The sequence below is a fragment of the Vibrio sp. EA2 genome (genome assembly GCF_033042495.1).
Taxonomy (GTDB): Bacteria; Pseudomonadota; Gammaproteobacteria; order Enterobacterales; family Vibrionaceae; genus Vibrio.
On record NZ_JAWLID010000017.1, the window covers coordinates 1 to 57,671 of the forward strand.

The window sequence follows — 57,671 nt, forward strand, 5'->3', positions numbered from 1 at the left end:
GGAGCGACACACGAGGTTCGAACTCGTGACCTCAACCTTGGCAAGGTTGCGCTCTACCAACTGAGCTAGTGTCGCATGATTAACCGCTAGTGCGTTTAATCTTAATTTGGTTGCGGGGGCCGGATTTGAACCGACGACCTTCGGGTTATGAGCCCGACGAGCTACCAAGCTGCTCCACCCCGCGTCCGTATTTCATTGTTAAGCACAATGAGAGCTATCAAACTGGAGCGACACACGAGGTTCGAACTCGTGACCTCAACCTTGGCAAGGTTGCGCTCTACCAACTGAGCTAGTGTCGCATTCACAACGTTTCCGTTGTTCAGGGCTGCGAATTATAAGAGCATTTTTTTGTGATGCAAGTCCTTCCTTCAAAAAAACTTTAATTTTTTACTGAATGGTGAAAAAGCAAGCAAAACAACCATAAATGACCACTATTTAGATCGCAGCCTTAACAATTAAATCTTAAAGATCGTCTCACGATAGTACTTCAGTTCAGCAATAGACTCACGTATATCATCTAACGCTAAATGTGTGCCCTGTTTCGAAAAACCATCTAATACTTCTGGTTTCCATCGACGAGTGAGCTCTTTAAGTGTGCTGACATCCAAATAGCGGTAGTGGAAGTATTCTTCTAGTTCTGGCATGTGCTTGTACAGGAAACGACGATCTTGACCAATGCTGTTACCACAAATTGGTGAAGCCCCCTTAGGCACCCACTGCTCCAGGAAAGCAATGGTTTGAGCAACGGCATCTTGTTCAGAAGTTTTGCTGCTACGGACACGCTCAACCAAACCACTTGCAGTATGAGTATTGGTGCACCAGTCATCCATTTTATCCAGTTCATCTTCTGGTTGATGGACTGCAAGTACTGGCCCTTCAGCCAGAATATTTAATTCGCTATCGGTGACAATAGAAGCAATTTCTATGATTTTGTGTGTTTCAGGATCGAGCCCTGTCATCTCTAAATCAACCCATATCAGGTTTTGATCGCTAAAGGACATGGTTACGCCGCCTATTTGTTTATCGATAAAAAAGGTACTATACCTCAAAATACTTGCAACACGATACTCACTAACTTGAGTCGCGATCGCGCTCAATAGCTTGAGTTAACTCATATTAAGTACAAAATTGTGGCGAAAAAGAAAAAGTTAACCAAAGGTCAGGTACGACGCGTTCGTAACAACCAACAGAAACGTTTGAAGAAACAAGATGAGTCCATCCAATGGGATGAGGCCATGCTAGGCTCGAGTAAACAGGGCTTGGTGATCACCCGTTTTGGCCAACATGCTGATATTGAAGATTTAGATACGGGGCAAGTTCAACGCTGTAACCTTCGTCGCGGTATCGAATCTCTGGTTTCTGGAGACCGAGTATTGTGGCGAGAAGGCCTTGAATCAATGGCCGGAATTTCTGGTGTGGTAGAAGCCGTAGAGCCTCGAACTTCAATGCTGACTCGTCCGGACTATTACGATGGGCTCAAACCCGTCGCGGCGAACATTGACCAGATGGTGATCGTATCTTCCGTATTGCCTGAGCTTTCACTTAACATCATCGACCGTTACTTGGTTGCGGCAGAGACACTCAGCATTGCGCCTTTATTGGTTCTGAACAAAGTCGACCTGCTTGAAGCTGACGATCGTGCAATGTACGAAGAGTGGCTGAAAGAATACCAGCGCATTGGCTACAAGGTGATGTTTGTCAGTAAAAAATCCGGCGAAGGCATTGAGGAGCTAGAAGCTCAGTTACGTGATCGCATCAATATCTTTGTTGGTCAATCTGGTGTGGGTAAATCCAGCCTCGTTAATGCACTTATGCCAGAATTAGAGCAAGAAGTGGAAGAGGGCGAAGTTTCTGAAAACTCAGGATTAGGCCAACACACCACGACGGCTGCGCGTCTGTACCACATTCCTACAGGTGGCGATCTGATTGACTCCCCTGGGGTGCGTGAGTTTGGCCTATGGCATTTAGAAGCCGACGAAGTAACCAAAGCATTCATTGAGTTCCGCCCATACCTTGGCGGCTGCAAATTCCGAGACTGTAAGCACAATGATGACCCTGGCTGTATTCTGCGAGAAGCCGTGGAGAAGGGTGAAATCAGTGAAGTTCGATTTGAAAACTACCATCGAATCCTCGAAAGCATGGTCGAGAATAAGGCAAACCGTCAATATTCACGCAATAAGAAAGCGGATCTGTAACCAGATTGTCGCCGCAACTGTGTAATAATTCTTCACCGGATACTGACAAGTAAATTAAATTTCAGTAACATCACGCGCCCTAACGCGTGTATCTAACAGAAGTATCGGAATTAAAGATGGACAAGATTAAAGTTGGACTGCAGTACTGGATCCCACAACATGGCTTAACCCGCCTGATGGGCAAACTGGCTTCAGCAAAAGCTGGCGGTCTGACAACAGCAGTCATTCGCTGGTTTATCAAACATTATAATGTCAACATGGACGAGGCGAAGCACTCCGACCCTAAGCACTTTAAAACGTTCAACGAGTTTTTTGTTCGTGAACTTAAAGAAGGCGCGCGTCCGATTACAGAAGACGAATCGGTGATCACTCACCCTGCGGATGCTTGTGTCAGTCAGTTTGGCCCAATTGAAAATGGTCAATTGATCCAGGCAAAAGGCCACTACTTTTCTGCACAAGAACTGCTTGGCGGTGATGCAAAACTGGCAGAAGAGTTCCAAGAAGGCTCATTTGCAACGCTATACCTGTCACCTCGTGACTACCACCGTGTACACATGCCATGTGACGGCACTCTGCGTCAGATGATTTACGTTCCGGGCGAGCTGTTCTCAGTAAACCCACTGACAGCAGAAAACGTACCAAACCTCTTTGCACGTAACGAACGCGTCGTTTGTATTTTCGATACCGAGTTTGGCCCAATGGCTCAGGTACTAGTTGGCGCAACCATCGTAGGCAGTATTGAGCAGGTTTGGGCTGGTACGATTACACCTCCTCGCGGCAATACCATTTACAAATGGGACTACCCTGCAGAAGGTACCAAAGCGGTCACCCTGAAGAAAGGTGAAGAGATGGGTCGCTTTAAGCTGGGCTCAACCGTTATCAACTTGTTCGCGAAAGATGCCATCACATTCGATGAAAGCATGGATAACGGCAAAACAACGCTAATGGGCACTCCTTACGCTCACAAACAGTAACCGTCCCGATAAATCAATGATTTCAATAGCCTCCACATTCGGAGGCTTTTTTATTGATAAAAAACAAAACTCTGTTCGAAATTCAGCCTGACATATTCAAACTCATACTTGCCTCTAAGTACTTAAAAGCGCAATAAATTAATCTGTGCAATGGAGTGACTATTTAAAGGGGCGACCAATGCCAAAGATGAGTGTGAGTACGCTGGTCAAATTGCTGGTGTGTTTTTTGATTCCACTGGGTGTCTTAATGATGCCGATCGACGCTATTCCTATTGATGATCTGACTTTAATTCAACATCGTTTACTGGCTATTTTCCTTCTTGCCGCCCTGCTTTGGGTGCTGGAACCCGTTCCTGTTTTTGCCACCTCCATCCTGATCATCGCCCTTGAACTTATCATGATCTCCGATAAAGGATTGCATCTCTTTCGAGTACCGCCAGCTGGTCACGACCTCGGTGATCTGATCGCCTACACCGACATTTTTTCCGCTTTCTCGTCCCCGATCATCATTCTTTTTATGGGTGGTTTTGCACTCGCCATTGCAGCGTCAAAGTACGATCTCGACAACAATCTGGCGCGTGTTCTGCTCAAACCCTTTGGTACACAACCTAAATTCATCATGCTTGGCCTGATGCTGATCACCGCTGTATTCTCTATGTTTATGTCCAATACTGCGACAACCGTGATGATGCTGGCTCTATTGGGTCCAATTGTCGCTTCCGCGCCTAAGGGTGACTTAGGCATTAAAGCACTGGTGTTATGTATTCCTATCGCCGCAAACACTGGTGGTATCGCAACACCGATAGGTACGCCACCCAATGCGATTGCTCTGCAGTACCTGACTGGTGAAAACAGCATCGACTTTCTCAGCTGGATGATGATGGGTTTACCTTTTGTTTTAATACAACTCACCATCGCCTGGTTCTTACTGCAAAAGCTTTTTCCCTCGAGTGAAGCTGAGATGAAGCTGAAGCTAGATGGAACCTTTAAAAGGAGCTGGCGTGCCTATGTGGTTTACGTAACGTTTGCTCTTACTATCCTGTTGTGGATGACAACCAAAGCCCACGGCATGAACACCTATGTGGTCGCTATTATCCCACTGGCGATCTTCACCTTAACGGGCATCATGGGCAAAGAAGAGCTGAAATTAATTAACTGGGATGTGCTGTGGCTCGTTGCCGGTGGTATTGCTATTGGTATTGCACTCGATAAAACGGGCCTAGCTGAAGCCTTAGCCCATGCGATTAACTACGAAGCACTCTCTCCGTTTGCCGTTGTGATCGCGATATCGGTTATCTGCTGGCTAATGGCAAACTTTATGTCCAATACCGCGACGGCGAACTTGTTAATGCCAATTGCGGCGGCTATCGGTGTATCCATGCCAAGCCTGGCTTCTATTGGTGGGCTCCAGGGCTTGCTGGTCGTGGTGGCCTTCTCTGCATCACTGGGCATGATTTTACCCGTCTCTACGCCACCGAACTCTCTGGCTTACTCGACAGGCTTAATCGAAAGTAAAGACATGGCAAAAGTCGGTCTTATCCTTGGATTAGTCGGCTTGTTTATCGTTTATGGTGCCGTACTTATCCTGTTTTAGGTATCAACCCAAAAAACGTTGGTTACGTTACAGAACCAGACTGACACTTCACAAAAAGCAGCGGAATAAGCTGCTTTTTCTTTACCACTAACTTGTTCTTTTACATCGATACAATTTAATGCATATTAATGCCCCCTCCCGAACCAACAGGACTTTACTCAATTATGGGTTATGAATGGCTAGCACTTTGTGCTGCATTTTTATGGGCGATCTCTAGCCTGATTTCCGTCATTCCAGCGCAGCACATGGGTGCATTCGCCTATAGCCGCTGGCGTATGGGGTGTACGGCGGTGATCCTTTCGACCATGGCTTGGGTAACCGGAGGTTGGTTAAGTGTGTCGGTGGAGCACATCACGCCAATGATGGCCTCTGGCTTAATTGGTATCTTCATCGGCGATACTGCCCTGTTCGCCTGTATGAACCGCATGGGGCCACGGCAAGCAGGTTTGCTGTTCTCCTGTCATGCCGTATTCTCAACCATCCTTGGGTACTTCCTGTTTAGTGAAAGCATGACCTCGATGGAATTGCTCGGCGCTGCATTGGTATTCAGTGGTGTTGTGATGGCCATATTCTTTGGTCGGCGCGGACAAACCAACAATGTCCTGGAAGAAGTCAAAGGCAACATTTGGTTAGGCTTAGGGTTAGGCCTCACTGCGGCGTTATGTCAGGCGCTTGGTGGCATTATTGCCAAGCCAGTGATGCAAACCAGCGTAGACCCTGTTGCAGCCTCTGCGATTCGTATGATCAGCGCTTTTGTCGCACACTGCTTGTTGCTGGTTATCGGAGTAAAAGTCGCCAAGCCAACACAACATATTACCTGGCGTGTTTTTGGCATTACCGCTTTGAACGGTTTTCTTGCCATGGCGGTGGGAATGACATTAATTCTTTACGCGCTGCGTGAAGGGAATGTCGGTATGGTGGCACTCTTGTCCTCGACGACGCCAATCATGCTGCTGCCCCTGCTCTGGGTGTATACCAAGCGCAGACCAAATAGATTTGCCTGGCTGGGCGCCGCTCTGGCGGTGATTGGGGCGGGGATTTTGGTCCAGTAGAATTCCCACAATCTCGAGACACAAAAAAGCCCGAGATCAACTCGGGCTTTTATCATTCAGCATTTCAGTTAATTACTTAACTAGAATGTCACCAGACATTTCTGCAGGAATTTCCAGGCCAGCAAGAGAAAGCATAGTTGGCGCTAGATCAGACAGTTTACCGCCGTCTTTAAACTCTACCGCTTTGTCACCTACGTAGATTAGAGGTACTGGTAGGTTTGTGTGTGCAGTGTGAGTACCACCAGTTTGCGGGTCAACCATCATTTCTGCGTTACCGTGGTCTGCCGTGATCAGTAGCTGACCGCCCGCTTCTTTGATAGCTTCAACCACTTTGCCCACGCTTTCGTCTAGCGCTTCGATCGCTTTTTCAGCCGCTTCGTAAACACCAGTGTGACCAACCATGTCTGCGTTCGGGTAGTTACAGATGATAGTGTCGTATTTACCAGATTTAATAGCCGCTACCAGCTTCTCAGTTAGCTCTGGAGAGCTCATTTCTGGTTGAAGGTCGTAAGTTGCTACTTTTGGAGAAGCAACAAGTTGACGCTCTTCACCGTCAAATTCACTTTCAACACCACCGTTGAAGAAGAAAGTCACGTGCGCGTATTTCTCTGTTTCAGAGATACGTAGCTGAGTTTGACCTTGCTTAGACAACCACTCACCGTAGGTGTTTTCTAGAGACGCAGGTGGGAATGCGATCGCTAGAGGGATATCTGCTGCGTATTGAGTCAGCATCACGAAGTTAAGTGATGGGAATACTTCGCGCTCAAAACCGTCGAATTCAGGTACGAATGCGCGTGTGATTTGACGTGCACGGTCAGCACGGTAGTTCATGAAGATAACGGCATCGCCATCTTGCATGATTGCATCTTCTTCGCCTTCCGCTTTGATTGCTGTTGCTTTTACAAACTCATCGTTTTCTTCACGAGCGTAAGCCGCTTCCAAACCTGCTACTGCTGTTTCTGCTGTGAACTCAGCTTTCGCTTGAGTAAGAAGATCGTAAGCAACTTGAACACGCTCCCAGTTATTGTCACGGTCCATTGCGTAGTAACGACCCACTAGAGAAGCAACGCGGCCTTTACCTAGTTTCGCGAATAGATCTTGGAAACGTTGTAGCGAGTTTTCTGCACTACGTGGTGGTGTGTCACGACCGTCCAGGAAGCAGTGTAGGTAGATTTTTTCTGCGCCACGAGCAGCTGCCATTTCAACCGCAGCGTAGATGTGATCTTCGTGAGAGTGTACGCCACCAGGAGACATCAGACCCATGATGTGTACGGCCTTCTCAGCTTTCACAGCGGCGTCGATAGCTTCAACCAACGCTGGCGTTTCTGCGAACTCGCCGTCAGCGATAGACTTAGTAATACGAGTTAGGTCTTGGTATACAACGCGACCTGCGCCAATGTTAGTGTGACCAACTTCTGAGTTACCCATTTGACCATCAGGAAGGCCAACATCCATACCTGAAGCAGAGATTAGAGTATTTGGGTTATTCGCAATCAATGCATCCATAACTGGCGTTTTCGCATTTGCAATTGCGTTACTTGCTGTGTCTTCACGGTAACCGTAACCGTCAAGGATAACTAGAGCCAATGGCTTCTTAGCTGACATAGTGATGACCTCATCAAATTTAGTAACTTTTGGCGTAGGGCTTCACTGCCCTATCTAACCTTGAAACAAAACTAGCGTAATTTTACTACACTTTTTAACCAAAACTGTAGGGTAAGATCAAATATTGTTTGCGATTTATCGTTGTTATCTTACAAGTTTAGGAAACAACGAGTCTCTGTCAGCAAACCTGTCCAACAAGCATAGTCACTCCCCACAAGCTTTGTACACCCGGTCGATATTCGATTTTTACGTCCGATTTTAGCAGTAGAGCTTTCTAAGCGAGTCGCGTTTTAGACATGTGTTGCTGCTTGAAAGACCAAACCTATTGCTTATTGTTCTCCTTTTCCTGAAAAACAGAAGTCACTTAGACCAATAGCTACAATAGGAAATGTTGATGAATAAAGCCACGACCAGTGGCAGGGTAATTCTGGCTTGATGAATTTGTAGAGATCTCAATTATTCGTTAGAAAATTTTAACCCTCTCGCCTAAGAGGCCTAACCTCGCTATACTCCTGCTTTAATTTTCCGCCAACAGTGCAAGAGCTCAAGACATGCAAGAGTATATTGATTTTTTCCAACAGAACATGATTCTATCTTTGGTTTGGGTAGGTCTTCTTATCGCATTTATCCTGAATATCGTGAAGTCAGCGACAGCAGCCTATAAAGAAATCAACGTAAACCAACTGACTCACCTCATTAACCGTGAAAATGGTGTTGTGGTGGACATTCGTACTAAAGATGAATTCAAACAAGGTCATATCACTGACTCACTTCACATTTTACCGTCAGATATCAAATCGGGTAGCTTCGGTAGCCTTGAAAACCATAAATCAGACCCAATCATCCTAGTATGCAAGACGGGCCAAACCGCTCAGGAGAGCGCAAACCTACTAGCAAAAGCAGGCTTTACCAACGTAAGCCTACTGAAAAACGGTTTGGTTGCATGGAACGAAGCGAACCTTCCTTTAGTACGCGGTAAAAAGTAGTACGTGGTAACAAGCAAGACTCGCCTTCATCGCAACTGAATGCCTCGTGAATAAAAACTGAGCAAATAGAAAGCAGTTGAAGCCTTAAGTTGTGACGCTTTGCACGTAATACACGCTTCATCTAGTCAAGGTAAACTTGCTCAGTTAGTCTCAGGACAAACCAGTTTTCTGGGTTTAGGCATTCTAAACCCAACCAATGTTTATTAAGGATTTAAAAATGGCAGAAGCTACACCACAAGATGCACAGCAAAACTTCGCAATTCAACGCATCTTCCTAAAAGATGTTTCTTTCGAAGCGCCTAACTCTCCAGTAGTCTTTCAAAAAGAGTGGAACCCAGACGTTAAACTCGATCTAGACACTCAAAGCCGTGAGCTTGGTGAAGGCGTTTACGAAGTGGTTCTACGTCTGACAGTGACGGTTAAGAACGAAGAAGAAACAGCGTTCCTATGTGAAGTTCAACAAGGTGGTATCTTCACAGCTGAGCAAATGGAAGCTGGTCAACTAGCGCATTGCCTAGGTGCGTTCTGTCCTAACATCCTATTCCCATACGCTCGTGAAACTATCTCAAGCCTAGTGGTTAAAGGTACGTTCCCTCAACTGAACCTAGCACCAGTAAACTTTGACGCTCTGTTCATGAACTACCTACAACAGCAAGCTCAACAAGGTGAAGGCGAAGCTGAAGCGTAATTCACACTTTGTAAGTGACGTCTTTGGTTGAACACAACTAAAAGCGTCACATACCTAAGAAAATGCACAAAGCGTCCATCAAGTGATGCAATGTGCATTTTTTATTTCTGATAAGTTACTAAGGTCAACAAACCCTAGTTCCTAGCCTCTATAGAGCGTAAAATCTGGTGATAATGAACTAGATTCTACTAGAAGAATAACGATTAGGCGGTAGCATGACACAAGCAAATAGCAACAATGCTTACGGTAAAGACATCGCAATGACGGTAATTGGTGCGGGCTCCTACGGAACCTCGCTGGCAATTTCTCTTGCTCGTAATGGTGCAAACATCATTCTTTGGGGACACGAGCCTGAGCATATGGCACGCCTTGAAGCAGATCGTGCTAACCATGAATTCTTACCTGGCATCGATTTTCCAGAAAGCTTGATTATTGAATCGGATTTGGAAAAGGCCGTTCAGGCAAGTCGTGACTTGTTGGTTGTCGTTCCGAGCCATGTTTTTGGCATCGTACTGAAAAGCTGTAAACCTTTCTTGCGCGAAGACACTCGCATCTGCTGGGCAACCAAAGGTCTTGAGCCAGAAACAGGCCGCCTGCTAAAAGACGTTGCTTTTGACATCATCGGAGAAAGCTACTCGCTGGCAGTGTTGTCTGGCCCAACTTTCGCGAAAGAGCTGGCCATGGGGCTGCCAACGGCGATTTCCGTTGCCTCACCAGATGCTGAGTTTGTTGCTGATCTGCAAGAAAAAATCCACTGTAGCAAAACATTTCGCGTGTACGCCAACAGTGACTTCATTGGCATGCAGCTTGGTGGCGCAGTGAAAAATGTCATTGCGATCGGCGCTGGTATGTCAGACGGTATCGGGTTTGGTGCAAACGCACGTACTGCACTTATCACACGAGGTTTAGCCGAAATGTCTCGTTTGGGTGCAGCTCTGGGGGCAAAACCAGAAACCTTTATGGGTATGGCTGGTTTAGGTGACCTTGTCCTCACGTGTACCGATAACCAATCACGTAACCGTCGTTTTGGTTTGGCGTTAGGTCAAGGCAAAGATGTCGATACCGCGCAGGAAGAAATTGGTCAGGTTGTGGAAGGTTATCGCAACACCAAAGAGGTGTGGATGCTCTCTCAGCGCATGGGTGTTGAGATGCCGATTGTTGACCAAATTTATCAAGTATTGTATCAAGGGAAGGATGCGCGCCTGGCAGCGCAAGATTTACTTGCTCGTGACAAAAAGTCTGAAGGTAAATAGCACCCTAAAACCTTACCTGAGAATAGAAGTTGTCGGGTCACGGAAGAAGAAACACTCAGGATATTGAGAATGAAACACTGCGAAAAACAAAAAGTCTGGAACAAAATTGTTGCAGAAGCCCGCGAAATGTCAGAGCAGGAGCCAATGCTGGCCAGCTTTTACCACGCGACGATCATCAAACATGAGAGTCTTGGCGCTGCCCTGAGTTACATTTTGGCCAACAAATTAGACACAGCATCGATGCCAGCCATGGCAGTGAGGGAAGTCATTGAAGAGGCTTTTATCGCCGATCCCAATATTACCGACTGTGCGGCCTGCGATATTTGTGCAACAGTGAATCGTGACCCTGCGGTTTCTATGTACTCAATGCCCCTGCTGTATTTGAAAGGCTACCACGCGCTGCAAGGATATCGTGTAGCGAACTGGTTATGGTCACAGGGCCGACATGCACTGGCGACTTACCTGCAGAATCAAATTTCTGTTGCTTGTCAGGTAGATATTCACCCAGCTGCGCGTATTGGCTGTGGGATCATGCTCGACCACGCAACGGGTATCGTGATTGGTGAAACCGCTGTGGTCTCCGATGACGTATCTATCCTGCAGGACGTGACGCTCGGTGGTACGGGTAAAGAAAGTGGCGATCGCCACCCGAAAATCCGTGAAGGCGTGATGATCGGTGCGGGTGCAAAAATTCTCGGTAACATCGAAGTGGGTGAAGGGGCAAAAATTGGCTCTTGCTCTGTGGTATTACAACCGGTACCACCACACACTACCGTCGCAGGGGTACCAGCTAAAATCGTTGGCCGTCCAAAAACGGATAAGCCGTCGCTCGATATGGACCAAGGCTTTAATGGCAAATCTCAAAGCTTTATCCATGGAGATGGTATTTAATCACCCTCTAACTTTATATAACAACAATGTGGTAGGTAACTCTCAAGTGAGAAAACAAAATCAACCAGTGCTCCGCTCGGCTATTTTATTAACTTGTGCTTTATCTGCCACGTTCCCCATCACCTCTTCCGCTGTCAGCCAGCAAGAGCTTAAAGGCGTCTCTAGCGAAATTAATCGTCAGAAAAAAGCCCTGACCTCTCAAGAAAAGCAACTGAATGAACTGCAAAAGTCCTTGAAAGATCAGGAGCTTGGCATCTCAAGCTTAGAGCGAGAGATAAAACAGACCAAAGCAGAGCTCTCTCAAGCCGACAAAAACATCAACAGTTTAGAAGAAAAAATTGCCTTACAAGAGGGGCAACGTCAGGCTCAGGAAGAGGAGCTAAAACAACTGCTGCAAACCTATTACGTAACCGAGCGTGCGAAAGCTAATGGACACCTACTCAATCAAGGCGTGGAAGAAGATCGCATTAGCCAGTACTTTCAGCACTTGGCAAAAGCGCGCTCCAAAGTGATTGATGCCATTACCCAAACCACACAAAAGCTGGAACATAATAAAAACCAACTTGAGCTGGAAAAAGAACAGATTGAAAAACTGCTAAAACAACAATCTGAAAAACGGACTGCGCTGGCAAGCACGCAATCCAAACGTAAACAAACGCTGAGCAAAATTCAGAGCAGCATTAAAAACGATAAACGCTATCTGGCAGAGTTGCAGCGCAATGAAACGCGTCTTAAGGCAGAAATCGCTAAAGCCGCTAAGCGTAATGCCGTACCGATGGATGGGTTAGGCAAGCAGCGTGGCAAGCTACCATGGCCAATAAAAGGCAGTGTTCTGCATAACTTCGGCACGCGTCAGACTGGTCAGGTTAACTGGAAAGGTATGGTGCTATCGGCGAACTATGGTCAGCAAGTGAAAGCGGTTTATCCCGGTACTGTCGTATTCGCAGAGTACTTAAGAGGTTACGGCTTGGTGGTACTCCTCGACCACGGTAAAGGAGACATGACCCTTTACGGATACAATCAGGCACTAACGAAGAAAGAAGGCGATAGAGTGACGGCTGGTGAGGTCATTGCTCTTGCTGGTGACACCGGCGGCCAAGACAGAGCATCCCTCTACTTTGAGATTCGTCGTAACAGTGAAGCACAAAACCCGAAATCCTGGTTAAAGCGCCTGTAAGCAGAGATGCTACCAACAAAAAGAAAAGGAGCCGATGGCTCCTTTTCACGTAGAAGAACGAAATTAATTCGTTATGCGTAATACGTTTCAACCGCATCAATAAACGCACTCACGTCGTCTTTGCGTAGGGCATTGATTCCCGCTGCAGCCTCTCGACCACCACCTGTAGGAAACTGCCCACAAACCGCAACCGCACCTTGCTTGTTATTCAGTGGCGCACGCAAAGAAACGGTGTAGGTGCCATCAGCATTTTCGGTTAAAACAGCATGTGCCGAATCCGGATTCTGGTTTGCCAACCAGTTACCATAAACCCCACTGATGCGGCGTGACGCTGCATTATCTGGCAATTCAAACAGCTTCAGTTTGTCGCTTTCATGAGTTGCTGGGATAGCTTGGGCAGCATCCATATCTTGCTGATAAGCAGCTTGAAGCTGGTAGAATGGCGAAGCACTATCAGCAATCACATCAAATGGTGAAGCATATTGCTTCAACGCTTGATATAAATCAGCAGGATGAAAATGCAAGTCATCCACCTTGGAGCCATAACCATTGTAATTGATCAATGTGCCCAACTCTTTGAGTTGCGATTTTTGCTCAATAGAAAAGCCAGCTTGCTCAGCTAACTCATCGGCTTTGGCAATCAGGTTATCACCGTAAGCTGCAGTAATGGCCCAAGCATGAAAACGCCCCTGCAAAAGTTTATCCACAATTAGCGCGGTACACATATTCGCATCAAGATCGATGTGAGCATCTAAGTTACCATGCTGTGGAATATCGCCCGCTTTATGATGATCCGCGTAAAAAACATGAGCGCCCTGAGCCAAAGCATGTTCCAGACCTATCATGTTCTTTTCCATAGAAACATCGAGCACCGTCAGCTCATCCCCCGCTTGTACATCCACGGTTTCCACCAGCTTAATATCGCGTTTTACACCCGTGACTAATTTGGCTTCGAGAGGATCAGCCAAGCGCAATTGCAGTAGAGCGATAATGCCGTCTGCATCACCATTAAAAATGTCGTAATTCATTGAAATGATAATTCCTTTATCGAGAAGTTTTGCCCGAGTATCAATTGGGATTTTTCACCTATTGTGCGCAGCGTGTGCCACAAGTCAACTCAAGGTACGACTCGAAAGTGAGAGAGCGACTCTAAATTAAGCTTAAAATAATACGCAATTAGCCCTGCATAGCACTTACGCCATCTTCCAACAGTAATAGCTGCTCCAACCCTTGCTCCGTTGCGACTGGTTTTACCACATTGATCATCTGAAGCATGCCTTGTCGCACCATTTGCTCGGTAATATTGGATTTAGGTAGCATCGCAGATTGATAAGACAACCAACTGCAAGCAATTAAATGCAGCGTGCATACCAGCGAGGTTAACTGCTGCTGATCAACATCAAGCAATTTGAGGGCAACGAACTCCTGCATAATCGCAATCAGATTGGCTTGCAGTTTGTCCTGCACCTCAATGTATTGAGTATGAAGTTGTTCATCACGCGACAAAATCTCTGGTAAATTCGCGTAGAAAAAGCGGTACTTCCACATCAGCGTAAAGGTCGAATCTAGGTAGCTCTTCAGCATAGTCAGACTCTCTTGAGAGCCTTTAAGAGGAGTAAATCTTTCTAAAAGTTCTGCTGAATAAAGCGCAAAGATTTCGCGGACGATTTCTTGCTTGTTGCGAAAGTGGTAATAAAGATTACCTGGACTGATTTCGATGTGATCGGCAATGTGATTGGTGGTGATGTTTCGCTCACCATGTTGGTTAAACAACTCCAGTGCCGCGTAGACTATTTTGTCGCGCGTTTTCATTATTATCGTATTCCCTTTCCGTTAACGAATCGAGTATAGCGACTTCACCAACCTAGGTCGATAGAGGCTCCAAATACGATAACTTAGCAGACCAGTCAGAATCCCCGTGCCATTAGCGACAAGGTCTAACCAGGAGGTTTCTCTACCGACATAGCCTTGTAGCCATTCAATCATCGCGCTGAACATCAGAATACTCAATGCCAGCACCCAACGTTGGCGCCAATGACGAACACAACAACAGGCAACAAAAGCGAAGCTAGTGTATGCCATTAAATGTTGTAGCTTATCGAGGTAAGTAAAAGACCCCCACTTTTGCAGCTCTCCTGAGCTCAACGATAAATACGCAATGACGGCAGCGAAAGCGCAAATAATCAAACGCCCGATCATTCGGTTCATTGAATATCCTTATGCAATAGGGAACGGAAATGCAGTTACCTGATCAATATGATCACAGCCTAATGCCAACATGATGAGTCGATCAACCCCTAACGCTACACCTGCACAATCCGGTAATCCCGCTTCGAGCGCAGCAATAAGATGATAATCAATCGGCTGAGGCTTTATGCCCATTTCCAATCGTTTCATATTGTCTTGCTCAAAACGTGCAAGTTGCTCTTTAGGGTTATCTAACTCATGGAAACCATTAGCGAGTTCAATCCCTTTAAAATACACTTCAAAGCGATCAGCCACACGGCTATCTTGAGGGTTTATTTTTGCTAATGCCGCTTGCGATGCAGGAAAGTCATAAACAAATGCAGGCGCATCCTGACCGATCTTATTTTCAACACCAATACTAAACAGAAGTTGTAGTAAAGTATCGCGGTCATCTTCCGGCTCGGCAATATCACTAAGGCCCAATTTTCCAGCGACGACTTTGAGCTCTGACATCGAGCCTTCAAGTGGGCACACACCTAGAACATCAAGAAATGCCTGCTGGTAAGTCATGCGATGAGCTGCACCACAATTCAGCACACGTTGTAGCAACTCATCCATTTCGTCCATTAACTGATGGTGGTCAAAGCCGACTCGATACCATTCCAGCATGGTAAACTCTGGATTATGATGACGGCCATTCTCTTCGTTACGAAACGCTTTGTTGATCTGATAAATACAGCCACTGCCCGCCGCCAACAAACGTTTCATATGGAACTCAGGACTGGTCATAAAGAACAGTTTGCTGCCATCTGCATAACCAGGACCAACAAACTCAGTTTGAAAGGTATGCAAATGAATATCGGTAACCGTCGCGTGACTCATGGCAGGCGTATCCACTTCCATCACCTGTCGCTCGGCAAAAAATTGACGAATAATGGCGATTAACCTCGCACGTTGACGAAGTTGTTCAATGGAAGCAGTCGGTTGCCAGTTGGTTTGCATAACAAGTCTCTCGAAGCTTGGGATTAACGGCTAAAGTCGACATTCTACATGCTTTTTTCTTTTCGACGAGAACCGATTTTCACATTGCAATAACGGAACTTGAAGCAATAATTTTTCGTACTACAGAGCAATGTCAACACTCGCCACAAAACCTATTATCAACCTCGCCAACAACAAGCAACACTCCATTAACACTCAATAATTTCAGTTAGAGGTTACAAATACTCTCGCCGTGATAGTAATCACATAACCTATAATTTTTATGCTCTTAAGTGCATTACCAAAGAAAAAACCTAATTACATCAATATTTATCTCATACAGCTCCACTACACTAATCCCTACTACTTTTGGGGAGCGCATCTTAGAGCTCCCCTCACAATCACAATAACAAGCGGATTTCCGCAATCACTCACTGGAGGATAACTGTGCAAACTATCACCACAGATATCGCAGTCATCGGCGCTGGCGGCGCTGGTCTTCGTACTGCTATTGCAGCGGCAGAGGCAAACCCTGATTTAGAAGTTGCTCTGATTTCTAAAGTGTACCCTATGCGCTCACACACAGTCGCAGCGGAGGGTGGCTCAGCAGCAGTTATCAAGGATGAAGATAGCTTAGATAACCACTTCAACGATACCGTTGGCGGTGGCGACTGGCTATGTGAACAGGACGTCGTTGAATATTTTGTAGAAAACTCAACCCGTGAAATGATCCAAATGGAACAATGGGGTTGCCCTTGGAGCCGTAAAGAAAACGGGGAAGTTAACGTTCGCCGCTTTGGTGGTATGAAGGTTGAACGAACTTGGTTTGCAGCGGATAAAACCGGCTTCCATATGCTTCATACCTTATTCCAGACTTCAATGAAGTACAGCAACATCAAACGTTTTGATGAGTACTTTGTCCTGGATCTTCTTGTTGATGATGGTGAAGTGCAAGGCCTGATTGCGATCCATATGTCTGAAGGTGAGCTGGTTACCATCAAAGCGAAGTCTGTTGTACTTGCTACCGGTGGTGCGGGACGTGTTTACCACTGTAATACCAACGGCGGTATCGTAACGGGTGACGGCATGGCAATGGCTTATCGTCATGGTGTTCCACTGCGTGATATGGAATTTGTTCAGTACCACCCTACTGGCCTTCCTGGTACAGGCATTCTGATGACTGAGGGTTGTCGTGGCGAGGGTGGTATTATTGTCAACAAAGACGGCTACCGTTACCTGCAAGACTACGGCATGGGCCCTGAAACGCCAGTAGGTCAACCGAAAAACAAATACATGGAACTGGGTCCTCGAGACAAAGTTTCCCAAGCTTTCTGGCATGAACAACAAAAAGGCAACACCATCAAACACCCTCTTGGTGATGTTGTGCATCTCGATCTTCGCCACTTAGGTGAAGAGTACCTGCAAGAGCGTTTACCATTCATCTGCGAGCTGGCAAAAGCTTACGTGAACGTTGATCCTGCAAAAGAACCAATTCCAATTCGTCCGACCGTGCACTACACCATGGGTGGCATCGAAACGAATGGTGGCTGTGAGACTCGCGTTAAAGGCCTGTTTGCTGTGGGTGAATGTGCTTCTGTTGGCTTGCATGGCGCAAACCGCCTTGGCTCTAACTCACTGGCGGAGTTTGTGGTATTTGGCCGCGTAGCGGGTGAAAACGCGGTGAAACGTGCAGCAGAATTCAAAGGCTGGAACGACGATGCTATCGCAGCTCAAGTGAAAGCGGTAGAAGAGCGCATTGCCAGCCTGATGAACCAAGAAGGTGATGAAAACTGGGCTGATATCCGTACTGAAATGGGTCATACCATGGAGGCGGGTTGTGGTATCTATCGTCAAGAAGATCTTATGCAAGAAACAATCGATAAGATCACTGAACTTAAACAACGTTACAAGCGCATCAGCATCAAAGATAAAGGCAAAGTGTTCAACACTGACCTTCTCTACGCGATCGAAGTTGGTTACGGCCTAGAGGTAGCAGAAGCGATGGTTCACTCTGCGATCCTACGTAAAGAATCTCGTGGTGCGCACCAACGCCTAGACGATGGCTGTACTGAGCGTGACGACGTGAACTTCCTTAAACACTCACTTGCTTTCTATCAGCCAGATTCAGCGCCAAGTATCGATTACAGCGATGTAACGATCACTAAATCTCAGCCTAAAGCGCGTCTATACGGTGAAGCGGCAGAAAAAGCAGCAGCAGAAGAAGCAGCGAAGAACGCAGAGGAGCAAGCATAATGTCAGCAAACCGCATTCAGAAAGTAGACATTCTGCGTTATGACCCAGAAAAAGACGCAGAACCGCACTTGCAAACCTTCGAAGTACCATTCGACGAAACCATGTCTGTGCTCGACGCGATCGGTTACATCAAAGATAACCTAGACAAAGACTTGTCTTATCGTTGGTCTTGTCGAATGGCGATCTGTGGCTCGTGCGGCATCATGGTCAATGGCGTGCCTAAACTAGCATGTAAGAGCTTCTTACGTGACTACCCAAATGGTCTGAAAATCGAACCATTAGCGAACTTCCCGATCGAGAAAGACCTGATCGTCGATATGACGCCGTTTATCGAGCGCCTTGAAGCAATCAAACCTTACATCATTGGTAATGACCGTAAGCCTGAAGACGGCACTAACATACAAACGCCTGAGCAAATGGCGAAATACAAGCAGTTTGCTGGTTGTATCAACTGTGGCCTATGTTACGCCGCGTGTCCTCAGTTCGGTCTCAATCCAGAGTTCATCGGCCCGGCAGCGCTGACATTGGCACACCGCTATAACTTAGATAGCCGTGATAATGGTAAAGCTGAGCGTATGAAGCTGATCAACGGTGAGAATGGCGCTTGGGGTTGTACGTTTGTCGGTTACTGCTCTGAAGTTTGTCCGAAGAGCGTGGATCCCGCAGCGGCAGTAAACCAAGGTAAAGTTGAGTCTTCGATGGACTTCGTAATTGCGATGCTGAAACCAGATGGTTCAGCCAAAACAGTGGAGGCAAAGGATGAGTAATCGTAAACCTTACGTTCGTGAAGTAAAACGCACTTGGTGGAAAGATCATCCGTTCTACCGCTTCTACATGGTTCGAGAAGCGACTGTTCTGCCGCTGATTCTATTTACTATCTTCCTGACTTTCGGCCTGGGCTCACTAGTGAAAGGCCCTGAAGCTTGGCAAGGCTGGTTAGAATTTATGGCCAACCCAATCGTCGTGGCGATTAACATCGTTGCCCTACTTGGTAGCCTGTTCCACGCCCATACGTTTTTTAACATGTTCCCACAAGTAATGCCGATACGCATAAAAGGTAAAGAACTGGATAAAAAAATCATCGTATTGACTCAGTGGGCAGCCGTGGCGTTCATCTCACTGATTGTTCTCATCGTGGTGTAAGGAGCTGAATAATGAAACCAAATTATAGTGTAAATACAGCGCCAAAACGTTCAGATGAGCCAATCTGGTGGGGACTGTTTGGTGCCGGCGGTACTTGGTTTGCGATGATCACACCAATCACCGTACTTGTACTGGGTATCCTTGTACCACTCGGTGTGATTGACGCAGAAGCAATGAGCTACGAGCGAGTATCGGAATTCGCGACCAGCATCATTGGTGCTCTATTTATCATAGGTACACTAGCGCTGCCAATGTGGCATGCAATGCACCGTGTTCACCACGGCATGCACGACCTTAAGTTCCACACAGGTGTGGTGGGCAAAGTGGCATGCTATGCGTTCGCAGGCCTTATCAGTGCACTATCAGTTATCTTTATCTTCATGATTTAAGACACTGTTATAACGATAAAAAGCTGGCTTTATGTCAGCTTTTTTTGTTTTTGGACACCTATGATCTTTTTGCTTTATAAGCTTTTGGCCACCCATGATCTTTTTACTTATAGAGCTGTACCCTCTATTGTTCCTATCGCCTTACAGTCCGGTAAATTACAGGCAATAAAAAAGGCCGCCGAAGCGACCTTTCTAAAGAAGCAGTAACTTACTTCACACGACCTACGTATTCAGCAGTACGAGTATCTATTCTGATAACCTCGCCGATTGCAATGAATAGAGGAACACGCACTACTGCGCCAGTAGAAAGCGTTGCTGGTTTACCACCAGTGCCTTGCGTGTCACCTTTTAGGCCTGGGTCAGTATCAACAACTTCCAATTCAACAAAGTTTGGTGGGGTAACGGTAATTGGGTTACCATTCCAAAGAGTGATCATACAAGTGTTGTTTTCTACCAACCATTTAGCGTTTTCACCTACCGCTTTCGCATCTGCAGCGATCTGTTCAAACGTTTCATTGTTCATAAAGTGGTAGAATTCACCGTCTGAATATAGATAATCTAGGTCGATATCCATTACGTCTGCCACTTCACAAGTGTCACCAGACTTGAATGTTTTCTCTAGCACTTTACCAGAAAGAAGTTTACGAATTTTCACGCGGTTGAACGCTTGGCCTTTACCTGGTTTAACGTATTCGTTTTCCAGAATTACGCAAGGCTCGTTATCAAGCATTAACTTAAGACCGCCTTTAAATTCATTGGTGCTAACTGTAGCCATTTTTTCCTCTTACATTCTTAGAGCTAAATTCAATGCCGCACATAATAACCCGAAAAGTCGATTCTGTTGAGCAAAACTGGCTCAAACAGTTGGCGAATGGGATCTCTGATCCTGCAAAGTTGCTCGAAAAACTGGAAATAGATCCCTCACCGTGGCGAGACGGGTTTGCTGCGCGCAAGCTGTTTGCACAGCGTGTACCGCAAAGTTTTATCGATCGAATGGAAAAAGGCAATCCCAAAGACCCTCTTTTACGTCAGGTTTTACCGTTAAGTGAAGAGTTTGAGATACATTCTGGTTATTCCAGCGATCCACTTGAAGAACAAGACAATGAAATTCCTGGTTTACTGCATAAATATCGCAATCGTGCCCTGATGATTGTGAAAGGTGGCTGTGCGGTGAATTGTCGCTACTGCTTCCGTCGACATTTCCCGTATCAGGATAACAAAAGCGGTAAACAAGCCTGGGCTCAAAGCCTAGAGTATATGGCGCAGCAACCTGACCTTAATGAAGTGATTTTTTCTGGCGGCGACCCGCTAATGGCGAAAGATGATGAGCTTCAATGGCTAATAGAACATATTGCGCAAATCCCGCATATCAAGCGTCTTCGTATTCACAGCCGATTACCAGTGGTGATCCCAGCACGAATTACCGATGAGCTATGCCAAATGCTCAGAGCGTCCCGCCTGCAAGTTATTTTGGTCACGCACATCAACCATGCAAATGAAATCAATGCCGAACTCACCGTGCAACTTTTCAAACTCAAACAAGCAGGTGTGACTCTACTCAACCAGAGCGTACTGCTCAGAGATGTGAATGACTCCGTGGATGCTCAAGTTGACTTGAGTGAAGCCCTGTTTAATGCCGGCATTTTGCCTTATTACTTGCATGTATTAGACAAAGTTCAAGGTGCTGCGCATTACTTTGTTTCCGATGAGGAAGCAAGAACGATCATGCGTGAAGTGATTACACGTGTATCTGGTTATCTGGTACCAAAACTTACGCGAGAAATCGGCGGCAGACCAAGTAAAACGCCACTGGACCTGCATTTAGAATAAAGAACAACGCGAAATAAATTTGTCGTCACGAGCGTTTATTTTTGTTCGCTTTACAAGGTAATTCTATGCATACTCCGCGGCTTTGGAGGTCAAGATGCATACAACATTCGAACAAATTTTCGATCTTGGCCCATTTAGTTGGTCTGCTCTTCTCTGCTGTGCCATCAATGGGTTACTGATCGGCATAGAGCGCCAGACCCGAGGTAAACCGGTTGGCATTCGTACAGCGATTCTCATTATTTCAGGCACCTATCTTTTTATGTCGATGGCGGTATCCCTATCGCCTAACACGCTTGATCAGGCACGCGTACTTGGTCAGATCATTACAGGTGTCGGGTTTCTTGGTGCTGGAGTCATGATGACGCTAGATGGAAAAATCCACGGCGTAACGTCTGCAGCCGTCATATGGGTGCTAGCCGGATTAGGATTAATGATAGGTCTCGGTTACTTATCACAGTCTGTGGTCATCACCGTGCTGACTTTAACCGTGTTGTTGGGCGTCGATGAAGCGGAGCGCCACATCAAATCACTGCGTCGCGGTGTGCACCAAAGAATACAGCGAAGAAAGTCATCCCGCTTAATCAAATAAGCCGTCACCTAATATATAAAAAGACCCCGATATCGATTCGGGGTCTTTTGGTTTAAAACCTTATTTCGATGGCTTCAGATTATTTCGCAAAGTTAATCAGAGGGAAACACTTCAGGAAGCCGTTATCCGCACAGTTAAGCAGACCAATTTGAATACCGTCGATTTGGTCTGTCATGTTGAAGAAACCTAGCTGGAAGTTAGACTTTTTAGAGATACTTGCCAGACCAACATCCGCCATTGTGTAGCCCTCAGAGTAGTTTACCGCACTCCAGTTAAGACCTCTTACGTTGTTCGTAATGTTAACCGCACCTAGGTTCAAACCTGTTGTTTGGCCGCGGTTCCAGTTAACAAGACCAAGTGACGCACCTTTCATTTCCTGGTTTACTTTAGCCGCACCGAAGAACAGACCAAAGTTAATACCTGTTGTACGATCCGTTTCTGACATACCAAGTAGTGAGAAATCCACACCTTTCACTTCGTTAACCTGCCCATGTAGAACGGCTAAACGAACACCACCCACTTCAGAGCGAGACGGCGCATTAATATGATCGATCGTAGAAAACATCACAGGAGTACTGTCAGCAAGCGCAACAGGTGATGCAACAGCGGCTACCACTGCCAAAGACGTCAAAAGCTTTTTCATTCTTATCTCCGTTATATTAAGCATTACTTACAACATAGCGTATGTGTACTCATTTTCTACTAATCGTACGAAAAAATTTCACTCGCATGTCATATTTAACAAGTTGACTATAATAGAAAAAATCCACACTGACCATATTTCAATATTTTCGGCTGTATTTCTTGTACCAGCCACACACAATGATGATGTCATGTTCAGCCACGTATCTAGTTAAACAAGAGCGACTCATCGCACTGTATAAACGACGAATAGAAATAACGATGGCATATCGACAGCATTATTGATCCAAACGACAAGCACAAAAAAAGCCGAGGTAAAAACCTCGGCTTCTTCTTGGTTTGGTCAGTTACCTTTTCGCTATAAGACGTTACAGCGACAAGGTAAGCAGCAAATTACATCATGCCGCCCATACCACCCATACCGCCCATGCCGCCCATATCAGGCATGCCTGCGCCGTCTTTCTGTGGTAGGTCAGTAATCATAGCTTCGGTTGTGATCATCAGACCAGCAATCGATGCTGCGAATTGCAGAGCGCTACGAGTTACTTTAGTTGGATCTAGGATACCCATCTCTAGCATGTCGCCGTACTCGCCAGTTGCCGCGTTGTAGCCGTAGCTGCCGTCGCCCGCTTTCACGTTGTTCGCAACGACTGAGTCTTCAGCACCAGCGTTCTTAGTGATTTGACGGATTGGCGCTTCCATTGCACGTAGTGCAACACGGATACCAACGTTTTGCTCTTCGTTGTCACCTTGTAGGTCAACAATCTTAGATGCCGCACGGATTAGAGCAACACCACCGCCTGCTACTACGCCTTCTTCAACTGCAGCGCGAGTTGCGTGTAGTGCGTCTTCTACGCGGTCTTTCTTCTCTTTCATTTCAACTTCAGTTGCTGCACCAACTTTAATTACTGCAACACCGCCAGCTAGCTTAGCTACGCGTTCTTGTAGTTTCTCTTTGTCGTAGTCTGAAGTTGCGTCTTCAATCTGTTGACGGATCTGGCTAACACGGCCATTGATCATCTCTTCTTCACCGATACCATCGATGATGGTTGTGTTTTCTTTAGTGATCGCAACGCGCTTCGCCTGACCTAGGTCTTCTAGTGTTACTTTTTCAAGTTCTAGACCTACTTCTTCAGAAATCACTGTACCGCCAGTTAGAACGGCGATGTCTTGTAGCATTGCTTTACGACGGTCACCAAAACCAGGCGCTTTTACTGCTGCCACTTTCACGATGCCACGCATGTTGTTCACAACAAGTGTTGCTAGCGCTTCACCTTCTACGTCTTCTGCAATGATTAGCAGTGGACGAGATGCTTTAGCAACGGCTTCTAGTGTAGGAAGAAGTTCACGGATGTTTGAAACTTTCTTATCAATCAATAGGATGAATGGGTTTTCTAGGTCAACAGAACCCGCTTCCTGGTTGTTGATGAAGTAAGGAGAAAGGTAACCGCGGTCAAACTGCATACCTTCTACTACGTCTAGCTCATCTTGTAGCGCCTGACCTTCTTCAACAGTGATAACACCGTCGCGGCCAACACGTTCCATTGCTTCAGCAATGATGTTACCTACGCTTACGTCTGAATTCGCAGAGATGGTACCTACCTGTGCGATCGCTTTGTTGTCGTTACATTCAACAGAAAGCTCTTTTAGCTGCTCAACTGCTGCTGCCACTGCTTTGTCGATACCGCGCTTAAGATCCATTGGGTTCATACCCGCTGCTACTGCTTTCAGACCTTCGTTTACGATTGATTGCGCTAGTACTGTTGCTGTTGTTGTACCGTCACCTGCAGCATCGTTTGCTTTAGATGCTACTTCTTTAACCATTTGAGCGCCCATGTTCTGGAATTTGTCTTCCAGTTCGATTTCGCGCGCTACAGATACACCATCTTTAGTGATTGTTGGTGCACCGAAAGATTTATCTAGAACGACGTTACGGCCTTTAGGACCTAATGTCACTTTTACCGCGTCAGCCAGAACGTTTACACCTTCTAGCATCTTAACTCGTGCGTCATTACCAAATTTAACGTCTTTAGCAGCCATCTTTGATTTCCTTTCTACAATTCTTTAAGTTCGACTTGGTTTTTGAATCTGAGCAAAAAATTACTCAATGATTGCTATTATTCAACGATTGCCATGATGTCGTTTTCAGACATAACTAGCACTTCTTTACCGTCGATTTTTTCAGTCTTAGTGCCGTAACCTTCAGCGAAGATAACAGTATCACCAACTTTAACGTCCAGCGGTAGCACTGTGCCGTTTTCTAGAATGCGGCCTTTGCCTACAGCTAGAACAACACCGCGAGTTGATTTTTCCGCAGCAGAACCAGTCAGAACGATTCCACCAGCTGACTTAGATTCAACTTCTTTACGTTCAACGATAACTCGGTCATGTAATGGACGAATGTTCATTGGTCGTCTCTCCTGAAAATTTCCATGTTTATTTGATAATTGCCCGACTTGGGGCACGTGATCACTATATAAGGGGTCGAACGAACGATCCCAAGGGGCGAGTGTGATTTTTTTGTGACTTAGTTAAAAGATCGCAACGGTTTGCGTGAGAAATGCGCACTCGCTCACCTTCCTGCTTTCTTGTATCCTTGCAGTTTATCCACCAGATAGACGTTAAACATGCTGGAAAATAACAAGCCGGAACACCAAGCAACAGATAAACATGGTTTGTTGAGTGCGCCTATTCCTGAAACGCTTCGCAAGATGACCGTACCGATGACAATAGGCATGATCGCGATTCTGATGTTTAATCTGGTCGATACATTTTTTATCTCTCTACTCGGAACGCAAGCATTAGCAGCGATCAGCTATACCTTCCCGGTTACCTTTGCCGTCAACTGCATAACGATGGGGATCGGTATGGGTCTCTCGACCAATATTGGTCGGCTCCTTGGTCAGGGATATTCAACACAAGCCGCGCGTTTTACCACTCATGGCCTGCTTTTAGCGGTCATGTTAGTTGCCATCGCCTCATCAATCGGCTTCATAACTATCCGGCCACTGTTTGCTTTTCTGGGAGCGACTGACGATCTGCTGCCACTCATCGAGCAATACATGCACATTTGGTATCTCACTATTCCATTACTGGTGATTCCAATGGCTGGTAACAGTGCGATACGCGCAACCGGTGATACCAAAACCCCCGCTAAAATCATGATGATTGCAGGCTTGATCAATGGAATGCTGGATCCACTTCTAATCTTCGGTTTAGGCCCTTTTCCTGAGCTTGGGATTCAAGGCGCTGCGATCGCGAGTGCCTTCAGCTGGTTGGGCGCTTTGTTAGGCTCTTTCTATTTACTCGTAAAACGCGAAAAGTTACTCGCTCGACCACAGTTGAGTCTACTCAAACAAGATTGGCAGCAAACCTTAAAAATTGGCACGCCAGCCGCATTGTCTACAGCGATGAACCCGCTTTCTGGCGCTATTTTGATGATGTTGCTATCAAGCCACGGAACCGCTGCTGTTGCCGCTTATGGGGCCGCACAGAGAATTGAATCGATACTGATTTTGGTACTGATGTCCCTGACCTCGGCACTGACTCCCTTTATGGCGCAAAACCTAGGTGCTAACAATCCACATCGGGCATTCGCAGGGCTCTTCCTCAGTATGCGTTTTGCAGTGGTGTTTCAGGGGCTGATTTTTCTGGCGATGGTACCATTGAGTATTCCGCTTGCCGCCCTGTTCTCACAAGAAGAGGCCGTTAAAAATATACTTTGGCATTACCTGCTGGTTGTGCCATTCAGCTACGGTTTCCAAGGGGTTGTAATGATCTTAGTGAGCGGACTGAATGCGATGCATAAACCCTTACATGCTTTTAAATGGAGCTTTATGCGCCTGTTCGTATTCACCTTGCCAGCGGCTTGGTTCGGCAGTTATCTCTACGATGTGGAAGGGCTGTTTATCGGTATTGCCGTAGGAAATATATTAGGCGGGTTACTCGGTTATATGTTTGCGTTGCGCGAGCGAAAGTTAATGCTGGTCGAATACGGCGCTTCCTCTTAATGCACCCCATTAGCGATTTGGCCAAGTAAGTGCAGAAAGACACATACAAAAAAACCGCGTATCAACGCGGTTTTTCTTCCTGCAAAGAACGGCTCTATTTAGAACAACTCTTCTGCAACCTTGTACAAGTCATTACGTACTGGACGCTTCATGTTCTCAATCGCATCAATGATGTCGTGATGTACAAGCTCTTCTTTTTGGATACCAACACAACGGCCACCGTGACCTTCCATTAGAAGGTGAACAGCGTAGTTACCCATGCGAGATGCAAGAACACGGTCAAATGCAGTAGGACGACCACCACGTTGGATATGACCAAGTACTGTCGCACGAGTTTCACGACCTGTTGCCGTTTCAATATCACGTGCAAGCTCGTTTGCATCCATCATCAGTTCAGTAAGAGCAATGATTGCGTGTTTCTTACCTTTTGCGATACCGTCTTGAATGTTGCCGATCAGCTTCTCTTTATCAAGACCCGTTTCTGGTGTGATGATGTACTCACAACCACCAGCGATAGCAGACATCAGAGTCAGGTCACCACAGTGACGGCCCATGATTTCTACAATTGAAATACGTTGGTGAGATGAAGAAGTGTCACGTAAACGGTCAATTGCATCAATAACTGTGTTTAGTGCAGTTAGGTAACCGATAGTGTAATCTGTACCTGCGATATCGTTATCGATTGTGCCTGGCAGACCGATACATGGGTAACCCATTTCAGTCAGTTTTTTAGCACCCATGTAAGAACCGTCACCACCGATAACAACCAGTGCGTCGATACCGTGTTTCTTCAGGTTCTCAATTGCTTTTTCGCGTACTGCCACTTCCTTGAATTCCGGGAAACGTGCAGAGCCCAGGAACGTACCACCTTTGTTGATGACATCTGAAACACTAGAACGATCTAGCTTTTCGATGCGATCTTCATAAAGACCTAGGTAGCCGTCGTACACACCGTAAACTTCCAATCCCTCAGAAAGTGCTGTGCGTACCACGCCGCGTACTGCAGCGTTCATACCAGGTGCGTCACCGCCACTTGTTAAAACACCGATCTTCTTAATCATGCTCACCCTCGATCTTTGGCAATCAATTATATAATTTTCTTTTAGGTCCCTTGTCACCAAGCAACCTGCATAATCCAGAACTGTGCGTTATGTTACATTTCCTATACCGGAATACCAATGAAAACACACATTTTTATGTAACTTTTCTACTTATGTAAGAGTATTACAGCTTCTCTTAGCAACTTCGTTGATTCACATCAGTATCAGGATTCTTAAAACGTATTGATGGAAAGATAGACAATAAGCGCCTGTTTGTCGTCAGACGCCTTGTGATTTTTCGAGCGCTACCAACCTTGTTGCTTCTGTTCTTTCTCTGGTCCAAATATCACAGATATCGGATCCTGATGGATCAATACATCCGCTTCAGGAAACACTGACAGTAAGTTTTCTTCTACTTTATCAGCAATATAGTGAGCTTCGATTAAGCGTAAGTCGTCGTCTAGTTCCAGGTGTAGCTGAATAAAACGCGTCGGCCCGGACATTCGGGTGCGCAGTTGATGAACCCCTCTGACCCCTTTCACACTAAAGCACTGAGCGCGGATTTCTTCTAACTCGGTATCCGGCAGTTTTCTGTCCAGTAAGGTCTGAGCCGCTTCATTGACCATTTTGACCGCACTGTAAAGAATGAACACACCAATACCAATCGCAAACACCGCATCGGCTTGTGTGACGCCAAAATAGCTTAACCCGAGCGCAACCATAATCGCGGCATTCATATAAAGGTCGGTTTGATAGTGAAGAGAGTCGGCGGCAATCGCTTGGCTGCCTGTCACCCGCACAACGTGCTTCTGAAAAGTCACCAAACCAAGTGTCACGGCGATAGCAAACAATGAGACATAAACCCCTAACTCAGGAGCATGCAAAGCATGAGGACGGAAGAAGCGATCGACCCCATTGAGGATCAAAAATACCGCAGAGCCGGAAATGAACATGGCTTGCGCGAGTGCAGCGAGTGATTCTGCCTTACCGTGGCCAAACGTATGTTCTCTGTCTGCTGGCTGCAAGGCATAACGAACCACGACTAAATTCACTACCGATGCGGCAATGTCCAACATCGAGTCAATAAGAGAGGCCAATAAGCTGACCGATCCTGTCACCCACCAGGTGATGACTTTAACCAATAATAGAAGCGTCGCCACGATAGTTGCAGTCCACGCTGCGGTTGTCACTAAGCGCGCATATTGCTGTTTCATAATCAAAGAGTTAACTCAAACCATATGCTGAGTATACCTCTTAAATGAGGTAATGAGTATGAAATAACCAGATCAAAAAGAGGCAACCAATGGCTGCCTCTGGAAATTCTTCTGCTGATCTAGTTAGTTATTGCTTGGTTTGCTCATGCGTTTTTGCATTCTGTCACCACACTGTTGCATACGTTCGTTTTGCAACTTCACAAACTCTGCTTTTTGCTCAGGAGTCAGTACACTCAACATCTGGTGTTTTCTCTCCAGCATTTTTACACGGCGCTCTGTTTGTTTTTCTACCATTTCTTTGGCTAACGCATTCGCTTGCGCTTCATCAAACGTATCCGCCAAAACCAGTGATTGCATTTTGGCATGGTAAGCTTGTCGCTCTGCTCTGCGAGCATCACGATCGGCTGAATTTTTGCCTCTCATCTCAGCGCGATTGGCATCACGGAAAGATTGTAGTTGCTCTTTTTGCGCGTCGGTCAGATTCATTTGACCCATAATACCGCGCTCCATACCCGGGCCACACTCATCACGAGGGCCTTTTTGCTGGTTTTTACCACCGTAGGCAAAGGCACCTGCAGCACCTAAGGTCAATGGTAGAACAACGGCAGCTAACACAATTTTTTTTGCAGATTTCATAATGGGATTCCTCATACATCTGATTGCTTCTTCTGGGCTGTTCTCCCAGCGCTTGAGTATAGAATAGGACGTGATAGGTAAAGTGACGTATAGGGAGCGTAAAGATTCGTAAAGAGTGATTTTTATACTCTTCGTCCCACCTCATTCCAATGTAGTATTAAAGCATCTGGTAATTGATGGTAGATCCCTAAATGGCAAACATTCTTTTGATTGATGACGATATAGAGCTCACTAGCCTGTTAAAAGAAGTGCTCAGTTTTGAAGGTTTTGAAGTCAGTGAAGCGAATGACGGCGAGGCGGGCTTGGCTGCAGTAACGAGTGAGATTGATTTGATTTTGCTCGATGTCATGATGCCCAAACTCAACGGCATGGAGACATTAAAGCGTTTACGTGAAAACTGGGAAACGCCCGTGTTAATGCTGACTGCCAAAGGCGAAGAAATAGACCGCGTGATTGGTTTAGAACTTGGGGCTGACGATTACTTACCGAAACCCTTTAGTGATCGCGAATTACTGGCTCGCATTCGCGCTATTTTGCGTCGTACCAGTACGACGCAAAAAGACAGCAAAAGCAGTGACGTCATCGAATATCAAGAACTTTGCCTCTACCCGGGTAAACAAGAAGCTTATTGCGATCAGCAACTTCTAGACTTAACCGCCACAGAGTTTGCGCTGCTCACCCACTTTGTACAACACCCCGGGCAAGTTCTAACGAAAGAAACACTGAGTTTAGATGTACTTGGCAAGCGGCTCGCTGCTTTTGACCGCGCGATTGATATGCACGTCTCCAACTTACGCAAAAAACTGCCCGACCAAAGTAATGGCAAGCCTCGTATCAAAACCTTACGTGGTCGAGGCTACATGCTGCTTGAGGAAGATTAATGAGCCAAATATCACGCATCAAACTGCCGAATATTAACAGCCTGTATGGACGCATATTTGCCATCTTCTGGTTCACCATGCTGTTGGTGTTAATCGCTGTGCTATCACTACCGCATTTGGATCCACGTAAAGCGCGTGATATTCCAAACGCACCTTATCAGCGTATGCAAGAACTGCGTGATGATATTCAACAAAAATACAGCAAAGAGACCGATCTTGGCCGTATCCTGTTTAGCATTGAAGGGCGTCGTCAAAATAAAAAAGCCCCTCGACCACGAATGTTCTTTTCTGACTATAACGGCAAAATATTAACCACGGACCACCGCAATAATTTTCAAATGCGGGCCATGCAGAACTTTGTTTCTATTATTGAAGACAATAACCAACCGAAACAAAAACTCTATGGCCGATATATGATTGCTGGTCCTGTACCTATTACCTTGGCCGATTCTGACTTGCTGATGTACGTTGGCTTTAAATGGAATGAGCCACCACCACTACTCCTGAGACTGTTTGATCACCCGCTTCAGTTACTACTGGCGGTCATGCTGGCAAGTACTCCTCTTCTGCTCTGGTTGGCATGGGCATTGAGTCAGCCTGCACGCAGACTAGAAGCCGCAGCACAGCGTGTCGCTAAGGGAGAGTTTGTGATAGATCCCACCCTAGAGAAAGGGACTTCAGAGTTTCGTCAGGCAGGTAGCAGTTTCAACCAGATGGTCGAAGCGGTCAATCAGATGATATCCGGTCAGCAGCGTTTATTGTCGGATATCTCTCACGAACTGCGCTCACCACTCACACGTCTGCGCATGGCCAGCGCATTAGCTACGCGTAAACAGGGCGAAAGCCCAGAGCTGACACGGATTGATACCGAGGCTCAAAGGCTTGAGCAAATGATCAGTGAGTTACTCGAGCTGTCCCGCATGCAGGCAAACAGCCACATGACACGAGAAACGCAACCGATTCAAAGTTTGTGGGAAGAGATCATTAAAGACACTCAATTTGAAGCGGAACAAATGGGTAAGCAATTGCGTTATTCGCCATTGCCTAAAGTCAGTATTTCCGGCAACCCTAAATTACTGATGAGCGCGGTGGAGAACATCATCCGCAACGCGATTTACTACGGCAAAGATCAGGTTGAAATTAATGTTGAAACACAAGGTAACACTCTGCACATCACCGTAGATGATAACGGTGAAGGGGTACCGGATGAAGAATTGGAAGCGATTTTCCGCCCGTTTTATCGTGTTTCTACCGCTCGTGATCGTCACTCTGGCGGAACAGGATTAGGGCTGACGATCACCGAAAGTGCCATCCGTCAGCACAGTGGGACGATTGTCGCCAGTCGCAGTCCACTGGGTGGGTTACGCATGACGATTACGTTACCTTTAAGCCAGTAATTCAATCCCACACTTATCGTATAACCAAGTAACCCTCCGCCTCAGGAGGGTTACTTTTTCTCAACACGCTTTAATAGCGAGTCACTTTTCATTAAAGGCGCGTCTGTAGCTAAGCCAGTACTTGGGTATATACCCCAATCGCAGCTAAGGTATATACTGCCTCTCACTTTTGACTAACTCTATTTCTAAACCATGTTTGATATCGCTTTATACGAACCCGAAATTGCGCCAAATACCGGTAACATCATTCGACTGTGTGCCAACTGTGGTGCGAACCTGCATCTGATTGAACCGCTAGGTTTCGATCTGGAAGAAAAGAAAGTGCGCCGTGCGGGCTTGGATTATCATGACCTGGCTCGTGTGACACGTCATAAAAACTATCAGGCATTCTTGGATTATTTAGAAAAAGAAAAGCAAGGCGACTACCGTCTTTTTGCTTGTACAACTAAGACAACAGGTCACCATGTGGATGCCCAATACCAAGCGGGTGATGTGCTGTTATTCGGTCCGGAAACGCGCGGTTTACCAGCAGAGGTGATTGAAAGCTTACCAATGGAGCAACGCATTCGCATTCCGATGATGCCAGATGCCCGAAGCCTGAACTTGTCAAATGCCGTTGCTATTATTGCCTTTGAAGCATGGCGTCAGATGGGCTTTGAAGGTGCGCAATAATCGCTTAATGAAGAGGCAAAAAAGGGCGCTGATGTGCCCTTTTGTTTTCTGCTGGAATTGATTACTGATCAGTTGAGCTTATTTCGATCATTACGATCATCATCATCGTCTTTGCGCTCGTATTCACCTTCAAAAGTGTTGCCATTATCCGAATGAGAATCGAATGGACCACGACGGAATGGATCTTCGTCAAACGGCCCCTGCTGACCAGAAAAGCCTCCATGGAAACCACCACCATGAACCGTTTTTACCACCATTTTACTCATCAGGTATTTTGCAATTGCAGCGCGAGGGGCAGGCAGTAACACCAACATACCAAACGCATCCGTCATAAAGCCTGGGGTTAACAGCAGTACACCGGCTACCGCTAGCATGACACCTTCGAAAATCTGTTGAGCAGGAATTTCACCTTGCTCAAGACGCCCCTGCACTGACATCAGGGTCTGAATACCCTGACTACGTACCAAAGACGCCCCCACTACCGCCGTGATCAACACCAAGGCAATGGTCGGCCAGAGGCCTAAAAATCCGCCCACCTGAATAAACAAGCCGATTTCGATGATCGGAACAAAAATAAACGCTAATAATAAGATAGGAAACACACGCCCTCCTTTGTTTAATTCAGTGTAATGGTAAAAGCCAATCAAGCTCAAACGAATCGTTGTAAAAAAGCGTGTTTACCCCGTCACATGGCTTTAGTGACGCCCCTCTTTTGGCATGATGTTCAGATCATTAAACCGCCAATATAAAGCGTAAAAATACGTCCCTGAAACATAAAGTAATAACCCGTTCAGACTGTGCACAATATTGATGCATTAAAAGCCAAAAAGGTGATCTAGTTACTATTTTTATGTGCTAGGTAAAGTATGATGTGCCACATAAGTCAGGACGGATTTTCCAGCCCAAAATTCTGATGAATGGATTCTAGATTGCAGAATAGGCTAATACTCAACCATACTATTAGAATTATCATCTAAGGATCCTGTTATGGCTACCATATCTGATGCTCAAAAAGCAGTTAACTCAGCCACTCGCATTGAAGAAGATCTATTAGGTCAACGTCATGTCCCTGCCGATGCGTACTACGGTATTCACACCCTACGTGCGATCGAAAACTTCAACATCTCAAATGTAACCATTTCTGACGTACCAGAGTTTGTACGTGGCATGGTGATGACCAAGAAAGCCGCGGCACTCGCAAACAAAGAACTTGGTGCGATTCCAAAAGACGTTGCCAACTACATCATCGAGGCGTGTGATCTGATCCTGGAAACAGGTAAGTGTATGGATCAATTCCCTTCAGACGTATTCCAGGGTGGCGCGGGCACTTCTGTCAACATGAATACCAACGAAGTGATCGCCAACGTTGCTCTTGAGATCATGGGCAAAGAAAAAGGCCAGTACGAATTCGTTAACCCGAATGATCACGTCAACAAAAGTCAGTCTACCAACTGTGCTTACCCTACCGGCTTCCGTATTGCGGTTTACAACAGCGTACATAAGCTGATGGAAGCGATTGAGTATCTGAAAGGTGCATTCGAACTTAAAGCGATTGAGTTCAAAGATGTTCTAAAAATGGGCCGTACTCAATTACAAGACGCTGTGCCAATGACGGTTGGTCAAGAGTTCCACGCTTGGGCGGTAACATTAAACGAAGAAATTCGCGCTTTAGACTACACGTCAAAACTACTATTAGAAATTAACCTGGGTGCGACCGCTATCGGTACAGGCCTGAACACGCCAACAGGTTACCAAGCTCTGTCGGTAAAACACCTTGCAGATGTGACAGGCCTGGATGTGGTTCCTGCGGAAGACCTTATCGAAGCAACGTCAGACTGTGGTGCTTACGTGATGACGCACAGTGCGCTAAAACGCTTGGCTGTGAAACTGTCTAAGATTTGTAACGACCTGCGTCTGCTTTCTTCAGGCCCGCGCGCTGGTCTGAATGAACTTAACCTTCCTGAAATGCAAGCCGGCTCATCTATCATGCCTGCGAAAGTAAACCCAGTAATCCCTGAAGTCGTCAACCAAGTGTGTTTTAAAGTACTGGGTAACGACAACACGGTATCTTTCGCTGCAGAAGGTGGTCAGCTTCAGCTAAACGTAATGGAACCAGTGATCGCGCAAAGCATGTTTGAGTCCATCTCGCTGCTACAAAATGCGTGCATCAATCTGCGTGACAAATGTATCGATGGCATCACGGTGAACAAAGAAATCTGTGAGAACTACGTTTACAACTCCATCGGTATCGTAACCTACCTGAACCCATACATCGGTCACCATGAAGGCGACATCGTCGGTAAGATATGTGCAGAAACTGGTAAGAGTGTTCGTGAAGTCGTGCTAGAACGCGGTCTGCTAACAGAAGAGCAACTTGACGAAATCTTATCGGTGGAAAACTTCATGCATCCCACTTACAAAGCGAAACGCTACGAGTAAGTCATTTCCCATAGGGGCCTTTAGGGCCCCTTTTTAGGGTTCCGTACGGTTAACCACATTTTTTATAAGCTTTTTAATCCTATAGCTCTTCGGCTCTGATTCTCTGAACATTTACTCCTGTTCCTGAGTGTTCAAAAAATCAGAATCTATACAAACTAAAGAGGTATCTATAATGGTCATGGTCGAACTCTTCGTGGTTCTGCTCTTTATCTATTTAGGAGCGAGAATCGGCGGTATCGGCATCGGTTTTGCTGGTGGTGCTGGTGTCATTGCATTATCGTTGATCCTTGGCGTCCCAACTAGCCAGGCTTACATCCCCGTTGATGTCATTTTGATCATCATGTCGGTGATCACCGCGATTGCAGCAATGCAAGTCGCAGGTGGTCTGGACTGGATGGTGCAAGTTGCCGAAAACTTTTTGCGCAAACACCCCGAGCGCATCACCTTCTATGCGCCAATCGTGACATTCCTGATGACACTAATGGCGGGTACTGGTCACACCGCGTTCTCTACTTTGCCGGTCATTGCCGAGGTGGCTAAAGGTCAGGGCGTTCGTCCTTCCCGTCCTTTGTCTATCGCCGTTGTCGCATCGCAAATCGCCATCACAGCGTCTCCAATCTCTGCGGCAGTGGTCGCTTTCGCGGCAATGCTTGCTCCATTTGGCGTCGATTACCTCACTCTACTCGCTGTGTGTATCCCTACAACATTCATCGCGTGTATGGTCGGTGCATTTATTGCGAACTTCATGGGCAGTGAACTAAAAGACGACCCTGAATATCAACATCGTTTAGAAAACGGTCTGATCAAGCTGAGTACTGAAACAAAACGCGAAATTCTACCAACAGCGAAGAAAGCAACATTTATCTTCCTTGGTGCTATCGCATTCGTCGTTTGCTACGCAGCGGCAATCTCTGGCTCGGTGGGTCTTATCGAGAACCCAGCACTGGGTCGTAACGAAGCGATCATGACAGTGATGCTAGCCGCCGCTGCAGCGATTGTGATGAGCTGCAAGATCGACGCGAGCAAAATACCAGCCGCGGCAACATTCCGTTCGGGTATGACGGCTTGTGTGTGTGTACTTGGTGTGGCATGGCTAGGTTCTACGTTCGTTAATGCGCACGTTGATGGCATTAAGGAAATGGCCGGTGCACTACTGGCAGACTACCCATGGATGCTTGCGCTGGTACTTTTCTTTGCTTCTATGCTGCTTTACTCACAAGGCGCAACGACGGTAGCACTGATGCCTGCAGCACTGGCTATCGGTGTCGCACCACTGACTGCAGTCGCGTCATTCGCAGCGGTAAGTGCGCTGTTCGTACTACCAACCTATCCAACACTACTTGCTGCTGTTGAGATGGACGATACTGGTTCAACACGAATTGGTAAGTATGTGTTCAACCACCCGTTCTTCTTACCGGGTGTCGCGACTATTGCTTCAGCGGTAACATTGGGCTTCATCTTCGGTGGTCTGCTGATCTAGCAGAAAAAGAGTCTTACTCGGGGAGCTTCGGCTCCCTTTTTTGTTGCCAGAAATTGAACATTTTGCTTAACAAATATTCACTTTGATGAAACTTATGGCTTAGTCAGCAGGTCTGATTGAGTTACACTTACGGCAATTATCTAAGACGAATTGAACATTTTATGCGTGCATTACTTTCCGTATTACTCTTAGGGTTGATAACCTTTTCTGCACCTTCTCTTGCCCTATTTGGCAAAGACCAGTTTAACGATAGTCAGAACAACAACTTCGGTAATGGCAGCGATCGCTTTGTGCCTGTCGATCAAGCCTTTCCGTTTAATTTTTATCAGCAAGATGACAAGCTGATGCTCGACTGGCAAGTACGTGATGGCTACTACCTGTACCAGGAACGTTTGTCAGTATCAGGAGAGAACGTCACGCTTGGTGAGTTAGACATGGAGCGCGGCACACCATACAACGATGAGTTTTTTGGTGACGTACATATCTACACCATGCCGCTGTTTGTCAATGTACCGCTTTCAAATTGGCAGGAAGGTGCACGTGTAGTCGTGCAGTATCAGGGCTGTGCGAAAGCAGGGTTCTGCTATCCACCGGAAACGCGTGAAATTCCTATCAACGCCTTTACTTCACCGACGGACTCATCAGCAAAAACAGCGATCACTGATTCACAAGCGCCAACGGTAAAACAAACCACACAAGAAGCTACACCAAAAGCAACAAGTACAGCGCCAACAACGCCAGTTACGCAGCAAGACAGTCTGGCTGCAAACCTGGCTGACAGTTGGTGGACCCCACTGCTGTTCTTAGCCTTAGGTGCTGGCCTTGCTTTTACACCCTGCGTACTGCCTATGTACCCGATCCTAACCAGCATTGTGCTAGGAAGCGGGAAACTCAGCCAACGACGCGCACTTGGTCTGTCATTTATCTACGTGCAAGGCATGGCTCTGACTTATACCCTACTTGGTCTGGTTGTAGCTTCTGCCGGTATGCAGTTCCAGGCGGCAATGCAGCACCCGTATGTACTGATTGGTCTAAGTGTCTTATTCATCGCGTTAGCACTGTCAATGTTTGGCCTGTATTCGCTGCAACTACCAAGCAGTGTACAAACCTGGCTCAATAACCTAAGTAATAAGCAACAAGGTGGCAGCGGTGCTGGCGTATTTGCGATGGGGGCGATCTCCGGTTTAGTCTGCTCACCATGTACTACTGCGCCGCTTTCCGGTGCTCTGCTTTACGTGGCGCAAAGTGGCGATCTGTTAACCGGTGGTGTTGCACTGTACGCACTCGCCATGGGGATGGGGATCCCGCTGATTCTAGTTGCAGTATTCGGCAATAAACTGCTGCCGAAGGCGGGTAATTGGATGGATCGCGTTAAAACTCTGTTCGGGTTTATTCTGCTTGCCGCCCCTATCTTCCTGCTTGAACGTCTGTTACCAGAAATGTGGTCGACGATACTGTGGTCTGCACTGGGTTTTGCTGCCTTTGGCTGGCTATACCATGTGAAAAATAGCCTGCAGTTTGGCGGCTGGAAACAGAGTGCCATTGGCATTATTGCCGTTCTTGGCTTATTCGCTTCCGCACAACCTGCGCTGAACTATTGGTTTGGTAACAACGAAACTCATGCTCAGCAAGCCAGTATCAGCTTCACTCGTATTGCGAATGTCGCAGAGCTAGAAGAACAACTGGCACTAGCCAAAGCGGCGGGTAAACCGGTCATGCTCGACTTTTATGCCGACTGGTGTGTGGCATGTAAAGAGTTTGAGAAGTACACCTTCCATGCGCCAAAAGTCGAAGAAAAACTGCGTGGTTTTGTACTACTGCAAGCCGACGTGACCAAAAATCAGGTTCAGGATATCGAATTACTCAAGCACATGAACGTCCTTGGCTTGCCAACGATCGAGTTTTGGAACGATAAAGGCGAGCACGTTTCAAACGCACGTTTAACTGGTTTTATCCAGGCAGAGCCTTTCTTAGAGCACATTAATCAGTTCTGATTAGACAAATTCAAACGCCAGTCATTTCCTGCTGGCGTTTTTATTGCACAAAATTAAAAGATAAAATGATGCTTATATGCATTTTCTCTAATAAAAGTCGATTTGGTTCAGACTTTTAGCGAATAAATATTGTCCACAATCTCAAAGCTGGACAATAATAAATTTAACCAAATAGTCAAAAGTGTTTAACGTCATGGATTCGACCTACACCATCATTATCGCTGATGATCATCCTCTCTTCCGTAATGCTTTGTTCCAATCGGTACATATGGCGGTGAGTGGTGCCAATTTGCTCGAAGCTGACTCACTCGATGCCTTGCTCACGCTATTGGAGAGGGAAGAGGAGCCAGACTTAGTGCTATTGGATCTCAAGATGCCTGGGGCAAATGGTATGTCAGGACTGATTCATCTGCGTGCCGAATACCCAGATCTACCTGTTGTTGTTGTTTCAGCCAGTGAAGAGCCTGCTATCGTGACTCAGGTAAAAAGTCACGGCGCTTTCGGTTTCATTCCTAAATCAAGTGATATGCGTGAGCTTGTTAATGCCATCAATCAGGTACTTAACGGCGACCCGTATTTCCCTGAAGGCCTGATCACTAATAACGCTGCATGCAGCGACTTAGCGGAGAAAATTGCTACGCTGACACCTCAGCAATACAAAGTGTTGGGGATGCTGTCAGATGGCTTGCTCAACAAACAAATCGCTTACGAGCTGAATGTCTCCGAAGCCACCATCAAAGCGCATATGACGGCAATTTTCCGTAAACTGGGCGTGAAGAATCGCACACAAGCCGTCATCATGTTAACGGAAATGAATAGCTAATTTTTACTCTTCTTCCGACAGTTCATCCTGCTCACTAGGCAAGCGTAAGCCTACTTTGGTGACTTGCTGATCAACCACATCAGCAATAATCCAATGTAGCCCTTGCCATTCAAATTGGTCACCCAGAACCGGAGCTGTTCCCAAGTGTTCCTCCACCAGCCTTCTCAAGGTGAAGTCCAGTGACTCCTCGCCAAGGTCTAAGCCATACATCATGGCAACATCGGACAATCTGACTTCAATATCCAAAAAGAAATCACCAAAGAAACGGGTCATTGAGGCTTTTTCTGGTGCTTCACTGAACAGCAGGCTTAGCGCATCCAAATCTTTCTCCTGAGCAAACACACACAAGGTATCGTCTTCTTCAAGCCGGGTGCTACCCGATGGGTGCATCAGCTCCTGATGACGAAAGACAGCCGCAATGCGTGTCCCTTCAGGCATAGACAAACTACGCAGAGGTTCACCGATACACCATTTGTCTGCCTTGAGTTTGTAAACAAACAACTCCCACTCACTGGTCGGGTAAACCTCGACACCAATTCGCGAAACCGGCTCTGGCTTTGAGGGTAATTCTACTTTGGCTAGTGTCATCGCTTTGGTCAGAGTGCCTCCCTGAACAATTAACGAGACCATCACAACGAAAAACGCGAGGTTAAAGTAGAGCTGTGCATCAGGAAGGCCCGCCATCATCGGGAATACCGCCAGAATGATCGGCACAGCGCCACGTAAACCAACCCAGGAGACAAACCACTTTTCGCGTGGCGTAAAACTTTTGAATGGCAACAAGCCTATCCACACTGAAATTGGACGCGCAAACAAAATCATACCGAAGGCAAGTGCTAAGCCGGGTAAGACAATGGCGAGTAAATTGGATGGCGTTACCAGCAAGCCCAGTACTAAGAACATGCCAATTTGCGCTAACCAGGTCATGCCATCCAAGACATGCAGAATCGAGTGGCGGCTACGCGTTGGACGATTACCAAGTAGCAAACCCACCAGGTAAATGGATAGGATGCCGCTGCCACCGAGTGTATTCGATAAGGCAAAAATCAGCAGGCCACCGCTCACGGTCAAAATTGAGTACAAACCATCTGGCAGTTGATTACGGTTAATGATCTTCCACAATACCCAGCCACCAGCGAAACCAAGCAAGGCACCAATACCAAACTGCTTAGCAAAACTCAGGGCTAAAAAGCCAACGCTTAACTCCGCCCCTGAGCTCGATAAAATGGCAATTAAGGTCACGGTCAGAAAGACGGCCATTGGATCGTTGGTGCCGGATTCAATTTCCAGAGTCGAACCCACACGTTCATTGAGACTGCGCCCTTTAAGCAAAGAAAATACCGCCGCCGCATCCGTAGACCCTACAATGGCTCCGACAAGTATGCCTTGCAGTAAGTCCAGATCAAACAACCAGGTTGCCATCAATCCAGTTAAGAGCGTCGTCATTGCCACTCCCAACGTGGCCAATGACACCGATGGCCATAATGCCACCCGGAAACTTGCGACTCTTGTTCTCATGCCACCATCAAGCAATATGATGGCTAAGGCTAAGTTACTGACTAAGTAAGCAATCGAGAAATTATCAAACAGAATTCCGCCTAAGCCGTCTTCCCCTGCCAGCATACCAACGGCAAGAAAGACAAGGAGAATGGGAATACCCAACTTAGAAGAGACAGGGCTAAGAAGAACGCTAAGTGCAATCAGCAATGCACCGACAAGAAAAAAGCTGTTAATGGTGTTTGCGTCCATTCCCCCTCCCAAATATAAAAGTTATCACCAACGTAGGTATCATCGTTAGTCTACCGCTTTATTGTGTCGCAGCGCTCTAGTTAAACGAAAACTTTATGTAAACAAATAACTTGTGGTCACCAGCATAGATTTCACCAAATCAATGAAGAAAAGATAACGCCCGCAAAAATAAATGATGAAAAATGTCATTTCGCATTAGACCTTAGGCTAATTTAACACCGTGTTAACATAGTTAAATTCTATTACAATTCCTTTAAGCGCCCATTCTACGGGCGTTTTTTGATTTTTAAGCCCCGACTAAAGTTGAAAAGAGTTCTTGCCAACACCTTGCTAATGTACATGGTGAAACATTTTTTTAACAACAATACCGATCGTAAGGAGACGGCAATGGCATTTGAAAGTGAAGAAAGAGCCAAAGCCTATTGGGACAAAAACGTGAAGCTCATGATTGGCCTAATGGTCATCTGGTTCGTTGTGTCTTTCGGCTGCGGCATTTTATTTGTCGATGTACTAAATCAATTTCAACTAGGTGGATACAAGCTTGGTTTCTGGTTCGCTCAACAAGGCTCCATCTACGCCTTCCTGGGTATTATTTTCTACTACGCGTGGAAGATGCGCAAAATCGACCGTGAATTCGGCGTAGATGAGTAAGGAGTCACTCAGATGGATTTGAAAACTATTACCTACCTGGTTGTTGGTGCAACCTTCATCCTGTACATCGGGATTGCGATTTGGGCGCGTGCTGGCTCGACCAAAGAGTTCTATGTTGCGGGTGGCGGTGTAAACCCAATCGCGAACGGTATGGCGACAGCAGCAGACTGGATGTCAGCGGCTTCGTTTATTTCGATGGCAGGTCTGATTGCCTTCATGGGATACGGTGGTTCTGTATTCCTCATGGGTTGGACTGGCGGTTACGTGCTGCTTGCTCTGCTTCTTGCTCCTTACCTACGTAAGTTCGGTAAATTTACTGTGCCAGAGTTTGTCGGTGAGCGTTTCTACTCCAAGACGGCTCGTATCGTAGCGGTTATCTGTCTGATCATCGCATCGGTAACTTACGTTATCGGTCAGATGAAAGGCGTTGGCGTTGCATTCGGTCGTTTCCTGGAAGTTGATTACTCAACGGGTCTACTGATCGGTATGTGTATCGTATTCATGTACGCTGTACTTGGCGGCATGAAAGGGATTACTTACACGCAGATTGCTCAATATTGCGTACTCATTCTTGCTTACACTATCCCAGCAATCTTTATCTCTCTGCAATTAACTGGTAACCCAATTCCTCAGATCGGTCTTGGTAGTACGATGGCGGGAACCGACGTCTATCTACTCGATCGGCTCGATCAGGTGGTGACCGAACTCGGCTTTAGTGAATATACCACCCAGGTTCGTGGTGATACGCTAAACATGTTCGTTTACACCATGTCACTGATGATCGGTACAGCGGGTCTGCCACACGTAATCATCCGTTTCTTTACGGTACCTAAGGTTCGTGACGCACGTACATCTGCAGGTTGGGCACTCATTTTCATTGCTATTCTTTACACTACTGCTCCAGCAGTATCAGCAATGGCACGTCTAAACCTTATGAATACGGTTAACCCTGCGCCTGGTCAGCATCTTGTTTATGACGAGCGTCCAGCTTGGTTCAAAAACTGGGAAACTACAGGCCTACTAGGTTTTGACGATAAAAACGGTGACGGCAACATCCAATACACTTCAGATGCGGCGACTAACGAGCTACGTGTAGATAACGACATCATGGTACTGGCAAACCCAGAGATTGCTAAGCTACCAAACTGGGTAATCGCATTGGTTGCGGCAGGTGGCCTGGCGGCTGCGCTATCAACCGCTGCGGGTCTGTTGTTGGCCATATCGTCGGCAATTTCCCATGACTTAATCAAGGGGGTTATCAACCCTAACATCTCAGAGAAGAAAGAGCTGCTTGCCAGCCGGATTTCCATGGCGGTGGCAATCGCTGCAGCTGGTTATCTAGGTTTAAATCCGCCTGGGTTTGCAGCAGGTACCGTTGCACTGGCCTTTGGTCTGGCGGCATCCTCTATCTTCCCGGCCTTGATGATGGGTATCTTCAGTAAAAGCATCAATAAAGAAGGCGCAATCGCAGGTATGATTGCAGGTATCAGTATCACTCTATTCTACGTATTCCAGCACAAAGGCATCCTGTTTGTCGCTGATTGGAAATACCTGGAAAGCTGGGGTAGCAACTGGTTCCTAGGCATTGAGCCTAACGCGTTTGGTGCAATTGGTGCAGTCTTCAACTTTGTTGTAGCGTTCGCAGTATCGAGAGTCACTGCAGAAACGCCTCAAGAAGTGAAAGATCTGGTTGAGCACGTTCGTGTACCAGTTGGTGCAGGCGATGCTGTAGATCACTAATTATAATAACAACCTTAAAGCCCCGTCTGGAAACACCTGTCCGGGGCTTTTTTATTCTAAGTTTTCAGTTACTATTTCCAAGTCTGTCGTTGCAAGGAAGCCAAGATGTTCAAAAACAAGCACTTAATTATCGCCCTGTTGATCGCTCCGATCCTATCGTTAATTGCCTACTTCGGTACCGATATGGCATTAAGTGAAAAACCTCATGCCGCGAAAGAAGGTGAAAGTTACAAATTGGCCAGCAAGTCAAATTGTCGCTACACCAGTGGTCTGTGTGATATGGAAAATGGCGATTTTAAAGTGAAGTTTCGCTCTGAGAAGCTAACGAAAGACCGTTTAGAACTGTCTCTGAATGCCGCTTATCCGCTGGAAGGCGTAAAAGTTTCTGTGGTTGCTAACCAGGAAAAAAACGCTAAGCCAATCGATATGAAGCCTGCCGATCAAGCAGGTAAAAACTGGTACATCAGCCTGCCTAAGCCAAAGTCAGCAGAAAGTTGGTTAAGAGTGGTGATTCAGTCGGAAGGAACACTCTATTACGGCGAGACGCAAACAGCGTTCGTGAAATACGAAACGTTGTTTACGGAATAACTGAATTCAAGAACAAAAAGAAAGCTGAGCTTAATTGTAGGGATATAGCTCACTTGCTCCAAGCCGATGCTGCATTCATGCATCGGCTTTTTTGTCCTCAAAATCCTCATAAATAACCTATGGTTGATAAAAGACCTAGGATTGAGAATTAAAGGAGCAAGTCATGACCCGCGACTTTCGTATTGAAACCGACAGCATGGGGGAAGTAAAAGTCCCAGCCGATGCTCTCTATCAAGCTCAAACCCAGCGTGCCGTCGATAATTTTTCTATCAGTAAACACACCATGCCTCAGGGTTTTATCCACGCCCTAGCGTATATCAAACAAACCGCCGCGCTCACCAATGCACAACTGGGTTTGCTCGACGGGGATATTGCTAATTCGATCGCTGATGCGGCACAAACCATCATTGATGGACAGAATCTTGAGCAGTTTCCAATCGATGTTTTTCAAACCGGGTCTGGCACCAGCTCAAATATGAATGCCAACGAGGTGATCGCGACTCTGGCTTCCAAGGCCCTTGGTGATAGCGTAAGTCCAAATGATCACGTCAATATGGGCCAAAGCAGTAACGATGTGGTGCCAACTGCGATTCAGGTCAGCGTAGCACTATCGATCGAAAAACAGTTGCTCCCAGCGCTAGACCATCTTATCCAGACACTCAGTATTAAACAGAAAGCATTGAAAGATGTGATCAAAACCGGACGAACTCACCTGATGGACGCAATGCCAGTTACCTTCGCACAGGAGCTCGGAGGCTGGCAGTTTCAGATTAAGCATGCCAAACAAGCTATTGAACATACTCTGCCTACATTAAAAGCGTTAGCACAAGGTGGCACCGCCGTGGGTACAGGGATCAATGCCGATCCCCGTTTTGCCGCCCTATTCGCGGATAACCTATCTCAGTCCACAAAAGTGGCATTTTCATCCAGCCAGAATTTCTTTTTTAATCTCAGCAGTCAGGATGCGATCGTGGCAGTCTCCGGACAGCTCAAAACCGCAGCAGTTGCGATCCTGAAGATCGCCAACGATCTTCGCTGGATGAATTCCGGTCCACTCGCAGGGTTGGGAGAAATCGAATTACAGGGATTACAGCCGGGCTCCTCCATCATGCCGGGAAAAGTAAATCCTGTGATTCCAGAAGCCGCGGCCATGGCCTGTGCTCAGGTGATTGGCAATGACACCACGGTTACCATTGCAGGTCAGTCAGGCAATTTCCAACTCAATGTGATGTTGCCTGTGATTGCGCATAATGTACTGGAAAGTGTTGACCTACTGTCGAATAGCACCACAGCGCTGGCAGACAAAGCCATTGCAACGTTTGCGGTTAGGCAAGACAACCTCGATGTAGCATTAGCCAAGAACCCGATTCTGGTGACTGCACTTAACCCGGTGATCGGTTACTTAAAAGCCGCTGAAATAGCGAAGAAAGCCTATAAACAAGGACGCGCGATCATTGATGTCGCAGAAGAGGAAACCGACTTAGATCGCGCGACGCTGGAGAAATTGCTGAACCCAGCAACGCTGACACAAGGTGGGGTAGCCAAATAAGCTATCGACCTGGTAACCAAAAAAGAAGCCTATATACGGAATAATACCGTTCGTTTGACAACGAGCAATATACCCCCAGCCTATAGTAATCCTGAAAAGCGACGAAGGAGCGTGATTCAGGATCTTCTATCCGGGCACTTTGTTATTAAAGAGTTTTTCTATCTTCTCAGCACGCAGATATTAGATTCCTAGTCTCGCTAGAGCTCGCTGGAATGACCCTATAAAGCTCGTTAAGCAACTGATATTTCTCTATATGGAGACCTCGGTTTATAGGTACTCAGCACTAAGCGACTCGATTTAGCACCGAACGTAATTTCAATGGTTTGACTGGTTTGGCGATGAAACCGAATCCATTTGCCTTAATGCCATCGAGCATATCGTCCGTCCGGTCCGCACTGATGATGACACCTTCAAAGCTATTACCTAAGCGGAGGCGGCACTGTTGCAATACTTCTAATCCCGTGCGTCCGTTATCCAATCGATAATCTGAGAAAATCACATCGGGCACCCAGCCATCATCCAGCGCTTGCAGACTTTCTACCAAGTCGGTGGCCAGTCGAGTATCGCATCCCCAGCGTGACAATAAGTTTTCCATGCCAACCAAAATATCAGGCTCATTATCGACACAAAGAATTTTCAGGTGACAAAGCTCAGACTGAGTACTGCTTGGCATCTTCACTGTGTTAAGCGCCTTCACGCTTTCGGCTCTGTCGAGCGTGATCGAGAAAACACTGCCTTTGCCATGCCAGGAACGCATCGAGATTTCATGTCCCAGCACCTGTGCGATACCTTTCGATATAGCAAGACCGAGTCCTAAGCCCTGATCCGAACGCACCTGAGAACCTCGGTTAAACTCTTCAAAGATCTCTTGCTGTTTCTCTTCCTCAATGCCCATGCCATTGTCCCAAACATCAATACGCACACGTCCTTTAACACGGCGAACACCCAAAGCGACTTTGCCATTTGGGCTGTAGCGGAACGCATTAGTGAGAAAGTTTTGCACCACCCGGCGCAGGAGTTTGGGGTCAGAATTCACCGTCAGCGAGGAAGGGATCATGGTGAACTCAATCCCCTGTTGTTTCGCCAATGCACTAAACTCGGCATTTAAATTTGCCAGCACGTCGTTAACGGCAAAACCACATATGTGCACTTCAAGCTTGCCCGACTCAAGACGGGAAATATCCAGCAAATCGCCAATCAAATCTTCTGCGGCTCCGAGCGCGCTTTCGATATGAGCAGAGAGCTTTTTCGCCTCATCGTCTTTGGCCACCTCAGAAAGCGAAGATGCAAATAACCTGGCAGCATTAAGGGGCTGCATCAGGTCATGACTCACCGCGGCTAAGAAGCGTGATTTCGACTTAGACTCTAAATCTGAACGTTGTGTCGCCTCCACCAGCTGTTTGTTGAGCTGCTCTAGTTCGCGGGTCCGAAGTCGTACACGTTCCTCAAGCGTCTCGTTCGCCTCTTTGAGTGCCTGCTCGGCATCGCGGAACACGGTGATGTCGGTAAAACTCATTACAAAACCACCACCCGGCATCGGATTGCCCTGTACTTCAATCACTCGTCCGTCAGGACGAACACGCGAAGAGGTATGTCGAGTCCCTTGCTCAAGATGGTAAACCCGTCGACGAACATGGTCATCTGGATCACCTGGGCCACATAGCCCTTGCTCCGCATTGTGGCGAATCACATCCGCGATCGGACGGCCCACCTGAATTAACCCGGGAGGAAATTCAAATAACTCGAGATAACGTTGGTTCCAAGCCACCAGCCGCAATTGTTTATCAACCACAGCGATACCTTGCCCGATGTGCTCAATCGCCCCTTGCAGTAGTCCTCGGCTGAAGTCGTAAAGTTCAGAAGCTTCATCGACGATGGTCGCCACTTCTTCGAGCTGCATGTTTCTTCCCTGCAAAGCAGAAGTAAGTACTAACTTTGCAGAAGATGCGCCAAAGACCCCGGCGAGCACACGTTCTGTGTGTCGTATCAATGAAGACGGTGCTTGTTGGTTCGGCATCAGCTCTTCACGTTGCTGGCTCCAGTAAGCCTGAAACGCAACTTTAACGCGTGAACGCCCAACAAAACGAGACGCAAGCATCTCCAGTTCAGCCACCGTCACGCGGCTCTGGTAAAGGCTCATATTTTCGCTTTCAGGCAACGGTGTACCAATAAACGAAGCCGATTGTAAGCGCTCACTTAGGCTTGGACGAGTAATCAGAGAAACGACGACAAAACAGGCGGTATTGGCCGCAACACTGAGAATCATTCCCCAGTCAGAGATCGCAATATCAAACTGGGTTAGCATCTCTGGTGGCGTAATAAGCCAAATCAAAAAGTTACTGCTGGCGTTACCCGCCAGCATGTCGGTTTGGCTCATCAGAGTGATCAGCCAAATGGTAAAACCAACCGCAAGACCGACATAAACGCCCTTTTTGTTTCCCTGACGCCAATACATCCCGCCAATCAGGGCCGGAGCAAATTGGGTGATCGCTGCAAACGAGAGAAAACCTATCGCAGAGAGTGAGTGAATACTATCAAGTGCCTGGTAGAAGCCCCACGCACCAATCAAAAGAAGCAGAATAAGAGCACGACGGATACGCAGCAGCAACTGAGAAAAGTGCTGATGATTACGTTGTGAAAGACGCATGCGGCGCAGAAGCAGTGGCATCGCTAAATCATTCGACACCATAATGGCTAACGCAATAGTCGAGACGATTACCATTCCACTCGCCGCTGATGTACCACCAAGGAACGCCAGTAAAGCGATCTCACTGGCACCTACCGCCATCGGCACGCTGATCACATAGGTGTCTGGCGACGCACCACTCAACAATCCTTGCCCTACCCACGCAATCGGCAGTACAAAAATGCCCATTAAGATCAGATAAACCGGGAACAACCAGCGGGCAACATGCAGATCCTGAGCACGCTCGTTTTCGACCACCATGGTATGAAATTGACGCGGTAAACAAACGATCGCCAGCATGGTGAGTACGGTATGAATCAGCATGGTCGGAATATTTGGCGGCTGATAGGTTTCCGTCGCCACATCTATCAGACTGAGGTTTTCTGCGCTCATCGCCAGCCAGACAATAAACACACCAACGACTAAAAACGCCATTAGCTTGATAACCGACTCAAAGGCAATCGCCATCATCATGCCCCGGTGGTGCTCGGTATTATCGATATGACGCGTACCGAACAAGATGGTAAAGATAGCCAGTGCCATCACCACAAACCATGAGACACTGTCGTTCTCATAACCGAAGTCAGAAGCCAACTCAGGCGCAATGATTTCCAGCCCCATGGTGATACCACGCAACTGCAATGCGATATAAGGCAAGATCCCCGCAACAGCAATCAGCGTTACCGCAACCGCCAGCCCCTGCGATTTCCCGTAACGAGCACCAATGAAATCAGCAATAGAGGTAATGTGTTCGCGCTTGGCGATCAGAATCAGTCGCGCGAGTACCCGCCAACCAAGGGTGAAGACCAGAATCGGAGCAATGTAGATTGGGAGAAAAGACCAGGGATTGCTGCTCGCCTGGCCCACAGTGCCGTAGAAGGTCCAGGAGGTACAGTACACAGCAATAGACAAACTGTAGATCCAAGGTCGCCACTTAGCCAGCCACCGGCGCTGATTGTCTCCGTACCACGCGATTATAAATAGGGCGCCCAAATACGCTAAAGAAACGGGAACCACCAGCCATCCTTGCATCCGATATCCTTTCTGACCTTGCTTACAACAAACAAAAACCTCTCCGCTAGGGAGAGGTTTCATTTAACACTGCTTTCACAACAGAGACAAAGATTAGTTTTTAACCTCTGTCACAGAAGTCTAATTCTGTGTTTCAAGCGCTTTGTCAGATAAGTCAATCACATGCTGGGCAGGCTCTTGCGGATCCAGCTTAATGAACAAGGCAATCAATCCCATCGCTGCCATACCCAAGAATACCAGCGACCCCCAATGCTCATAAGCCCAACCACTAAGAACGGTCATCAGGGCAGTAAACGCCCCAAGCGCTATCGCGTTGTATAACGCCTGCAAGGCAACCATTTTATTCTCAGAAGCGTTTTGAATGTATTGGATTGCGGCAATGTGTGCGGCCGCAAACGTCACACCATGCAATAACTGAACGATAACCAGAGCAAAAATTGACGTTGTGCCTGCTGTGATCCCCCAGCGCATCATCACGCCACAAGCCGCAATGACAAACAGGGTACGCAACGACCGGCCCGCAAACAGGCGCTTGCTGAGTGCAAATACGGCTACCTCCGCCGCCACCCCTAAACTCCAAAGATAGCCAATCACATCTTCAGAGTGACCAGCCGATTTCCAGTGGATAGCGCTAAAGCCGTAATAGGCGGCATGACTACCCTGAATGAGCGATACCAAGACTAAAAACTTAATAACAGACTTCTCCGTTAACAGCGAAGACAACTTAGGGCGTTCTGCATGTTGATCACGGAGAGTTACTGGCATCGGGCTAGTCATACGCATCGCAAACGACAAAGCGATAAATAAGCCGATCATCGCTGTGTAGAGAATCATATCTGCATCAAACTTAGCGACTAAGTAACCAACCACGGTAGAACCAGCGATAAACGCGATAGAACCCCATAAACGTGAACGCCCGTAGTCGAGCACTTTTAAACGCGCATAGTAATTCGCCATCGCATCAGAGAGCGGGATAATTGGTCCACAACATAGGTTAAACAATACGGTTGCCAACGCCATTAACCAAAAGTTACCGCCGGTGAAAAAATGGAATCCAACAAAAATAAGACCAGCGAAACTTAGCCAACGTAAGGCGGGCATCAAGAGCTCTACTTTATGAATCCGCGGGGTTATCACTAAGTTCGCCACACAACGTGTTGCCAGGCCTAAACCAACTAGCAAGCCAATATCGGTTGGCGTAACGCCCTGCTCTTTAAACCACAACGACCAAAATGGCAGATAGACGCCATACGCAAAAAAGAATCCGAGAAAGTACTGGGATATCCAGCCATACGGAGAAGGTTTTAGCATTATTATTTTCCTAAAAAGGGAACACCAACGTTATGAGCGTGGATTATGGATCGCTATGCAGAGCAGAAAAAGGGAAGAATCGGCAACTTACCGTTTCCTCGATGGAATACAAAGTATTAAAAATTAAAAAGCTTGGCTTTCAATGTTCTGAATTTAGACCAAAGTCGTCTGGCTAATAGAAAGAAATTTGTCAGACTTAGAATGTGTTCCTTTCCATTTTAGGGTTCCTTATGCCTGATAAATTCAATATGCATTCTCCACCATTCGACCGCCTGACCAGCAAGCAACAAGCGCGACTGCGTTCGTCACTTGATGTGGCCTACTATCGAACTCGAGATGTGATTTTATCTTGTGGGCAGACCAATCCTCATTTGCATATTTTGATCAAAGGTGCCGTGGAAGAGCGCTCTAAAGATCAGAGCGAAGTTTTCGCCCACTATGCCAACGACGATATGTTTGATGTGCGCTCCCTATTTGAAGAAAACGTACGCCATCAGTATGTGGCGCTTGAAGATACCCTGTCCTACTTGTTACCAAAAGAGGTGTTTCTGGAGCTCTATAACGAGAATGGACAATTCGCGGCGTACTTCGATAACAACTTATCCAAACGACAGGCATTAATCGAAGCGGCGCAGCAACAACAGAACCTGGCTGAGTTTATTCTGACCAAAGTCGACAAGGGTATCTATCACCCACCGATGATCCTGAAACCCGAAATGCCTATCAATGAGGTAACCAAAACCTTAAAAGAAAATGGCATTGATGCCGCCTTAGTTGAGCTGAATCCAGACGACCCTCGCCTGGAAAAATCCCCCTCCGAACACCCCTACGCCATTGTCACGCGGACGAATATGCTTCACTCGGTGATGTTAGATGATCGCGCCGTTGATACACCAGTGGGCGAGATAGCCACCTTCCCGGTTTATCATGTCGATGAAGGCGACTTCTTGTTTAACGCCATGATTACGATGACGCGTAACCGGATGAAACGACTCATGGTCTGCGATGGTAACCAAGCGATAGGCATGTTGGATATGACGCAAATCCTCAGTGCTTTCTCTACCCACTCGCATGTACTCACGCTCAGTATCGCCAGAGCCAGCAGTGTCGAAGAGCTTGCCCTTGCGTCCAACCGACAACGCCAGTTAGTTGAAAGTCTGGTGAGGAACGGCATTCGCACCCGCTTCATCATGGAGCTGATTTCAGCCGTCAACGAGCAAATCATAGAGAAAGCTTTTGAGTTAGTGGTGCCACCTGCGCTCCACGACCACTGCTGTCTGATTGTTTTAGGTTCAGAAGGCCGGGGAGAACAAATTCTCAAAACCGATCAGGACAACGCCCTGATCATTAAAGACGGTTTGGAGTGGTCGCACAGTGAACAGGTGATGCAATCATTCACTCACACGCTTCAGCAATTGGGTTATCCGCTCTGCCCCGGAAAAGTCATGGTCAACAATCCCAAATGGGTCAAGTCTCAATCGGAGTGGATTCGAACCCTCGACAATTGGATTGCAAAGGCACAGCCAGAACAAATCATGGACTTAGCCATCTTTAGTGATGCACAAGCCGTAGCAGGTAACCGAGAGTTACTCACGCCCGTCGCTAATCATCTAAGGGACACAATGAAAGATCGCATGCTGATTTTGTCTGACTTCACCCGACCAGCGCTGCAATTTTCAGTGCCACTCACGCTGTTTGGTAACGTAAAAAGTGCCAAAGATGGCTTGGATATCAAACGAGGCGGTATTTTCCCAATAGTGCACGGCATCCGAACTCTGTCTCTTGAATATGCCATTGAAGAAAAAAATACCTTTGCCCGTATAGAAGCCTTGAGAAACAAGCGAATTTTAGAGCCAGAAACGGCGGATAATTTAAACGAAGCACTCAAGTTGTTCTTTAAGCTGCGTCTCAATCAGCAGCTGAATCAACAAGAGGCGTTGAATAATATCGACATTAAACAACTCGACCGTACAGAGCGAGACTTACTGCGTCATGGCCTGCATGTAGTGAAAAAGTTTCAGCAGTTTTTAGGCTTCCACTATCAAATACGTGATTAAACCCGGTTAGTCGTACAAGAGGTATCTGGGATGAATTGGCTACAACGAAAATATTGGCACCATAAACTGAAAGGCTCGCCTTATCAGTCGCTATTTTGTGCGCCAGATAAAACCGAGTTGGTTTCTCTCGACTGCGAAACCACCAGCCTCGATCCCAATAGAGCTGAGCTTGTTACCATCGCAGCAACCAAGATCATTGATAATCGCATCATCACTAGCCAGCCTTTTGAAGTGCATCTACGGGCACCACAGTCTCTCGATTCCGGCTCAGTGAAAATTCATAAGATTCGCCATCAGGATTTAGTCGACGGCATCAGCGAAAAGGATGCACTATTGAAGCTCATCGACTTTATCGGCAATCGACCGTTAGTCGGCTACCACATTCGCTACGACAAAAAAATCTTAGATCTCGCCTGTCAAAGACATCTCGGGTTCCCTCTGCCTAACCCTTTGATTGAGGTGAGCCAAATATATCACGACAAGCTAGAGCGACATTTACCCAATGCCTATTTCGACTTAAGTCTGGAGGCCATTTGCAAGCATCTAGAGCTGCCGATTCAAGACAAGCATGACGCCTTGCAAGATGCGATATCCGCTGCATTGGTCTTTGTGCGTTTAACCAAAGGTGATTTACCGAGTCTGAGCGTGCCATACACATAATTCCTGTTGACCTGGCTCCCATAATTACTTTTATTTCAATCCTTTTTCGGTAGATCCCTCTCTATCATCCTAAAGTCTAATTGTGGAAATACGCGCTGTGACTGACAGTTATAAGCACAAGGTCGTTCTTGCAACGGCTGACTGTTTAAAACAAATACCCGTTCGATTCATTCTGCTGTCAGATAATCAGCGTATTCATTGAACGAGTAACAGCAACAGCCCTACAAAGTAAAGATTCAAAGTCTTATGTAGATTGGTGTAAGGCCGAGAAATAAAGGCACAAGGAGAGAAGCCATGAGCGAAGCCCACGTTTATCCGGTAAAAGAAAATATTAAAACTCATACACATGCGGATAATGATACCTACCTAGCCATGTATCAGCAGTCGGTAACCGATCCAGAGGGCTTCTGGAACGAGCACGGCAAAATCGTTGATTGGATTAAACCTTTCACCAAAGTAAAAAGCACTTCTTTCGATACCGGTCATGTCGACATTCGCTGGTTTGAAGACGGTACACTAAATGTCTCAGCAAACTGTATCGACCGCCACCTGGCAGAACACGGTGACGACGTTGCAATCATCTGGGAAGGCGATGACCCTGCAGACGATAAAACGCTGACCTTTAACGAGCTGCACAAAGAAGTATGTCAATTCTCAAACGCACTGAAAGAACAGGGCGTACGCAAAGGCGACGTGGTTTGTCTTTACATGCCAATGGTACCTGAAGCAGCCATCGCAATGCTGGCATGTACTCGTATCGGCGCTGTACATACCGTCGTGTTCGGTGGTTTCTCACCGGAAGCGCTATCTGGCCGTATCATTGACTCAGACGCTAAAGTCGTGATCACTGCCGACGAAGGCGTTCGTGGTGGACGTGCGGTTCCGCTGAAAAAGAACGTGGATGAAGCACTGACTAACCCAGACGTAAAAACCATCAGTAAAGTGTTGGTTCTTAAGCGTACTGGTGGCGACGTTGAATGGCACGATCACCGTGATGTTTGGTGGCACGAAGCAACAGCAAACGTGTCTGACGTTTGCCCACCAGAAGAGATGAAAGCTGAAGACCCACTGTTCATCCTTTACACCTCAGGCTCTACTGGTAAACCTAAAGGCGTACTGCATACCACAGGTGGTTACCTAGTCTACGCGGCTATGACATTTAAGTACGTCTTCGACTACCAGCCAGGCGAAACCTTCTGGTGTACGGCTGACGTGGGTTGGATTACTGGTCACACTTACCTTATCTACGGTCCACTAGCGAACGGCGCTAAGACTATCTTGTTCGAAGGTGTGCCAAACTACCCAAGCACAAGCCGCATGAGTGAAGTGGTTGATAAGCATCAAGTGAACATCCTTTACACCGCGCCAACTGCAATTCGTGCGCTAATGGCAAAAGGTGATGAAGCGGTGGCAGGCACTTCTCGTTCAAGTCTTCGCATCATGGGTTCCGTAGGTGAACCAATCAACCCAGAAGCATGGGAGTGGTATTACAAAACGATTGGTAACGAGAATTCTCCGATCGTCGATACTTGGTGGCAAACTGAAACCGGCGGCATCTTAATCGCACCACTACCAGGAGCAACGGATCTAAAACCAGGCTCAGCGACCCGTCCATTCTTCGGCGTACAACCTGCGCTTGTCGATAACATGGGTAACATTATTGAAGGGGCAACGGAAGGCAACCTTGTGATTCTTGATTCGTGGCCAGGTCAGATGCGTACGGTTTATGGCGACCATGAACGCTTCGAACAAACTTACTTCTCAACCTTCAAGGGTATGTACTTCACCAGTGATGGTGCTCGTCGTGACGAAGATGGCTACTACTGGATCACAGGTCGTGTGGATGACGTATTGAACGTATCGGGACACCGTATGGGGACTGCTGAGATTGAGTCAGCATTGGTAGCGCACCACAAGATTGCGGAAGCAGCCATTGTCGGTATCCCACATGACATCAAAGGTCAGGCTATCTACGCTTACATCACACTGAATGATGGTGAGTACCCATCAGCGGAACTGCACAAAGAAGTGAAAGACTGGGTACGCAAAGAGATTGGTCCAATTGCCACACCAGATGTGTTGCACTGGACAGACTCTCTGCCTAAGACTCGCTCTGGTAAAATCATGCGTCGAATTCTGCGTAAGATTGCCACCGGTGATACCAGCAACCTGGGTGACACCTCAACGCTTGCAGACCCTAGCGTAGTCGACAAACTCATCGCTGAGAAAGCCGAGCTGGTATAAGCTAACTCGCCAATATTAAACGCATAAATGAAAACCGCCACTTTGATGGCGGTTTTTTTGCTTTGGGGCGCAGTTAGCCACATTCTTGATAGGGTTGTCAGGTTATTTTTGTTAACTTGGTTGCAGAAACAAGAGGCGTTATTGGGAGATTAGACCAGTAAATTGCTGCTAATTGCTATGAATTAGCTATAATCTTGGTCGATTTTTTAAATTTTACTCGGTTTTAACAAAAAAACCGTGTTGAATTATCGTATATTTGGGAATATAAACGTTCCACTCACGATAAGGGAAGATAGCAACATAATGTCTGCAAAGTCACGGATTCTCGTTCTAAACGGACCGAACCTTAACCTGTTAGGTCTGCGCGAACCGACACACTATGGTAATAACACCCTAGCACAAATTGTGAATACGCTAACAGAGCAGGCTCACAATGCTGGGGTGGAATTAGAACACCTACAATCAAATCGTGAGTACGAACTGATTGAAGCCATTCATGCCGCTTACGGCAAGATTGATTTCATCATCATCAATCCAGCTGCTTTCACTCATACCAGTGTAGCACTGCGAGATGCATTACTTGGCGTCGCCATCCCATTTATCGAGGTGCACCTATCAAACGTGCATGCACGTGAAGCGTTTCGCCATCACTCATATCTGTCAGACAAGGCAGAAGGCGTGATTTGCGGCCTGGGTGCACAAGGTTATGAATTTGCTCTGTCTGCTGCAATTAACAAACTTCAGACAAAGTAACCCTTACACTCTGCAATCCTATGGGGTTGTCTTAATCACAAGATAAAAGAGAAAGAAAAGATGGATATTCGTAAAATCAAAAAGCTAATCGAGTTAGTTGAAGAGTCTGGCATTGCTGAGCTAGAAATTTCAGAAGGTGAAGAATCAGTACGCATCAGTCGTCACGGCACAGCTCCCGCTCACGCACCTGTTCACTACGCGGCAGCTCCAGTAGCAGCACCTGCTCCAGCAGCAGCGGCAGCGGCACCTGTAGCAGAAGCGCCAGTGGCAGCAGAAGCTCCAGCGGCGGCAGCACCTGCAGGTCACCAAGTTCTTTCTCCAATGGTTGGTACTTTCTACCGCTCTCCAAGCCCTGACGCGAAAGCATTCGTCGAAGTAGGTCAGACTGTAAGTGCTGGTGATACGCTATGTATCGTTGAAGCGATGAAGATGATGAACCAAATCGAAGCGGACAAGTCTGGCGTTGTTGCTGCAATCCTAGTTGAAGACGGCCAACCAGTTGAATTCGACCAACCTCTAGTTGTAATCGAATAAGCGGGGCTTGCCTTATGCTAGATAAAGTAGTCATCGCGAACCGAGGTGAAATTGCACTTCGTATCCTTCGCGCTTGTAAAGAGTTAGGTATTAAGACCGTTGCTGTGCATTCAACAGCTGACCGCGATCTTAAGCACGTCCTACTTGCAGACGAAACCGTATGTATCGGTCCTGCTCGTGGCATCGACAGCTACCTAAACATTCCACGCATCATTTCTGCTGCGGAAGTCACGGGTGCGGTCGCTATCCACCCAGGTTACGGCTTCCTGTCAGAAAACGCAGACTTCGCTGAACAAGTTGAGCGCAGTGGCTTCATCTTTGTTGGACCAAAAGCAGAAACGATCCGCTTGATGGGTGACAAAGTGTCAGCGATCAACGCAATGAAGAAAGCTGGTGTTCCTTGTGTACCAGGTTCTGACGGCCCGCTAGACAATGATGAAGAGAAAAACAAAGCGTTTGCTAAACGCATTGGTTACCCAGTCATCATCAAAGCATCTGGCGGCGGTGGCGGTCGTGGTATGCGTGTTGTTCGCGCAGAAAAAGACCTGATCCAAGCTATCGCCATGACACGTGCAGAAGCGAAAGCAGCGTTCGACAACGACATGGTTTACATGGAAAAATTCCTGGAAAACCCTCGTCACGTTGAAGTTCAGGTTATTGCTGACGGCCAGGGCGGTGCAATCCACCTGGGTGAGCGTGACTGTTCAATGCAGCGTCGTCACCAGAAAGTGGTGGAAGAAGCACCAGCACCAGGTATCACTGAAGAGATGCGTAAGTACATCGGCGAACGTTGTACTCGTGCATGTATCGAAATCGGTTACCGCGGCGCAGGTACGTTCGAATTCCTATACGAGAACGGTGAGTTCTACTTCATCGAAATGAACACTCGTATTCAGGTAGAGCACCCAGTAACAGAAATGGTAACAGGTATCGACCTAATCAAAGAGCAGCTACGTGTTGCAGCAGGTCAGCCTTTATCATTCACTCAGGATGACATTAAGATCCGCGGCCATGCGATCGAGTGTCGTATCAACGCTGAAGACCCAGAGCGCTTCTTGCCATCACCAGGTAAGATTGAGCGTTTCCACTCTCCAGGTGGTAT

At 46.9% G+C, this 57,671-nt stretch carries 50 protein-coding genes and 3 tRNA genes (1 of these 53 running past the window's edge); 33 read left to right on the forward strand and 20 right to left on the reverse strand.

The genetic code is table 11. The annotated features are described in order from the left end of the window. Positions 1-2 precede the first annotated feature (2 nt). From RXX31_RS21535 to orn, 4 genes are all read right to left on the reverse strand, one after another. Positions 3-75 (reverse strand) — tRNA-Gly (locus RXX31_RS21535). Positions 76-107: 32 nt separating this feature from the next. Then, positions 108-184, reverse strand: a tRNA-Met gene (locus tag RXX31_RS21540). Positions 185-223: 39 nt separating this feature from the next. Then, positions 224-299, reverse strand: a tRNA-Gly gene (locus RXX31_RS21545). A gap of 156 nt (positions 300-455) precedes the next feature. Next, positions 456-1,001 carry an oligoribonuclease gene (gene orn / locus RXX31_RS21550; protein WP_317591729.1) on the reverse strand — a complete coding sequence of 182 codons (546 nt, stop codon included), beginning with the start codon at positions 999-1,001 and terminating at the stop codon, positions 456-458. A gap of 129 nt (positions 1,002-1,130) precedes the next feature. On the opposite strand from orn, the gene rsgA reads away from it, so the two are divergent. From rsgA to RXX31_RS21570, 4 genes are all read left to right on the forward strand, one after another. Beyond that, positions 1,131-2,195, forward strand: a complete 1,065-nt coding sequence (rsgA, locus tag RXX31_RS21555; RefSeq protein WP_317591730.1) for a small ribosomal subunit biogenesis GTPase RsgA — start codon at positions 1,131-1,133, stop codon at positions 2,193-2,195. A 116-nt stretch (positions 2,196-2,311) separates the two neighbouring features. Continuing rightward, entirely contained in the window at positions 2,312-3,169 is an 858-nt protein-coding gene (gene asd / locus RXX31_RS21560) for an archaetidylserine decarboxylase (protein WP_317591731.1), read from the forward strand. A 178-nt stretch (positions 3,170-3,347) separates the two neighbouring features. Continuing rightward, on the forward strand, positions 3,348-4,763 hold the full coding sequence (locus tag RXX31_RS21565; protein ID WP_317591732.1) for an SLC13 family permease: 1,416 nt from the start codon (positions 3,348-3,350) through the stop codon (positions 4,761-4,763). A 164-nt stretch (positions 4,764-4,927) separates the two neighbouring features. Further along, positions 4,928-5,815, forward strand: a complete 888-nt coding sequence (locus RXX31_RS21570; RefSeq protein WP_317591733.1) for a DMT family transporter — start codon at positions 4,928-4,930, stop codon at positions 5,813-5,815. A gap of 72 nt (positions 5,816-5,887) precedes the next feature. Here RXX31_RS21570 and gpmM read toward each other — a convergent pair whose 3' ends face one another. Next, positions 5,888-7,420 carry a 2,3-bisphosphoglycerate-independent phosphoglycerate mutase gene (gene gpmM / locus RXX31_RS21575; protein ID WP_317591734.1) on the reverse strand — a complete coding sequence of 511 codons (1,533 nt, stop codon included), beginning with the start codon at positions 7,418-7,420 and terminating at the stop codon, positions 5,888-5,890. A 551-nt stretch (positions 7,421-7,971) separates the two neighbouring features. Between gpmM and RXX31_RS21580 the strand changes: the two genes are divergently transcribed. From RXX31_RS21580 to RXX31_RS21600, 5 genes are all read left to right on the forward strand, one after another. Continuing rightward, positions 7,972-8,406 carry a rhodanese-like domain-containing protein gene (locus RXX31_RS21580; protein WP_317591735.1) on the forward strand — a complete coding sequence of 145 codons (435 nt, stop codon included), beginning with the start codon at positions 7,972-7,974 and terminating at the stop codon, positions 8,404-8,406. Positions 8,407-8,623: 217 nt separating this feature from the next. Continuing rightward, positions 8,624-9,094, forward strand: a complete 471-nt coding sequence (gene secB, locus RXX31_RS21585) for a protein-export chaperone SecB (RefSeq protein WP_317591736.1) — start codon at positions 8,624-8,626, stop codon at positions 9,092-9,094. Between the two features lie 215 nt (positions 9,095-9,309). Next, positions 9,310-10,347, forward strand: coding sequence for an NAD(P)H-dependent glycerol-3-phosphate dehydrogenase (gene gpsA, locus RXX31_RS21590; protein ID WP_317591737.1), 1,038 nt, complete (start codon positions 9,310-9,312; stop codon positions 10,345-10,347). Positions 10,348-10,416: 69 nt separating this feature from the next. Continuing rightward, the gene (cysE, locus tag RXX31_RS21595) at positions 10,417-11,238 is read left to right on the forward strand and encodes a serine O-acetyltransferase (RefSeq protein ID WP_317591738.1); all 822 of its coding nucleotides are present in this window, start codon (positions 10,417-10,419) and stop codon (positions 11,236-11,238) included. A 28-nt stretch (positions 11,239-11,266) separates the two neighbouring features. Next, a complete protein-coding gene (locus RXX31_RS21600; protein ID WP_317591777.1) occupies positions 11,267-12,415 on the forward strand; it encodes a murein hydrolase activator EnvC in 1,149 nt (382 codons plus the stop codon). 71 nt (positions 12,416-12,486) lie between these two features. Here RXX31_RS21600 and RXX31_RS21605 read toward each other — a convergent pair whose 3' ends face one another. The 4 genes from RXX31_RS21605 to epmA all read right to left on the reverse strand — a co-directional run bounded on the left by RXX31_RS21605 (position 12,487) and on the right by epmA (position 15,604). After that, positions 12,487-13,443 (reverse strand): DHH family phosphoesterase, encoded by a 957-nt coding sequence (locus RXX31_RS21605; RefSeq protein ID WP_317591739.1) that lies wholly within the window; start codon positions 13,441-13,443, stop codon positions 12,487-12,489. Between the two features lie 148 nt (positions 13,444-13,591). Next, positions 13,592-14,227 (reverse strand): TetR/AcrR family transcriptional regulator, encoded by a 636-nt coding sequence (locus tag RXX31_RS21610; RefSeq protein ID WP_317591740.1) that lies wholly within the window; start codon positions 14,225-14,227, stop codon positions 13,592-13,594. Positions 14,228-14,248: 21 nt separating this feature from the next. Then, on the reverse strand, positions 14,249-14,623 hold the full coding sequence (locus RXX31_RS21615; RefSeq protein WP_317591741.1) for a VanZ family protein: 375 nt from the start codon (positions 14,621-14,623) through the stop codon (positions 14,249-14,251). Between the two features lie 9 nt (positions 14,624-14,632). Beyond that, complete coding sequence (gene epmA / locus RXX31_RS21620; protein ID WP_317591742.1) at positions 14,633-15,604, reverse strand: elongation factor P--(R)-beta-lysine ligase; 972 nt, start codon at positions 15,602-15,604, stop codon at positions 14,633-14,635. 426 nt (positions 15,605-16,030) lie between these two features. Here epmA and frdA point away from each other — a divergent pair, with 426 nt between their 5' ends. From frdA to frdD, 4 genes are read left to right on the forward strand one after another with little or no spacing between them, the layout of a single operon-like run. Beyond that, positions 16,031-17,836 carry a fumarate reductase (quinol) flavoprotein subunit gene (gene frdA / locus RXX31_RS21625; RefSeq protein ID WP_317591743.1) on the forward strand — a complete coding sequence of 602 codons (1,806 nt, stop codon included), beginning with the start codon at positions 16,031-16,033 and terminating at the stop codon, positions 17,834-17,836. Then, entirely contained in the window at positions 17,836-18,603 is a 768-nt protein-coding gene (locus tag RXX31_RS21630; protein ID WP_317591744.1) for a succinate dehydrogenase/fumarate reductase iron-sulfur subunit, read from the forward strand. Before frdA ends, RXX31_RS21630 begins: the two co-directional genes overlap by 1 nt. Then, a complete protein-coding gene (gene frdC, locus RXX31_RS21635; RefSeq protein ID WP_317591745.1) occupies positions 18,596-18,979 on the forward strand; it encodes a fumarate reductase subunit FrdC in 384 nt (127 codons plus the stop codon). Before RXX31_RS21630 ends, frdC begins: the two co-directional genes overlap by 8 nt. An 11-nt stretch (positions 18,980-18,990) precedes the next feature. Continuing rightward, positions 18,991-19,368 carry a fumarate reductase subunit FrdD gene (gene frdD, locus RXX31_RS21640; RefSeq protein ID WP_237318066.1) on the forward strand — a complete coding sequence of 126 codons (378 nt, stop codon included), beginning with the start codon at positions 18,991-18,993 and terminating at the stop codon, positions 19,366-19,368. A 208-nt stretch (positions 19,369-19,576) separates the two neighbouring features. Here the strand turns inward: frdD and efp are convergent, their stop codons facing one another. Then, complete coding sequence (gene efp, locus RXX31_RS21645) at positions 19,577-20,143, reverse strand: elongation factor P (RefSeq protein ID WP_317591746.1); 567 nt, start codon at positions 20,141-20,143, stop codon at positions 19,577-19,579. A gap of 32 nt (positions 20,144-20,175) precedes the next feature. Between efp and epmB the strand changes: the two genes are divergently transcribed. Then, the gene (gene epmB / locus RXX31_RS21650; RefSeq protein WP_317591747.1) at positions 20,176-21,198 is read left to right on the forward strand and encodes an EF-P beta-lysylation protein EpmB; all 1,023 of its coding nucleotides are present in this window, start codon (positions 20,176-20,178) and stop codon (positions 21,196-21,198) included. Positions 21,199-21,292: 94 nt separating this feature from the next. Then, positions 21,293-21,787, forward strand: coding sequence for an MgtC/SapB family protein (locus RXX31_RS21655; protein ID WP_317591748.1), 495 nt, complete (start codon positions 21,293-21,295; stop codon positions 21,785-21,787). Positions 21,788-21,866: 79 nt separating this feature from the next. Here the strand turns inward: RXX31_RS21655 and RXX31_RS21660 are convergent, their stop codons facing one another. The 3 genes from RXX31_RS21660 to RXX31_RS21670 form a co-directional block, all read right to left on the reverse strand. Further along, entirely contained in the window at positions 21,867-22,430 is a 564-nt protein-coding gene (locus RXX31_RS21660; RefSeq protein ID WP_317591749.1) for a VC2662 family protein, read from the reverse strand. A gap of 392 nt (positions 22,431-22,822) precedes the next feature. Next, on the reverse strand, positions 22,823-24,469 hold the full coding sequence (gene groL / locus RXX31_RS21665; RefSeq protein WP_317591750.1) for a chaperonin GroEL: 1,647 nt from the start codon (positions 24,467-24,469) through the stop codon (positions 22,823-22,825). A gap of 77 nt (positions 24,470-24,546) precedes the next feature. Next, positions 24,547-24,837 carry a co-chaperone GroES gene (locus RXX31_RS21670; protein WP_005381516.1) on the reverse strand — a complete coding sequence of 97 codons (291 nt, stop codon included), beginning with the start codon at positions 24,835-24,837 and terminating at the stop codon, positions 24,547-24,549. A 219-nt stretch (positions 24,838-25,056) separates the two neighbouring features. On the opposite strand from RXX31_RS21670, the gene RXX31_RS21675 reads away from it, so the two are divergent. Beyond that, entirely contained in the window at positions 25,057-26,439 is a 1,383-nt protein-coding gene (locus tag RXX31_RS21675; RefSeq protein ID WP_317591751.1) for an MATE family efflux transporter, read from the forward strand. A 98-nt stretch (positions 26,440-26,537) separates the two neighbouring features. On the opposite strand, the gene pfkA is transcribed toward RXX31_RS21675, so the two are convergent. The 3 genes from pfkA to RXX31_RS21690 form a co-directional block, all read right to left on the reverse strand. Next, complete coding sequence (gene pfkA, locus RXX31_RS21680; protein WP_317591752.1) at positions 26,538-27,500, reverse strand: 6-phosphofructokinase; 963 nt, start codon at positions 27,498-27,500, stop codon at positions 26,538-26,540. Between the two features lie 284 nt (positions 27,501-27,784). Beyond that, on the reverse strand, positions 27,785-28,693 hold the full coding sequence (fieF, locus tag RXX31_RS21685; RefSeq protein ID WP_317591753.1) for a CDF family cation-efflux transporter FieF: 909 nt from the start codon (positions 28,691-28,693) through the stop codon (positions 27,785-27,787). Positions 28,694-28,816: 123 nt separating this feature from the next. Continuing rightward, positions 28,817-29,329 (reverse strand): CpxP family protein, encoded by a 513-nt coding sequence (locus RXX31_RS21690; RefSeq protein WP_317591754.1) that lies wholly within the window; start codon positions 29,327-29,329, stop codon positions 28,817-28,819. Between the two features lie 191 nt (positions 29,330-29,520). Here RXX31_RS21690 and RXX31_RS21695 point away from each other — a divergent pair, with 191 nt between their 5' ends. From RXX31_RS21695 to trmL, 3 genes are all read left to right on the forward strand, one after another. Further along, entirely contained in the window at positions 29,521-30,210 is a 690-nt protein-coding gene (locus RXX31_RS21695) for a response regulator (protein WP_317591755.1), read from the forward strand. After that, positions 30,210-31,607, forward strand: coding sequence for an envelope stress sensor histidine kinase CpxA (cpxA, locus tag RXX31_RS21700; RefSeq protein ID WP_317591756.1), 1,398 nt, complete (start codon positions 30,210-30,212; stop codon positions 31,605-31,607). The genes RXX31_RS21695 and cpxA overlap by 1 nt, the downstream gene beginning before the upstream one ends. A 192-nt stretch (positions 31,608-31,799) precedes the next feature. Continuing rightward, positions 31,800-32,279: a tRNA (uridine(34)/cytosine(34)/5-carboxymethylaminomethyluridine(34)-2'-O)-methyltransferase TrmL gene (trmL, locus tag RXX31_RS21705; RefSeq protein WP_317591757.1), complete on the forward strand. Its 480-nt coding sequence runs from the start codon at positions 31,800-31,802 to the stop codon at positions 32,277-32,279. A gap of 68 nt (positions 32,280-32,347) precedes the next feature. Here trmL and RXX31_RS21710 read toward each other — a convergent pair whose 3' ends face one another. Next, on the reverse strand, positions 32,348-32,881 hold the full coding sequence (locus tag RXX31_RS21710; protein ID WP_317591758.1) for an FxsA family protein: 534 nt from the start codon (positions 32,879-32,881) through the stop codon (positions 32,348-32,350). Between the two features lie 385 nt (positions 32,882-33,266). Between RXX31_RS21710 and aspA the strand changes: the two genes are divergently transcribed. The 4 genes from aspA to RXX31_RS21730 all read left to right on the forward strand — a co-directional run bounded on the left by aspA (position 33,267) and on the right by RXX31_RS21730 (position 39,015). Beyond that, positions 33,267-34,718, forward strand: a complete 1,452-nt coding sequence (aspA, locus tag RXX31_RS21715; RefSeq protein WP_317591759.1) for an aspartate ammonia-lyase — start codon at positions 33,267-33,269, stop codon at positions 34,716-34,718. Positions 34,719-34,890: 172 nt separating this feature from the next. Then, entirely contained in the window at positions 34,891-36,198 is a 1,308-nt protein-coding gene (locus RXX31_RS21720; protein WP_317591760.1) for an anaerobic C4-dicarboxylate transporter, read from the forward strand. Positions 36,199-36,359: 161 nt separating this feature from the next. Further along, complete coding sequence (locus tag RXX31_RS21725) at positions 36,360-38,192, forward strand: protein-disulfide reductase DsbD (RefSeq protein WP_317591761.1); 1,833 nt, start codon at positions 36,360-36,362, stop codon at positions 38,190-38,192. A 193-nt stretch (positions 38,193-38,385) separates the two neighbouring features. Continuing rightward, positions 38,386-39,015, forward strand: coding sequence for a response regulator transcription factor (locus RXX31_RS21730; RefSeq protein WP_317591762.1), 630 nt, complete (start codon positions 38,386-38,388; stop codon positions 39,013-39,015). A 3-nt stretch (positions 39,016-39,018) separates the two neighbouring features. Here RXX31_RS21730 and RXX31_RS21735 read toward each other — a convergent pair whose 3' ends face one another. Further along, positions 39,019-40,764 carry a potassium/proton antiporter gene (locus RXX31_RS21735; protein WP_317591763.1) on the reverse strand — a complete coding sequence of 582 codons (1,746 nt, stop codon included), beginning with the start codon at positions 40,762-40,764 and terminating at the stop codon, positions 39,019-39,021. Between the two features lie 387 nt (positions 40,765-41,151). On the opposite strand from RXX31_RS21735, the gene RXX31_RS21740 reads away from it, so the two are divergent. The 4 genes from RXX31_RS21740 (at position 41,152) to RXX31_RS21755 (ending at position 45,292) form a co-directional block, all read left to right on the forward strand. After that, positions 41,152-41,415 carry a DUF4212 domain-containing protein gene (locus RXX31_RS21740; RefSeq protein WP_014233250.1) on the forward strand — a complete coding sequence of 88 codons (264 nt, stop codon included), beginning with the start codon at positions 41,152-41,154 and terminating at the stop codon, positions 41,413-41,415. A gap of 12 nt (positions 41,416-41,427) precedes the next feature. Beyond that, positions 41,428-43,155 (forward strand): sodium:solute symporter family protein, encoded by a 1,728-nt coding sequence (locus RXX31_RS21745; protein WP_317591764.1) that lies wholly within the window; start codon positions 41,428-41,430, stop codon positions 43,153-43,155. Between the two features lie 105 nt (positions 43,156-43,260). Next, the gene (locus RXX31_RS21750) at positions 43,261-43,743 is read left to right on the forward strand and encodes a hypothetical protein (RefSeq protein ID WP_317591765.1); all 483 of its coding nucleotides are present in this window, start codon (positions 43,261-43,263) and stop codon (positions 43,741-43,743) included. Between the two features lie 163 nt (positions 43,744-43,906). Then, complete coding sequence (locus RXX31_RS21755) at positions 43,907-45,292, forward strand: class II fumarate hydratase (RefSeq protein WP_317591766.1); 1,386 nt, start codon at positions 43,907-43,909, stop codon at positions 45,290-45,292. Between the two features lie 283 nt (positions 45,293-45,575). Here RXX31_RS21755 and RXX31_RS21760 read toward each other — a convergent pair whose 3' ends face one another. Continuing rightward, entirely contained in the window at positions 45,576-49,010 is a 3,435-nt protein-coding gene (locus RXX31_RS21760) for a PAS domain-containing hybrid sensor histidine kinase/response regulator (protein ID WP_317591767.1), read from the reverse strand. Positions 49,011-49,130: 120 nt separating this feature from the next. Continuing rightward, positions 49,131-50,321 (reverse strand): 3-phenylpropionate MFS transporter, encoded by a 1,191-nt coding sequence (locus tag RXX31_RS21765; protein WP_317591768.1) that lies wholly within the window; start codon positions 50,319-50,321, stop codon positions 49,131-49,133. 230 nt (positions 50,322-50,551) lie between these two features. On the opposite strand from RXX31_RS21765, the gene RXX31_RS21770 reads away from it, so the two are divergent. The 6 genes from RXX31_RS21770 to accC all read left to right on the forward strand — a co-directional run. Next, positions 50,552-52,378 carry a DUF294 nucleotidyltransferase-like domain-containing protein gene (locus RXX31_RS21770; RefSeq protein WP_317591769.1) on the forward strand — a complete coding sequence of 609 codons (1,827 nt, stop codon included), beginning with the start codon at positions 50,552-50,554 and terminating at the stop codon, positions 52,376-52,378. A gap of 30 nt (positions 52,379-52,408) precedes the next feature. Next, the gene (locus tag RXX31_RS21775; protein ID WP_317591770.1) at positions 52,409-53,038 is read left to right on the forward strand and encodes a 3'-5' exonuclease; all 630 of its coding nucleotides are present in this window, start codon (positions 52,409-52,411) and stop codon (positions 53,036-53,038) included. 294 nt (positions 53,039-53,332) lie between these two features. After that, positions 53,333-55,282 carry an acetate--CoA ligase gene (gene acs, locus RXX31_RS21780; RefSeq protein WP_317591771.1) on the forward strand — a complete coding sequence of 650 codons (1,950 nt, stop codon included), beginning with the start codon at positions 53,333-53,335 and terminating at the stop codon, positions 55,280-55,282. Between the two features lie 303 nt (positions 55,283-55,585). Next, on the forward strand, positions 55,586-56,035 hold the full coding sequence (gene aroQ / locus RXX31_RS21785) for a type II 3-dehydroquinate dehydratase (RefSeq protein ID WP_317591772.1): 450 nt from the start codon (positions 55,586-55,588) through the stop codon (positions 56,033-56,035). A 60-nt stretch (positions 56,036-56,095) separates the two neighbouring features. Continuing rightward, the gene (accB, locus tag RXX31_RS21790; RefSeq protein ID WP_317591773.1) at positions 56,096-56,569 is read left to right on the forward strand and encodes an acetyl-CoA carboxylase biotin carboxyl carrier protein; all 474 of its coding nucleotides are present in this window, start codon (positions 56,096-56,098) and stop codon (positions 56,567-56,569) included. A 14-nt stretch (positions 56,570-56,583) separates the two neighbouring features. Then, positions 56,584-57,671: the 5' portion of an acetyl-CoA carboxylase biotin carboxylase subunit gene (gene accC, locus RXX31_RS21795; protein WP_317591774.1), read on the forward strand. The gene runs 256 nt beyond the window's last position; 1,088 of the gene's 1,344 nt are visible here — the first part of the coding sequence; its start codon is at positions 56,584-56,586; the stop codon falls past the right edge of the window.

Bases quoted from the DNA above. Each gene is read 5' to 3' on its own strand.
- cpxA (WP_317591756.1), top strand. From the start codon at position 30,210: ATGAGCCAAATATCACGCATCAAACTGCCGAATATTAACAGCCTGTAT.
- RXX31_RS21735 (WP_317591763.1), bottom strand. From the start codon at position 40,764: ATGGACGCAAACACCATTAACAGCTTTTTTCTTGTCGGTGCATTGCTG.
- aspA (WP_317591759.1), top strand. From the start codon at position 33,267: ATGGCTACCATATCTGATGCTCAAAAAGCAGTTAACTCAGCCACTCGC.
- asd (WP_317591731.1), top strand. From the start codon at position 2,312: ATGGACAAGATTAAAGTTGGACTGCAGTACTGGATCCCACAACATGGC.
- gpmM (WP_317591734.1), bottom strand. From the start codon at position 7,420: ATGTCAGCTAAGAAGCCATTGGCTCTAGTTATCCTTGACGGTTACGGT.
- cysE (WP_317591738.1), top strand. From the start codon at position 10,417: ATGAAACACTGCGAAAAACAAAAAGTCTGGAACAAAATTGTTGCAGAA.
- RXX31_RS21765 (WP_317591768.1), bottom strand. From the start codon at position 50,321: ATGCTAAAACCTTCTCCGTATGGCTGGATATCCCAGTACTTTCTCGGA.
- epmA (WP_317591742.1), bottom strand. From the start codon at position 15,604: ATGCAAACCAACTGGCAACCGACTGCTTCCATTGAACAACTTCGTCAA.
- RXX31_RS21570 (WP_317591733.1), top strand. From the start codon at position 4,928: ATGGGTTATGAATGGCTAGCACTTTGTGCTGCATTTTTATGGGCGATC.
- RXX31_RS21670 (WP_005381516.1), bottom strand. From the start codon at position 24,837: ATGAACATTCGTCCATTACATGACCGAGTTATCGTTGAACGTAAAGAA.
- RXX31_RS21775 (WP_317591770.1), top strand. From the start codon at position 52,409: ATGAATTGGCTACAACGAAAATATTGGCACCATAAACTGAAAGGCTCG.
- RXX31_RS21615 (WP_317591741.1), bottom strand. From the start codon at position 14,623: ATGAACCGAATGATCGGGCGTTTGATTATTTGCGCTTTCGCTGCCGTC.
- RXX31_RS21720 (WP_317591760.1), top strand. From the start codon at position 34,891: ATGGTCATGGTCGAACTCTTCGTGGTTCTGCTCTTTATCTATTTAGGA.
- gpsA (WP_317591737.1), top strand. From the start codon at position 9,310: ATGACACAAGCAAATAGCAACAATGCTTACGGTAAAGACATCGCAATG.
- RXX31_RS21745 (WP_317591764.1), top strand. From the start codon at position 41,428: ATGGATTTGAAAACTATTACCTACCTGGTTGTTGGTGCAACCTTCATC.
- aroQ (WP_317591772.1), top strand. From the start codon at position 55,586: ATGTCTGCAAAGTCACGGATTCTCGTTCTAAACGGACCGAACCTTAAC.
- RXX31_RS21725 (WP_317591761.1), top strand. From the start codon at position 36,360: ATGCGTGCATTACTTTCCGTATTACTCTTAGGGTTGATAACCTTTTCT.
- RXX31_RS21740 (WP_014233250.1), top strand. From the start codon at position 41,152: ATGGCATTTGAAAGTGAAGAAAGAGCCAAAGCCTATTGGGACAAAAAC.
- RXX31_RS21580 (WP_317591735.1), top strand. From the start codon at position 7,972: ATGCAAGAGTATATTGATTTTTTCCAACAGAACATGATTCTATCTTTG.
- RXX31_RS21750 (WP_317591765.1), top strand. From the start codon at position 43,261: ATGTTCAAAAACAAGCACTTAATTATCGCCCTGTTGATCGCTCCGATC.
- efp (WP_317591746.1), bottom strand. From the start codon at position 20,143: ATGGCTACAGTTAGCACCAATGAATTTAAAGGCGGTCTTAAGTTAATG.
- RXX31_RS21770 (WP_317591769.1), top strand. From the start codon at position 50,552: ATGCCTGATAAATTCAATATGCATTCTCCACCATTCGACCGCCTGACC.
- RXX31_RS21655 (WP_317591748.1), top strand. From the start codon at position 21,293: ATGCATACAACATTCGAACAAATTTTCGATCTTGGCCCATTTAGTTGG.
- acs (WP_317591771.1), top strand. From the start codon at position 53,333: ATGAGCGAAGCCCACGTTTATCCGGTAAAAGAAAATATTAAAACTCAT.
- RXX31_RS21730 (WP_317591762.1), top strand. From the start codon at position 38,386: ATGGATTCGACCTACACCATCATTATCGCTGATGATCATCCTCTCTTC.
- orn (WP_317591729.1), bottom strand. From the start codon at position 1,001: ATGTCCTTTAGCGATCAAAACCTGATATGGGTTGATTTAGAGATGACA.
- RXX31_RS21610 (WP_317591740.1), bottom strand. From the start codon at position 14,227: ATGAAAACGCGCGACAAAATAGTCTACGCGGCACTGGAGTTGTTTAAC.
- RXX31_RS21695 (WP_317591755.1), top strand. From the start codon at position 29,521: ATGGCAAACATTCTTTTGATTGATGACGATATAGAGCTCACTAGCCTG.
- RXX31_RS21760 (WP_317591767.1), bottom strand. From the start codon at position 49,010: ATGCAAGGATGGCTGGTGGTTCCCGTTTCTTTAGCGTATTTGGGCGCC.
- frdC (WP_317591745.1), top strand. From the start codon at position 18,596: ATGAGTAATCGTAAACCTTACGTTCGTGAAGTAAAACGCACTTGGTGG.
- RXX31_RS21690 (WP_317591754.1), bottom strand. From the start codon at position 29,329: ATGAAATCTGCAAAAAAAATTGTGTTAGCTGCCGTTGTTCTACCATTG.
- RXX31_RS21755 (WP_317591766.1), top strand. From the start codon at position 43,907: ATGACCCGCGACTTTCGTATTGAAACCGACAGCATGGGGGAAGTAAAA.
- RXX31_RS21605 (WP_317591739.1), bottom strand. From the start codon at position 13,443: ATGAATTACGACATTTTTAATGGTGATGCAGACGGCATTATCGCTCTA.
- secB (WP_317591736.1), top strand. From the start codon at position 8,624: ATGGCAGAAGCTACACCACAAGATGCACAGCAAAACTTCGCAATTCAA.
- fieF (WP_317591753.1), bottom strand. From the start codon at position 28,693: ATGAAACAGCAATATGCGCGCTTAGTGACAACCGCAGCGTGGACTGCA.
- RXX31_RS21630 (WP_317591744.1), top strand. From the start codon at position 17,836: ATGTCAGCAAACCGCATTCAGAAAGTAGACATTCTGCGTTATGACCCA.
- epmB (WP_317591747.1), top strand. From the start codon at position 20,176: ATGCCGCACATAATAACCCGAAAAGTCGATTCTGTTGAGCAAAACTGG.
- pfkA (WP_317591752.1), bottom strand. From the start codon at position 27,500: ATGATTAAGAAGATCGGTGTTTTAACAAGTGGCGGTGACGCACCTGGT.
- trmL (WP_317591757.1), top strand. From the start codon at position 31,800: ATGTTTGATATCGCTTTATACGAACCCGAAATTGCGCCAAATACCGGT.
- accB (WP_317591773.1), top strand. From the start codon at position 56,096: ATGGATATTCGTAAAATCAAAAAGCTAATCGAGTTAGTTGAAGAGTCT.
- RXX31_RS21565 (WP_317591732.1), top strand. From the start codon at position 3,348: ATGCCAAAGATGAGTGTGAGTACGCTGGTCAAATTGCTGGTGTGTTTT.
- RXX31_RS21660 (WP_317591749.1), bottom strand. From the start codon at position 22,430: ATGAAAAAGCTTTTGACGTCTTTGGCAGTGGTAGCCGCTGTTGCATCA.
- RXX31_RS21675 (WP_317591751.1), top strand. From the start codon at position 25,057: ATGCTGGAAAATAACAAGCCGGAACACCAAGCAACAGATAAACATGGT.
- frdD (WP_237318066.1), top strand. From the start codon at position 18,991: ATGAAACCAAATTATAGTGTAAATACAGCGCCAAAACGTTCAGATGAG.
- groL (WP_317591750.1), bottom strand. From the start codon at position 24,469: ATGGCTGCTAAAGACGTTAAATTTGGTAATGACGCACGAGTTAAGATG.